The organism is Nostoc flagelliforme FACHB-838 (assembly GCF_014698065.1).
Lineage (GTDB): Bacteria > Cyanobacteriota > Cyanobacteriia > Cyanobacteriales > Nostocaceae > Nostoc > Nostoc flagelliforme_B.
The window spans coordinates 115,344-172,862 of sequence record NZ_JACJSI010000004.1 but is presented as its reverse complement, the minus strand read 5'-3'; the positions used below and the strand labels follow the sequence as shown (position 1 = coordinate 172,862).

The window sequence follows — 57,519 nt, the reverse complement described above, 5'->3', positions numbered from 1 at the left end:
CGGGAATGCTAACCTCTGTTCGCTAATTCCCAATTTACAACTGAAGGCGGGTTACAGTTGTATCACAGAAGACCAGCTCACACAACTTACAGAAGTGAGTCGTTTTGTGAGTGAGGTGGTCAATCTTGCGCCAGATGAGCATGCCCCCTTTGTCGGACGTTCGGCTTTTGCCCATAAAGGCGGTATTCATGTATCAGCCGTAGAACGTAATCCCCTAACTTACGAACATATCCAACCGGAACAAGTCGGGAATCGCCGCCGCATTGTAATTTCTGAACAGTCTGGTCTGAGCAATGTTTTAGCCAAAGCCCGCAGTTTTGGCATTGAATTGGATCAGCAAAAGGCTGAAGCGAGAGAAATTCTCCAGCGCCTCAAAGATTTAGAGAGTGAAGGATTTCAATTTGAAGCAGCAGAGGCCAGTTTTGTGCTGTTGATGCACGAAGCTTTGGGAGATCGCCAGAAGTTTTTTGAAGTCAAAGGTTTTCAAGTTCACTGCGACTTGATTGAAGGGAAGGAAACTAGCAATGCCCTAGCTACAGTCAAAGTCGCTGTTGACGGGAAAAACATTTTGGAGGCGGCGGAAGGTAACGGCCCGGTGGCAGCTTTGGATGCAGCTTTACGCAAGGCTTTGGTGAACTTTTATCCCCAAATTGCAACTTTTGATTTGACAGATTACAAAGTGCGGATTCTCAACGGACATACGGGCACTGCCGCAAAAACCCGTGTGTTGGTAGAATCAGGCAATGGTCGTCAACGCTGGACGACGGTAGGGGTTTCCACCAATATTTTGGAGGCTTCCTATCAAGCGGTAGTGGAGGGATTGGAATACGGTTTGTTGTTGCACTCTCAAGCAGAAGCGGTGGTGAAAGCTTCTGCTTGACAAAATTGCTATATAGTGTATTAAAAGTTTGTGTTTTTCCATGAGGAGGGGAAGCGATCGCACCTGTGATATGCAATACTTCTCGGTTAAAGGGAAAAGGGGAACGGGAAAGGGAGAAGAAAAAACTTTTAACCCAAACCCTGTAACCTTTTCCCCAAGCCCAACCCGCCAAAGCTACGCTTTGTCTCCCCTAACTGCTTTGAGAAACTGAGGATCTTACCCTATACTTGCAAACCTTGGATATAAGACTTAATCGTGGGTAACGCCGTCATCTTTTCATAAAACTATTTGAGTTCTAAATAGCTGATCCAAGGGTAGAGATTGATCGACAAAGAATACCTCTGGCGCAAACTAGAGGTCTTTCCGTGTGAGAACGTTGTAAAATTTATGAGCAACGTAAAACGCTGATATGGTTAAATTTAGTGGCTTCTGTGCCATGAATGCAAAAATAGCAAACTAATTGCCAATCCCATACTGACAATTATTGTTACTCCTATACCGAAAATGCGTAGGCGCAGCCTGCCGCAGGCATCGCTAATATTTAGGTACAGACCTAAAAATCTCATGTTGCGACCAAAACTTCATCATACACAAGGTTTCAGGAGAATTTTTCCCAGGATTGGGCAACTAATTGGCTCAACCAGCGGCGTTGTTGCTGATCTAGCAGTGGATCATCTGCTAGCAACTGAGCGGTTAACTCTTCCAAAGATTGACCCTGAGCGCGGACAATTTTAATTACTCCAGCGATCGCACTGGCAACTAATTCTTCATCAATCGGCTGTTGTCGCAGGGCAAAAATTTCTTGAGCACTGTCTGGAATGGGATAATTCATGGCGTGGGTTTACAGAAATACAAAATGAACAATAAATTTGACAAACTCTTAAAATTTCTTCACTGAATCTTTATGAAACTAATAGGGCGGAGTATACCTTACTTTGTACCTTAAGAAAATCTTTCTTAGTGAGTAGATTGATGGGAGATGTCAGGAAAAGATGAAAGAAATCCTTTATTTAGAAGTTCCAACTCCAGATATAGAAACTGTGCGTAGCTGGTTACAAACAGATTTTGAACCTGGAAATGGAGAAAAAGTGCTTACCTCCGAAGGCTTTCGCCTCACCATTTCCAGTACTACTACAACTACTGGCGTGGCTCTTGGGGAAAACTTGCCTGCGGAACTTTCGGTATTTGTCTGGTCGGTGCAACGAACCACCTATTTAAAAGTGTTTCGTTGGGCAGAACAACCCTTTCCCAGTGAGGGACAAATCCTGCAACACCTAACCAAGGAAATCAGAAGCCGTTTTCCGCATCATTACCCAGAACCACCAGCAATTGATTTATCCCAACAATCAATTTTTGCTGCGCTAGCCTCTGCTTACCCCCTCACCGTCAAATATTTTCAGAAAATGCCTAACGGTGAATATGACCTCACGCGTGCCTATTGGTGGGAACAGCGATGGCGTGAAGGGGTACGGAATCCGCAGCAGCCGCGTCAGGTGGTGTTTTCCAGCCAAAGGGATAGGGGAAGTAGGGGAGTAGAGATTAAGGAGCAGGGAGCAGGGAGCAGGGAGCAGGGAGAAAATTTCTCTCCTCTGCACCCTGCAACCTGCTCCCCTGCCTCTTCCTCCTCATCTCCGACTTATGACATCATCTACATCGGTGGCGCACTAGGTGCAATCCATGCAGCACTGATGGCAAAACTCGGATATAAAGTCCTGCTGGTGGAACGAATGCCCTTTGGCCGGATGAACCGAGAATGGAATATTTCGCGCGACGAGATTCAAAGCTTAGTCAACCTGGGTTTAGTCACCCCCGCAGAGTTAGAAACCATCATTGCCAGGGAATACAAAGACGGATTCAATAAGTTTTTTGATGCTAATAATCCAGCCAAACTGCGATCGCCAGTCCTCCACACACCCACAGTCCTAAATTTAGGTTTAGATTCCGAAAAATGGCTCCAAATGTGTGGGCAAAAACTGCAAGCGGCAGGCGGTGATATCTGGGATGAAACAGAATTTATCCGTGCAGATATTGATATATCACAAGTTATTTTGAAAGTCAAGCACTTACCTAGTCAAATTGAGAAACAAGTAAGTGGACGACTGCTAATCGATGCAATGGGAACTGCGTCGCCCATCGCTTGGCAATTAAATGGTGGTCGTACTTTTGATAGTGTCTGTCCAACAGTGGGAGCGGCAATCGAGAGCGGATTTGAGCCGGGAGTATGGGATTCCCAATATGGGGACGTTCTTTACAGTCATGGAGATATTTCGCGGGGAAGGCAGTTGATTTGGGAATTGTTTCCCGGTGCAAATGATGAACTGACGATTTATTTATTTCATTACCACGAAGTCAACGCTGAAAATCCTGGTTCCTTGCTAGAGATGTACGAGGACTTTTTCACGATTTTGCCAGAGTATCGCAGGTGCGATATAGACAAATTAGTATGGAAGAAGCCGACATTTGGGTATATACCGGGGCATTTTAGTGTCGGAAGTAGCGATCGCACAGTTGCCTTTGATCGATTGATTGCGATCGGTGATGCGGCATCACTCCAGTCTCCCCTCGTTTTCACCGGTTTTGGTTCCCTAGTTCGCAACTTAGAGCGCTTAACAACATTGTTGGATACTGCTCTCAAACATGACTTGTTGAGTTTTCAACACTTGAACCAAATTCGCGCCTATCAAAGCAACGTTTCAGTGACTTGGCTATTTTCCAAAGGCATGATGGTGCCTACAGGGAAATTTTTACCCCCGCAGCGGATTAACTCTATGCTCAACACATTTTTTGGGCTGTTAGCAGACGAACCGCTGGAGGTGGCAGATAACTTCATCAAAGATAAGTGTGATTGGTTAACCTTCAACCGTCTGGCACTCAAAGCCGCTAGTAAAAATCCCGCCTTGCTTTTATGGATTTGGGAACTGGCTGGGCCAAGAGATTTACTGAGATGGCTTGGTACTTATTTTAACTTTGGTCGTCATGCCCTGGTTAGCGCTTTGTTCAGTCCGTGGTTCCCGCGCTTCTTAAACCGGGTAGGTTTTTGGCTAGAACCGCGGAATCCGGCATTGTGGTTGTGGTTATTAGCGATTAATTATGCGATCGCCACAGGCAAACCGCGATCGCCCGCTCAAGTAGCAAAAGCCAACTCAGAAGCCATAATTCCGAAGTCAGAAGCAAGAATTCTGAATTAGGAATTGGGTATGGGGCATTAATCACTTCTACAGACGCGATTAATCGCGTCTCTCCTAACTCTTAGGGCGGAAATTCGGCAGTTCCACAGATGCTAATGATTTACGCCCCTTGGGTGGACGCTGCGGATAAACCACTGGTGAGGGTGAATTTGCATCATCTGTGTTATCGCTTGATGATGGCGACAAATCAGTTGCCGATAATTCCAACTGTGTCAATTGGGAAACTTCTGACCAGTAGTCTTCAGTTTCTCCTACAGGAGTTTCAATGTGAGGTGAAGTAGAGGAAATCGGTAAGTTATCGCCTGGTGAAAGCACAGAATCCGTCGTCCAAGAAGTAGAGGTAGTTGCAGGAGGATTAATTTCTGTTTCCAACTGCTCCTTTTGGGGATTTTTTAGTTCCTCCTCGTCTTCTAAAATTGTTGCTAAAGTCTCCCAGATGGGTGCATCACCTACATCTGTTTTCGCAGCAGACGGTGGTGATACAGATGCAGACTGGGAAGTAAAAAACATTTGGATTAGACTATCCAATTGCTGATCTAAATTTGATGAACCCGGAGGTGAAACAGCTTCCACTGTCTGTGGGGAATCATCAACTTCTGAAAATGGCGTGGGTTCTGCTGGGGTTGGGGTGTCTTTCTTCACTGTCCAGTTCCAAGGAGATGATGGCAGTGGAGTGGCTTCATCTCTTTGGAAGGGGATTGGTGCTGAGGGTTCACCCCAAGAATTATCTAGATCATCAGTCAAAGATTCTGGTTCTGCTGACCAAGGTTGAATTGGCTGTGCGTCAGGAAATAAAGATCGAGCCTTTCTAGAGAATCTTCCTTGTCCACTAGTTATGTCTTTAGGATGTTTTGCAGTATCCTCTAAGGAGTCAAAGCTAGGAACCGATGTATCTAGACATTTTTCTAGAGCTGCTTTGAATTGCAACGTCTGGCGTTGTTGCCGCATCAGTCTAGTACGTAATTCCCGACAAGTATTTTCTGATTGTAGTATCTGCTGAGACTGTTCGTTGTTGTTAGTGTGTAGCAACGTGCATTCTCGCTCTAACTGGGCAAGGCGTTGTTGACTAATTTGTAGCTGTGCTTTATGACTATCAATGGAAATTTCCTGGCGTTGAACAGTTTGTACAGCAGTTTCTAATTTTTGAAATAAAGACTTTATTTGTTCTTGAGCGGCAGCCAGTTCCTGAGTATGTTGGTTGAGCATCGACTCACTAACACTGGAACGCGTTTTCTGCCACTGCAAAACCTTTTCAGACTCAGCTAGGTTGTCTTTTAGCTGCTCCACTTGTTCATACAAGTTATTGTTGGCTGCACGCAATTCTTCGTTCAATGCCAGCAGGTTTTGAAATTCTGAGTCAATAAGTGCTTGCTTGCCGCTTTCAGGCTCTGCAACCCAGTCCTGCTGGGTGTTATCTTGTGAAAATTGTGTATCTTCAGCTGGCATAAGGAGTGGCAGTTGTTTAACCGCCATGTTTTCATTAGGCACAACTGAGTAAAAGGGACAACTCGCCTGCTCTGATTGTGGCGAATTAGCAGAATTTAGGGATTCCATCACAGCCCCCTTGTTTGAGGTGTTAGCTTCATTCATCACTCTTGACTCACCTGCTTAAAAATATTCAGCAGTGCTGGCATTAGCATTGCTTATCAACTGTGTCTAATCAGGGTTTGCTCTAGAAGCTAAGTTTAACTCTCTCCAAGCACCAGCAATTAATTATCAATTGGCGTTCCCCGTTTTGTGTTTAGACTGATGCCGTTATAACACTATGATGCTCTGCCCCGTCAAGAAGAGGCGCAAGGGTAACTCTATCCACCTTTGGGCATAGGCGGGAGGAAGGAGGAATCCTATGCTTAAAAACTAAACTTATTAGGTGATGAATATTTATTTATATATGAAAAAACTGCCTCAGCATATACTTTATTATCTATAATCGCATCTGCCGCAAGACATAAATTAAAAATGTTTCCTGCAATACATTTTTATACTAATTATTTCATACCTAGGATAGATGTCAGTACAAGTATCTAGTACTCATTGATAATTCTGTAATCTTGGGCGATCGCTATTTAAGGGACTTCCAGTGAAAAAAGACCCTATCGTAAGGGCGCACATCTGTGTAGTCTCTAAATATCAGCAATTCCCATACGATGCTGAATAATACTTTTGTAGGAGAAAAGTCAGCCAAAGTTCTGGATGCGATTAGAACAAAATAATCACGCTCATCAGGCTTGCCTTTTTATTCGAGTATGTAAACCACTATATACCTGCTCTAGGAGTGCTGATGATTTTGCTCACAAGTGATACTGAAACAAAGCCGACACAGGCCATGCGGCAGGCGATCGCCACTGCTGAAGTTGGAGATGAGCAAAAAGGAGAAGATCCGACTGTTAACCAACTACTAGAAAGGGTGGCAGATTTACTAGGCAAAGAAGCCGCTCTTTTCTTTGCCTGTGGAACCATTTGCAACTTTGTGTCAATCAAGACCCATACTCGCCCTGCTGATGTAGTGCTAGTAGAACAAATGGCACACATTATTCGAGCTGAATCCGGGGGTGCAGCGATGACTTCTGGTGTACTGATGGAACCGATTGCAAGCGATCGAGGAATTTTTACAGTCGATGCTCTAGCTCAATCACTTGAAAGAGTCGCCACTGCTCCTTACCTTTACTCTGCAAGTCCCCGCTTATTGTGTGTTGAGCAAACCCACAATTTTGGAGGGGGTTCGGTTTGGCGGCTCAATGAACTACGTGAGGTTTGCGAGTTCTCCCGTCAAAAAGGTTTAGCTACCCACATGGATGGGGCACGACTTTTAAATGCAGTTGTTGCATCTCAAACCACAGCCAAGGATTTTGCTGCCTGTGTTGATTCTGTCTGGATTGACTTTACTAAAGGACTTGGCGCACCAATCGGTGCTGTTCTTGCGGGTACACGGGAGTTCATCGCACAAGCACGTCGATATAAACACATTTTTGGTGGCGCAATGCGTCAAGCAGGCATTGTCGCAGCAGGTTGTCTCTATGCACTTGACCATCATGTTGAACGTCTACAAGAAGACCACGACAACGCCACATATCTGGCTCAACGACTGAGTGAAATCGAAGGAATTACAGTTCGAAATCCAAAACCTGAGACAAACATTGTTTTCTTTGATGTTTCAAGACTAGGACTCGACAAGGCCATGTTTCTCAATCTGTTACAGCAGCAGGGTGTGAAAATGGGAGCCGTTGGTGATTCTATTCGCGCAGTCACTCATTTAGATGTTTCACGGGCTGACATTGATTTTGCGGTTGATGCTATTTTCAAAGTTGCGTCGTTTTTATAATCACGATAGGACTTTTAAAACATCCTTTTAGAGAAGTCGGGAATCTAAACTTTTTCAAGGTAGCCACCGGGGACGAAATCCGGCTAAGGGTAGTTGTTCTGGTCTAATTTCGACCGTTGCAGCATCAGCGATAGGCAACAGAGGCATTAACCACAGGCTACTAGTAGCGATCGCATCTCCATCATCAGTTTTCAAAGTGTTTGGGGGCAATGATGCTGTTGTGTTTGTCTGCGGTACTACTTGGTCAAATAACAAGCCTAAACCGTCGGCAGATAAACTCATTTGTACATTCCGTTGCGCGGGAGGCAGTACTAGGAGTGGTTTCTGTTGCCCGGTTTTCAGATCAATTGCCACCACATAAGGCTGTTCTATATATTGTTCCTTGGATACTAGCTGTGTCAGCAAGCAGTAGAGGGTAGGTGAGGCAATGTCAAATTGGCAGCTGACAATTGAGCCTGTTGTTTTTAATAGTTGTTTCTGCACACCTTGGTTTGTCACTAAAAACAAATCTCGCGTGTAATCTGTATTAAACTTTACCATCGCTGCTTGAGAGCCATCTTTAGAGAAAGCTTGTACCAAACCAAACTGCGGCAGAAAATCTAAGGGTTTACTAGCATCACCTTGCAGTGGTAGGATGGCTGCTCCCTGTCCTTGGGCAACTGCTACCGCTTTACTATCTGGCGTAATCATAAAGTCTCCCCCAGGTTGGCTTTGTAGACGTTTGGGGATGGGTTTTTCTCCTGAAGCATCGCTGGTTGCTGGCATCAACCACAATCCAAAGTCGCCGGGATTAGTTTTATTTCCCCGTTGGATCACAATAGTTTGCCCATCAGGTGATAAGTCAAATTTCAGGTTTTGATAATCTTTACTATCTAAAATCAGGTCAACTCTACCTGCTGGTTCTACTTCTTGTCCAGATTTACCAGGAACGCCTGTTGTCACTGTGTACAATTGCGCTGAAAGTAAGTCTTGGTTGTTAGCGGTGCGAGCCGAAAATAAAATTTTCTCCCCATCAGGAAAGGACTCAAAGTCCATTACTATCAAATCTTTAGGGGTAAGTAGCCTTTTTTGCTCTTCGGTTAAGTTGTAAAGAACTAATCGTCCTTGTTCTTCTTTATCAGTTCCTATGTAAAGAATGATGCGATCGCGTGTGCGGAAGCTACCTGTAAAGGGCTGTATCACGCGATTTTTGCCTTCTTGCTCCGTAAACTGATCTTTGGCTCCCTGTAACTGCACTTTATAATTCGTGCCATAAGGTGCTGGTGTCACCAGTGTATAAACCATCCGCCGCCCCGCCCAACTGAATTTACCTGCTAGGGGTGGCTCAATTTTCAAGTTCTCCTCTACGCTTTTTATTTCCATTGGGCGGCTGAAGGTGAGGGTGAAAGAATTATCTTCTGCCCCAATTTGCTGATTTTGCCAGGTAAAGTCCCGGACACGGGCAGTGATTACATCACCTTGCATTATGATTAACCCAATCAGCACACTCAGCAGTAACATCAGTGTGATCGCTATCCGATCCAGGGGTTGGATAAATGCTTTAGATTTAGTCATTTGTCATTGGGCATTGAGCATTGGGCATTGGGCATGGGACATTGGGCATTGGGCATCAACAAATGACTAATAACTATAAGGATTCTCAGGTTGAGGAATCTTTTTTAGAGAGGTAGCGGCAATTGTAAGTTGGCGTTTATCTGCCAAATTTTCTGTCACCATTTGCCCTTCGACTTCCAGCCAGGTATCAGGGGAGTAACGCTCTTGATTATCTTCTAGTTTTACGGGCAATCCCACAGGGTAAGCATCTGCTGCACAACAAGTTAAGACAAATCGGGCTAAAAATAAATATTCTTTTCCTATATCTGGCGGGTGGATAACAAATCCCTGCACCTTTACTTTTTGTCCCGTATATGCATCTGGCTCTGGATAGACATTGACAGTGCGTACCCAGTCTACAAGCGATCGCTCTTCTGGACGAACAGTAACCCGAAAGGCTTGGGGTTTGACGCGTGTGCTTCCCAATAAATCAGCTGTCACACCTCTTTGGAGTGCTTTGTCACTAGCAAAAACTTGCGGTGTAATGATAAAACCTAGAATCGCTGTAGTCAACAACAAAGCACTGCCCCAACCAGGGGGAAATAAACTAATATGCTGCATATTTGGCGTAACATCACGGCGACGGCGTTGCCAAAGTTCCTGCATCTTGAAGAAACCAATAATGATGAAGCCGATACCAGCCACAATCACCAACCCAAAGAAATTTGGGTGAATCAATAGGTTCAGCTTGTTAGTTAGCCAATATCTCAACATCAAAACACCCCAAGCTGTAATTGCTAGGGCATCCAGCCAAGGGAATAAAAGATTAGGGATTTTAGATTTGGGATTTTTATTAGTCATTGGTCATTAGTCATTAGTGATTGGTCATTGGTCACTTGTACTGAGCGTTGCCGTAAAGCCTGCGGCATAGCTACGCTTAAGGTGCAGCCTTTCCAAGAGTTGTATCGGTCATTAACAAAGAACAAAGGACAAATGACAAATGACAAATAGTTTTTTAAAAAACGTGCAAGTTCAGGAAAAGGGTAAATACAAATGTCAATTGTGCTGCTAAAGCAAATAAGTAAAAAATAGTTTTGGGTTTAAAAATAGATAACATCAAACCAACACTTTTGATGTCAATCATTGGCCCAAACACTAGAAATGCCAACAATGAACCACTGCTAAAGGTTGAGGCAAAAGATAAGGCAAAGAAAGAATCGACTGTAGAACAAATGGACACCACTACTGCTAATATCAGCATGACCACAATTGAAGTAATGGGCCCAGCACCCAAACTGAGAATTAATTCACGGGGGGCTAGCACTTGAATAGCAGCAGCGATCGCACTTCCTAAAATCATCACTCCGCCTAATTCTCGCAATTCTTGGATGCTATTATCCACAACTAGGCGCAGTTTAGCTGCAAGCGGTTTGTCGGAGGTAGAAATTAAGGTAGGCGGTACCAAATTCGGATCTATCCGCATAGGTATACTTGCTTTTCCTCCTAAGATATAAGTCCCGGATTGTAACAGATTCGGTACTGTTGCTTCCTGTTCTACTTGGTAACGTTTACCACGGCGTTTGGTTTGTGGCTGTGCGGGCGGATTAAACTTCATATACCGAGCGATCGCAGGTTGGACTATGGGATTTAAGTCCTTTTGAAAACTGAAAACAAAACCGATAATTGTGGCAATTGCTAGAGAAAATACGACTCGTAAAACCACTATTTCTGGTTGATCTCGAAATGCTGTCCAAGTTGACCAAATTACAATTGGGTTAATTGTTGGTGCTGCTAGCAAAAAACCAATTGCGACTGGTGTGGGTACTCCTTGAATTAGAAATCGCCGTGCTACCGGTACATTTCCGCACTCACACACCGGAAACAAAAAGCCGATCATGCTGCCAACTAAAGCACCCAACAGCGGATTTTTAGGCATTTTTTCTACTAATTTGCGCTCATCAACAAAAAACAGCAGCAAACTGGAGAATAAAACCCCAAGAAGCAAAAAAGGCATCGCCTCGACTAGCAGACTTAGAAATATTGTAAAACCATTGTTCAGTTGATTCATGGGCGGTCGCAGTCAAAAGCGGTTTTTAGTTTTAGGGTTCTGCCTAGTCATTCTATCGAAATGGGGATCAAAAGCAGTTCGGGAAAATTAAACATTATTTAAGTAGCAAGTTGTCTGACGTTCAAATAGCGTTTAAGCGCTGCAAACCTTGGCTTCACGCGAAATCGTGATTTTTACCTGAGTGCATTTACTGACGATGACCATTTCTAAGATTGTCTAAGTTCAGAAATTGTTCCGATCTAGAGGGCAAGTAGCTGCACAGATGATAAATTACCTATGTTTATACTTACAGTAATTTGCTGGATATGATATTAATTCGGCTGTATTTTCATCAAGTATTCACAGTTATTCAACATTGCGGTAGGTGTAGCCCGTCGTAGACATCGCTCTTAGTGCTACCATCATTCATTTTGGCTAGTTATAGCAAAATTTGATCTGGAGCTTTGGTTGATTTTTTACTACAAAATCTCTAAAAAGGCAAGACTAAATTTTAGCTAACAATCTAAAAATCACCATCAGGCTATAAACGTGGGCGGTAATCACTACAACAGAGAGGTCGTGCAGTGAGCCAACACGTTTTGGAAAAACCCCATGAACGACTGGCATTAGGTTTCCCAATTTATTATCGAATAGTTTGAATAATTCTTAATACCTGAAGAAAGTAAATCACCTTAGTACTACTGTGAGGCGATGCCTACGGGGGTAAACTACGCACTTTTCACGACACGTCATTCAGTTCCTCGACTACTGAAAGTAGACTACTGAAAGTAGTTGCGTAACTGGTGTTCGCTGTTAATTAGGTTTTACTGGAGTTCCCCAAATTTTAATTTGTTGATCAAATCCACCACTGGCAAGAATTTTGCCATTTGGACTAAAAGCGATCGCACTTACCCAGTCTGTATGTCCACTCAGCGTATTTATTAACTCGCCTGTAGTTAAATCCCATAATTTAATCCCATCTCTACCAGCACTAGCAAGGGTTTGTCCATCGGGATTAATGGTGATCGCATTTACCCAGTTATTATGTCCTGTCAGGGTGCGGACTAGTTCTCCAGTATTAATATTCCACAGTTTTACTGTGCGATCGCGGCTAGCGGTAACTAATGTTTGCCCATCTGGTGTAAAAATGACAGCGTTAACACCATTAGAATGAGCTACTAATTCATTAATTAATTTACCAGTACTCAAATTCCACAACTTAATTACACCCTTATTATCACCACTAGCCAAGGTCTGCCCATCAGGACTAATTGCCAGGGTATAAATCAAATTATCAAAGCGTACTAGAGTCCCTAGAGGGCGCTGCTGCAATAAATCCCATATACGAATCCCATCCAAAGCTCCACTAATGAGGACTTTACTATCAGGAGACACCGCTAAAGATAATACGTTACTGGTATGTCCGACAAAAGAGCGGCTAAATTTAAAATTGTTCAGGCTCCAGAGATTAATCGTGTTGTCATCACTACAACTAGCGAGGGTTCGACCATCTGGCGAAATCACTAAAGATTCTACGGCTGCTTTGTGTGCTTTGTTAATATTCCCCAACTTTTTGCCGTTTACTGGATTCCACAGGCGAATTACACCTTCGTTTTCTGCACCTCCACTAGCAAGAATTCTGCTATCTGGACTGAAAGCAAGGGATTTAACAGTTCCCTTATGCCCTTTGAGTGTGTAAAGTAGTTGAGCGTTACCAAAGCTGTTGGTAGCTTGGGAGCTTGGTATTACTTCAATGGCAGCATGAGCCTGATGAATATGAAACCCTTCCCAGGTAGTCACTGGAAGGGCAACAGCTGCCATAAATCCCAAGATAAAATACGGGCGTAGAAAATTACCCCGACCTTTTCCCTCACTACTCACTCTTTTTCCTCACTTTTATAGATACATTTACCCCAATAAGTTTTGCAGAGTTATTAAGTAATAACTCTGCACTTGTTAAAGAGGTGGTTTTTTCTTAGAAACGCTTAACATCGGTAAAGGCGCACTAGAAGAGCGAGAGGGCAAATAATGTTGCACCACAGGCTCCTCTACTACAGGACGACGCTGCTGAAAACGCCACAACTTAAAGGCTAGCGCTATCCCTGCCGTTCCCAAACCAAAAGCGAACAATGACCAGCTATCATTTAATCCGCCAATCAGGGCATCCATAGCGCCCATTGTCATCAATACACTGATTATTGGCTCTTTTCGGTAGGTTGACTTCAAAAAACGAGGTAATACAGCATTCATCACAGCTTGGTTGGTTCCAGTTCAGCTTTTGTGTATATTTATCAAGAATACCTCACCCGTAATTCGCCTTTCTCATTCAAGGCAGACACTAATTGTAATTTTTTTTAGTAGGGGAGGAAATTTACTCATTAATCGTCTTGCATATACTACTTGCAAATCTATGATATTTCAATCACTAATAGGTATTTTGATTCCTCTCTTACTTACATTCTAGGATAATTATTTATAAATAAGTCTAATTAAAGTATGTAGGGCGAAGTACTTCACTATCATTTATTAAAGTCAAAACCAACTGGTTGTTCCAGCTGGTTGAAACTCTTTTAATTACTAGCTTATAACTTCCACCCTGTGCTTGTTGGTGGCACTACTTCAGACCTAGCCATGATAGCACCCCTTGATTGGTTGTATATTCAATCACTAGCGCTAAAGCGAAGCCAATCATTGCCGCTCGACCATTCAAGCGTTCGGCATATTCGTTAAAGCCAAACTTAGGCTCCTCTAGTTTAGGCGTAATTGTTGGTTGTGTTTGTGTCATTTTTAAGAAACCTTTTTTTGGCAAACGGGACTTAATGTTAGACTTCTGGCAGAAGTCGGTGAAAGTAAGGATAAGCGATAAAGGTTAAAGGAATTGACTCGTTCTTTTTCCCTTAATTTTTACCTACACTTAGTAGCTTAAAAGCAGATTGCAGTGCTTGAATGCCAAGATTACTTAATAAATTCAGCAAAAGCATCCTAGTAGGCAGCGATACAATCACTCTTTTAATAAATTGTTACTATTCTTTATATATTGTATAAATACTGCGCCAATAGTCAAGGGCAAGAGTTTGGGGCTACTCAGATTAAATTGAGAAACTTAGAACACAGATTAACGATCTCTAATACAGCTATCTGTAATAAGTCAGTAGCAAGACGAAAATAGCAAGCTTGAAATTGGCAGGCTACAGTTAAACAAAAAAATTATCAGAGGCGATATATGGAAATTGGCGTTCCCAAGGAAAGTAAGGATCAAGAATTTCGGGTAGGTTTAAGTCCTTCTAGTGTGCGGGTGCTGCGAGAAAATGGTCATAGCATCTTCGTCCAGACGCAAGCAGGTAATGGTGCTGGATTTTCAGATGATGACTACAGAAGTGCTGGAGCCGAGATTGTCCCCACATCAGAAACGGCTTGGAATCGAGAATTGGTTGTTAAAGTTAAAGAACCTCTGACATCTGAGTATAAATTTTTGCAGAAAGGGCAGATATTATTTACTTATTTACATTTAGCAGCCGATCGCAAATTGACAGAGAATTTAATTGATTGTGGCACAACTGCGATCGCTTACGAAACTGTAGAACAACCTGGTGCTAATAGGCTACCCTTGCTCACGCCCATGAGCGTGATTGCTGGTCGGCTTGCAGTACAATTTGGAGCGAGATTCCTAGAACGTCAGCAAGGCGGTAGAGGGGTTCTTTTAGGCGGTGTCCCTGGAGTCCAACCAGGTAAAGTAGTAATTTTAGGTGGCGGTGTTGTTGGCACAGAAGCAGCTAAAATTGCCGTAGGTATGGGTGCGATCATCCAGATTTTAGATGTGAGTGTCGAGCGCTTATCTTATTTAGAAACCCTTTTTGGCTCTAGAGTCGAATTGCTTTACAGCAACTCTGCTCATATTGAAGCCGCAGTCAAAGAAGCCGATTTACTCATCGGTGCAGTGTTAGTGTTAGGACGTAGAGCGCCAATACTAGTATCCCGTGAATTGGTTAAACAAATGCGTCCTGGTTCTGTAATAGTTGATGTAGCCGTTGACCAAGGTGGTTGCATAGAAACTTTGCACCCGACATCACACACAAATCCGGTGTATGTTGAAGAGGGCGTGGTGCACTATGGCGTTCCCAATATGCCAGGAGCAGTACCTTGGACAGCAACCCAGGCACTCAATAATAGTACATTACCCTATGTCGTCCAGTTGGCGAATTTGGGAATTAAGGCACTGGAAGTTAACCCAGCATTAGCTAAGGGTGTGAATGTGCAGAACCATCGCTTAGTGCATCCTGCTGTGCAAGAGGTATTCCCTGATTTGGTAAATTAAGGCGTGCAAGGATTAGGCGATCGCTTATTGTAATAGAGGTAGCGATCGGTAATTAGGCTAATTTCCTTGCCAAATGCGCGGATGGGTAGGTGTACAAAATGAGAAGGGGCAAAAATTGCTGTACGCTCCATCTATACAAGACTTTGAGGGCAATGGCACTTTTAAACCATCCGCGCACCTTTTGGGGACTGGGTTTCAGCGATTTGCATCTTGTGTTATGACTATTGCCTGTGTTATCATTTTCCTATTCGCGCAACTGGACCTTGAAAACCAAATACAACAAGGCTTTTAGACCCCAGCATTGCAATTCAATAAAATCCCTATTAGGGATTGAAACCTGTCTATACTTACTACGAAGACAAAGACTTAACCCATTGCAATTCAATAAAATCCCTATTAGGGATTGAAACAATAAATTATTCTAGCGATCGCCATATCATAAATTGCAATTCAATAAAATCCCTATTAGGGATTGAAACGATAGCCTTCGTAATATTACAGAATACTGCGCTGAATTGCAATTCAATAAAATCCCTATTAGGGATTGAAACTTTATGCCAATCTTCTCTTCCTGTTGGGTATATTGCAATTCAATAAAATCCCTATTAGGGATTGAAACATAGCGACACTGCCGCTTTGATTCTGTCCAATGGCTATTGCAATTCAATAAAATCCCTATTAGGGATTGAAACGCTATCTTTCAACCCTGCGGAGAGGTCAACGCCTATTGCAATTCAATAAAATCCCTATTAGGGATTGAAACCTACTAGTGCGCTTGCCCTAGCTGATGTCGCCTTATTGCAATTCAATAAAATCCCTATTAGGGATTGAAACATCAAAACCAAGACAGCGACGGCAACCAAAAGCGCATTGCAATTCAATAAAATCCCTATTAGGGATTGAAACAGCAAGGCAATCTTTATCTGCAACATCAGCGATCGATTGCAATTCAATAAAATCCCTATTAGGGATTGAAACCTTGCTAAGGCACTCTACTAGCCCTTGGAAGTAAATTTTAGAGAAATTGTTGAACGGGTATGATTGCCCTTTGAAATCAATGCTAAACTCTGTTGCCATGTTGTTTTAAGTAATATTTAATACAATGTTCGTTTGTCTGGCTTTTGGGGAGATATAGAAGTGAATCAATCTACTCGTATAGGGCAAAATCAATGTCTAATCCCCAAAAGCCTCAATCTATCGATGAACTTGTTGCCATCCGCCAAGAACTAGTAGGACTCAGGAAAGACTTGAAGGAAGCAAGAAAGCGTTATTGGCTTGATATTGCCTCTGGCGTTGCAGCCGCGCTGATTGTCTTATCTGTACTCTCTAGAATGATTGGAACTAGATAGCTAAAACACAAGCGATCGCACCGGTGAAGTAATTTTCACTCTTAGCGATCGCTTGTGATTGAATCAATCCCTCGACTCAGGATTATGCTAATTATAATCATGAATCACCTCCGAAGGCTTGGTAATAACTACTTCTATTTTGCTGTTTCCACTCATCAAATCGAGCTTTTAAATACTCATTCATTCGCTCTTGTGGGTCACGTCGTAGCTCGTTTAATTGCCCAATCATGGCATTAATCATCTCAGCATCAAACCGCGTCCACAATTGCCATGCACCTTCAATTGATTCATCAATATTTACTAAAAAAGCAAATAAATCAGCGTCAGGCAACCCACTAGATTTAATGGGAATATCAGCAGGTATTGCAATTCAATAAAATCCCTATTAGGGATTGAAACAAGTTGTGCGATCGCTCACTTTATTTACATAAAAAATAATAATTTTAATTGTTTTATTTGACATAGGTTTTATGGGTAAATCTATTTTTTAAAGCATCACTAAACTACCATCCACTTCTTCTTCAAGTTCATAACCATTAGCCAATTTTTCAATTGCTTGGTCAATCATTGCCAAACCTTGATCTACTTTTTCAACTAAACTTAGCTGTCCTCGGAGTTCGGCAGCACCAACGAAACCTTTAGCATACCAAGTCATGTGCTTACGGGCTTGACGTACACCGCGATCACCTTTATATTCCCATAAGGCTTGTAAATGATCTCTTGCACATTCCAAACGCTGAATCGGTGTAGGTGTCGGTAATATCTCCCCAGTTTTCAGGAAGTGATCAATTTCTCCCACCAAAAAGGGATAACCCAAAGTTCCACGGGAACACATCACACCATCAGCGCCAGTTTGCTCTAAACATTTCACTGCTGCTTCAACGGAAAAAATATCTCCATTCCCAATCACTGGGATAGAAAGCACTTCTTTCACACGCGCAATCCATTCCCAACGGGCATTGCCATTGTATCCTTGGGCGCGGGTGCGTCCGTGTACTGTGATCATTTTTGCCCCTGCATCTTCCATCCGCTTGGCAAAGTCGAGAATAGTAATTTCGTTATCATTCCAGCCAATACGGGTTTTTACTGTCACAGGTACATCAACAGCTTTTACCACTTCCCGCACAATTGCTTCTGCTACTTCTGGTTGCCGCAACAACGAAGAACCACCACCATTTTTAGTGATTTTATTTACCGGACAACCCATATTAATATCTACAGTATCAGCACCTTCTGCAACTGCCTTTACTGCTGCTTCTGCTAAAAAATCTGGACGACAATCAAATAGTTGAATGCTAATTGGGCGCTCATTTGGGTCTACCTCCATGATTATGGGTAGCTGCTTGACATAATGCAACCCTGTAGCATTCACCATTTCGGTATACATCATCGAATCTGGCGCATAGCGACGCACAAGACGACGAAACACCATATCTGTCACCCCAGAGAGAGGGGATTGGAGAACCCGACTTTTTACCTCAAACGAGCCAATTTTGAGGGGTTGGGAAAGTCTAGCTTGGACAATGGGAGAGAGCGAAATCATATAAAAAATAAAAAATTAATGGGAATGGAAAATAGCAGGAATATTTAGAGGTATCTGCGATCGCTGCTAATTATAGGTTACTTATCCTGACTTGGAGGCTGTTTTTGCATTTCTTGCTGAATCTCTTCTAGGCTCAAACCTAACTCTTTCGCTGTTTCTTCAAAACTTAATCCCAATCTCAACAACAAAGGTATCATTCTAAACTTTTCTTCACGCGCTCCTTCTTGTTTGCCTTCCTGCTTGCCTTCCTGCTTGCCTTCTTGCTTGCCTTCTTGATAAACTCGTGTTTGTTTCAAATCACTTAACCCAAACATACCTTCAATCTCCTCTCGACTCATTGTCGGAAACTTGTAAACCAAAATTGTCTCTATCAATTCTAGTAACTGCCGCCGTTGTGGTTCAATGTTGATTTCTTGCTGGGTTCTGTGTATTAACTGCCTAGCAGATGTAATTGCTGTCTCCTCTTCATCGACCACTAATTTCATCGTAGCAATTCCAACTGGTAATAATGCAGTTTCACCTAATTCATTAAGATAAATGCGGCTGATGCGCCCACTAGTGAAAAATTCACTGTAATTCTTGATATCTGCTGTATCTAAACTGCGATTGGGATAGATAACTACTCCTCGCCAAGAATTTTTAGGTTTATTTTGGCGTAAGTATAAAGAAATTTCTGAAAGTAAGCGTGAATAAATTTCTGTGTCGGTTTGAAACTGGACTTCAACAAAGAAAATCGGATTTTCTTCCCCTTGTGTTGGAAGAAAAACACCATCTATACGGAATGCAGTTTGCTTGATTTCGATTGAGGAGAATTTATAATCCTCTGCCGTTTGCGGTGGATTACCAATTAATTCAAAAAAGATGCTAGGAAGTTCTTGAAAAAGGCGGTAAAAAATGCTGTCAGTTTTCACGCTTGGTGTATTGCGCTGATTTAAACCGTTAGATTTTACCGTAAAATAGCTAGTAACAGATTATTTAATTAGACTTAATAAAATGGGGGGGCAATTTCACTTAATATATTATATGTTATGTCAATTTGTAAATATTTTACTACGCCACTCTTTCAATACAAGACTAGACCACAGCAAAGAAACTATCAGTAACAGTCCCATAAATCCATCCAGCCAAATTAGGCTATGCATTTTCAAAGACATGGGAGCAACCATCGGAAAGAGATAATGGGCTGGACTGGAGATACTAGTGATTGAGTATAAGGCTAATAAAAAGTACGCCAACCAAAACATCCTTTTGGTGTAAAACCAATATCCCAACAATCCTACTGGAGTCATCACAATCACAGTGCTAATTACTCCAACAGAAGTGAACCACTGGGGGCCAGGATATCGACTCAAAAATAGTGCATTGTCTATGTAGTGTAGCCAAGTAGAAATGAGGTTGAGTGTGATGACAGCTAGCAGAATCGTCTGGCGAAACCTAGAAGTATTAATCATCATGTAAATATGCAATTAAAATGCGTAATAGTTTATTAAGCCGACTACGAAAAGCAATCGGCATAACAAATTCATGATAATTTAGTTGCAATTTAGCCGTTATTTGCACCTTGAGGGGGACGCGAGACAACTTTTTTGGCTAAACCCAAAGTCTGCAAAACTTGGATGCTCCACCAAGTAACATCAATCTCCCACCAAGACAAGCCAGATTTCGCCATGTGGGGATAAGTATGATGGTTATTGTGCCATCCTTCTCCATAAGTGACGATGGATACCCACCAAAGATTACGAGCGCCATCATCAGCATCAAAGGTGCGATAACCCCACAGATGTGATGCTGAGTTCACAAACCAGGTTGAGTGCCAAAGCAAGACACACCTGAGAAACACTCCGTAGAAGACAAAAGACCATCCTCCTAAAGCATAAAGCAGCAACCCGAAGGGTATTTGCAACAGCAAGAAATAGCGATCCAGCCAGCAATAAAAGGGTTGTCTTGCTAAGTCAGGAGCATATTTTTTATAGGTGTCATAGTCAAAAAATTCTGGACGCGGGTAGAAAATCCATAGTATATGGCTCCACCAAAATCCTTTTTGGGCAGAGTAGGGGTCTAGGTCAATATCTTCTGTGTGGGCGTGATGCTGGCGGTGTCCACCTACCCAAAAAATTGGCCCACCTTGCAAAGCCAACGCTCCGATGAGGGCGATCGCATACTCTAACCATTTGGGAACTTGGAAACTCTTATGGCTCAGTAGTCGGTGATATCCCAAGCAAATACCAATGCTCCCGAATAACCAGTGCAGAAACACTAGTAAACCTAATGCTGGCCAGGAGAAAAACCAAGGAGCCAGAAGTGCTAAAGCATGAAATACACCAAAAAATACCACATTTATCCACCTGAGTTGAGGTGAATTGCCTCTCTCAGGAGCGATCGCCCCAAAATTTGCGGTCATAAAAATTCCTGTTGATGGATGATCAAGCGATTTGCTTTTTCTTGGGTATAATCCCACAGAGATTTACCCGCCCTGTATACTAATTCGTTACAGTAGAGTAAAGCAAGTATCACTTACATTTGTTATGCTAGCAGAAATCTGATATCCGTGCAAGTGCCACTTGCATTATTTTATGTCATCTCAACTCATTTCCACTCGCCAACGCCTAATTCAAGCTGCACTTGAGTTGTTTTCTGCTCAGGGAGTCAGCGCTACCACAACCCGCCAAATTGCTGAAAAAGCCGAAGTTAATGAAGTGACGCTATTCCGCAATTTTGGCAATAAGCATGGACTGCTTTTGGCTGTACTGGAAGAGTCCGCAGCTTTCAAGGATTTAGGTGAATCGCTGGTGCGGCGAGCAACGCCTCCCAGCAATGTCTACCAAGCTCTGAAAGATTATGCAAGTGACACTTTACATACATTAGAACGAGTGCCAGAGTTCGTCCGGTCTGTGGTGGGTGAAGCCGACCAATTCCCGGCAGAAAATCGCCGCGCACTAGGCAGGGGAGTAACAGAGGCAAACCGCTATGTAGCCCAGTATTTAGCTACTGTAATCCAGCAAGGACACCTAAACACCTACTTACCGGCAGAGAAATTAGCCAGTTTGCTGAATGGGATGATCTTGGGGTATGCCGTAATTGAGTTCACCAGTGAATTTCACGAACTTTGGGAGGATCGCGATGATTTTCTTGAAAATTTAGTGGAGTTGTTTTTACATGGAGCGATGTCATCTTCAGCAGAATCAGCAATAAACTCCTTACAAGGAGGTTTTACTACCACAGAAGTAGCTGATTTGCCTGCTAGTTTAGTTCATGAAATTTTGCAACAAGCCAGGAAATTGGGAATACGAGATTATGCTTTGGCTTATCTGTTATTTGGGGCTGGGTTATCTGCCACGGAAATAATTAGCTTGGAGCGATCGCATCAAATCTACGATACTCAAGGACACTTTCTACAAATCACAATTCCAGGGTTTGTCCGCCAAGTGCCTGTGAATCAGTGGATTTTGGGCAAACGCTACGGTTCTTTCACTAATAATCCCTTAATCAAATGGCTGAAAAGTCGTAAAGATACTCAAACAGCCATGTTTTTGAATGAAACAGGCAAACCGCTCTCAGAATCAGAGCTTGAGACACGTTGGCAAGTATGGAGTGAGGGACTGTTAACTCCCCAAGGACAAACGCCAGCCATAGCACAAGCACAACAAACCTGGCGTGTAGAAATGTTAATGCGGGGGATCAGCCTGGAAAACCTGATTATTTTAACAGGTTGCGATCGCGCCCAATTACAACCTTATGTCCGCCGAGCTAAAGAAAAAGCCGCTCTAGAGCAAGCGACTCGTTTGGATCATAAGCCAGGATAGGGAGTGGAAAGATAAGGAGTATCAGGTGGCGTTCTCCGACGCAGAGCCAGTGACCGAATAATTCGTAATTCGTAATTAAGAATTTATTAGCACGATGTAGTTAAACGATTAAGGTAAAACAACAGAGGTTTCTTTACCATTGTTGTTTGCACCATTCAAGATTGTAGCTGTACTCTCAGATGGGGATTGGGTGTTGCTCGAACGGCGTGATAATTTCTTGCGTGACTTGCCTCCCGCCTGGACATACTGCAAACTGTCTTTGCCATAATGGGTTGCCACACTCATTAACATCTTTTCAGAGTAGCCGCGCAATTCTTCTTCAATTAGAGAGAGGCGACCTGCCATTTCATCTATGCTAGAGAGTAAAGTGTTGTAGGTAGATAGCTGGATTTGCAAGGTTTGAATGCGGCTGTCGTAGTTTGTCAAATTTAATCCGTTGCCAAATTCTAGCGTCGGGCTAATTGATCGCATTCCTGCAATTCGACGGAGAGCCTTTTCTAAAGTCGGTGAACTGCGTTTTAGTCGTGCCATGAGATGCGCTCCTGAAGGAAGTTATAGGATTACTGCATATACTCTAGCCAAGGCAACAATAAACTTCTCTGAGAGATAATTCGGAAAAATTAAAGCAAATTAAGATCGACCTAATTATTTTTTAGTGGATTATACTGAAAATTTTATTTAAATTGTCAAAAAAATCACATTAAATCAGCAATAGATACCTCAAAGTCGTGTTGGAGTACCTCAAAGTCGTGTTGAGGTACTTCAAAGTCGTGTTGAGGTACTTCAAAGTCGTGTTGAGGTACTTCAAAGTCGTGTTGAGGTACTTCAAAGTCGTGTTGAAGTACTTCAAAGTCGTGTTGAGGTACTTCAAAGTCGTGTTGAGGTACTTCAAAGTCGTGTTGAAGTACTTCAAAGTCGTGTTGAAGTACTTCAAAGTCGTGTTGGAGTATTAGATAATGAGTTTTCTTGCCTTAACCTAATTTACGGCGAAGGCGATCGCGCCCTTGGCTACAAGAGCGATGCCTCCCCACAGTAGGAAAGCGATCGCTCTCTTAAGGCAATTAATATCATTTTGACCCGCAATAAAATTTAAAATTGAGGAAAAAGACTTGAGGGGATGGTAAGTCTTTCCCCTCTACCCCTTTTGCCCTATGTCCAATTAATTCAATGGCTCCACAATAGCTCTTAAACCATTGCTAGAGAGTGTTTTGAGCATTTCTTTAGCGTTATATTCACTGCTAAATACTCCTGCTTGCATAACTCTTTGACCTTCCCAGACTGTGGGAAATGCACCAGGAGCAAGCGATCGCACTAAATCTTGATCTTTATCAGTGAAGAGTGGAACTACTACGCGATAACGTACACCGAATTGTGTCGCAGAGTTACTACCATAAGGAATACTTGCAGAACTTGTTTGCATATTGCGAGTATTAGCAATGGGGATATTGTTCTCAGGAAGTGGTAAAAGTGCTGAAGCACCTAAAGCAGCAGTTTGTAGTATTGGTAATGGCTGCTGTATTTGCTCCTTCACGCTTGTAACTGGTGGCTGTGCAACTGAATTGGATGGATACTCAGGGGCAGTAAACTCAATCGTATTAGGATCAATCCGCACATAATTTAACTGTGGTATATTAGGCGGCTGTGCAACTTGAGTGTCAGTTGTTATTTCTCTCCCTGCTAAACTGCTAGGAGTTGGAAATCCGGCGACTTGAGGGGTGGGTGATTGTTGATTGGATTTAGGCGAGGAAAGTTGTCCATTGGCTGGCATTAATGGCAGCGATTGGCCGTTTATTTGTGTAGAAACAGGATTATTTGCGGAAATGCTGTTGCTAGTTTCAGACATTTCAGGAGCCGAAAAGGTTATTTCACCGTTTGCTGGTATTTCTCGTAAAACATTATTGGCAGCAGAAACAGGTTGAGAATTTTCGGTTGCTAGTGCTGTTGTTGCGTTAATATCTACCTTACCAGTGATGCGACTACTCACAAGGTTGTTACCAGCAGCAGGAATCACCTGTTTGGCAGCGCTGGCGTTAATGTCGTAGCGGGCATTATTTTGAAATTGATTACCCCCAGGTTCGGATGTATTACCCAAATCTGGCATTGCTTGAGCGATCGCAACTAAACCATCTTCTTTATTATCTTGAATAGAATTGTTCCGTAAAATGGGGCGAGCTTTTGCTTGTACTATAATTCCCGATCTATTGTTCTGAATTTGATTGCCTATAATGATCGGAGCAGCATTTTGGGCAATATTGATGCCAAAACCGGTTTGATGAAAGATATTTTCTTTGACTTCAGGATTGGAGTTACCGCCAATTGTGATGCCATTGGCTCCATTACGCTCAAAATAATTCTTGCTAATGCTCGGTGCAGCATTACCACTGACGGAAATTCCATCTTGGGTACAGCCAGTAAATGTATTTTCCGTAACTACCGGATTGCTAGATTCAATCCATAAACCGTAACCACGGCGATTAGGGTTCGTCACCGTCACCCCAGTGAGCAAGGCTTGATTTGCCCCTACAATTGTGACATTTTGACCGCCAAAGCTCCGACTCAGATAATCACCGCCTCCCTGAATGATAATATCCTTACCTTGATTGCTAGGGCTGCCTTGAATTGAAATACCTGGTTTGAGCATTAAGGGAAATTCTTCTCCTGTCTCAGCGCTATAAGTCCCTGTGGAGAGCATAATTACAGTATTGGCGTTAGCTAATCTTAACCCTTGGGTAATGGTTTTTATAGGGGCGGATTCGCTGCCATTGCCTGTGCTGTCATCTCCAACACTAGGGTTGACAAATAGCACCTTAACCTGAGATGTTTGTTTACCCAAAGGCGCTGAATCTGGTGTCGATGGAATCTGAGCGATCGCACTATCTAGGCTTGTACCTAAGAACGCCATACTTGCCGTTCCCATACCTAAAGTAAAAGATAATACTGAAAAATTAAAAAATAAAAGCCTTGCTGATTTCAGAAACTTCAGGTTTACAAGCAGAATATCTACTTTACGGTACTTAGGAAACACACGAGGGAGAATCATATTTAACACTGCTCCTTAAAAGTAACAATAAATTCTTATACTCTTTAGAGAGTATTCTGTCGATAATATTACTTATATATTGAACGATTGACGATATTTAATACATAGTAATAAATGGTAATTAGACATCTTCATCTCTTGGTAGACACAATTCATCAATTGTGCATCTGTCATTGTCATTGTTATACAGCGTATTTCAGGTAAATGAAGTACATGGGTAGGCAATACTTTTCGGATAAATCCAACAATCTCTCTTGTGGTCTGGGGAAAGGTTAAAGGGGAAGGGGTAAAGGTAAATATGAAACCCTTCCCCTTTTCCCCTTAACCGAAAAGTCTTGCATGGGTAGGGGCACAGCCATGTTCCCTACGATTATCTGTACCTCACGCCTGTTGCAATCTGCTGTATCTAATAGAAATAGGAGTGAAATTTAAATATGCGTTATCTAAAACCCTTGTAGAGGCCTAACAGTGCTACGTCTCTACAATTGTGAATTCTCTGATGTATTCGCTCTTGCCAGTCTTTTGTAAGCTTGTCCTTTACCGAAAAATACTTGACTAACCTTAGTGCAAAACTGTAGCCTCAAACTACCCTTATCACTGCTTATAGGAACATGGGATAATTTATTGTAACCCTCACTAATACGTTGTTTTGCGTAGATTCAGCAAAAATCTAGTAAAAAAAAGCAAATTAATTAACTATGGTTACTAGGACTTATGATAATTCACACTTCGATGAAAGCACTAATGGGGTTGTTGTAATGGTTGAGCCATACAGCCAAAAAGAGCAAATACAGCAAGTTGTTTACCGCATTTTAGATGCTAATTTAGATCGCGCTCGTGAAGGCTTGCGAATTATCGAGGAATGGTGTCGGTTTGGGTTGAATAATGCTCAGTTAGCTCTTGAATGCAAACGCTTGCGCCAAGAAGTAGCCAAGTGGCATACCTCGGAATTACGGGCAGCGCGAGATACACCAGGCGATCCTGGGACAGAGTTAACCCATCCTCAAGAAGAACAACGAGCTAGTATCAAATCGGTATTGCAAGCTAACTTTTGCCGGATAGAAGAAGCATTAAGGGTGTTGGAAGAATACAGCAAGCTTTACCAGCCAACTATGGCTAAAGCTTGCAAGCAAATGCGCTATCAGGTTTATACCCTAGAAAGTAGTTTAATGGGTCATCAGCGCCATCAATTATTGTGGCGATCGCGTTTGTATCTTGTCACTTCCCCACATGAAACTTTGTTGAACAATGTCGAAGCTGCACTCAAAGGCGGATTAACGCTTTTACAATACCGCGACAAAACCGCAGATGATTCTTTGCGTCTGGAACAAGCAAGAAAACTGCGGCAGTTATGCCATATTTACGGTGCTTTGTTCATCGTTAACGATCGCGTGGATGTAGCTTTAGCTGTCGATGCCGATGGGGTGCATTTGGGACAACAAGATATGCCTATTGCCATCGCTCGGCAATTACTGGGTTCACAGCGTTTAATAGGTTTTTCTACCACCAATAAAGAAGAAATGCAAGCAGCAATTGCTGAAGGTGTAGATTATATTGGCGTGGGGCCGGTTTATGAAACTCCCACGAAACTAGGTAAGGTAGCAACAGGGCTAGAATACGTCAGCTATGCTGCCAAAAATTGCTCAATTCCCTGGTTTGCCATTGGGGGAATAGATGCCAATAATATCAATGATGTGATCGATGCCGGAGCCGAACGTGTAGCAGTGGTGCGATCGCTCATGCAAGCCGAACAGCCTACACTAGTAACACAATATTTGCTCTCTCAACTTAATCGCATTAAACCAGAATTTTGAAAGAGTTATTTGTCATTTGTCCAAAGTAAATAACCAATACTTAATACCCCAGTCCCCAATTATGTCTAACGCGATTACGGTTCAGGTAAATGGGGAAACCCATAGCTGTTCGTTGCAAACTTCTTTACCCGACTTACTCCAACAGTTGGGTTTTAACCCCCGCTTGGTGGCTGTAGAGTATAATGGTGAAATTTTACATCGGCAGTTTTGGCCGGAAACGCAAGTACAACCAGGCGATCGCTTAGAAGTGGTAACTATCGTTGGTGGTGGTTAGTTAATTTGAGCTAGCAAACCCAAATCTTTGAGGCTGCGTCGTGTAATTTCGATGCGGGCGGGTGCATCCTCTGCTTTATCCATATCAAGGGTTGTTGCGAAAAAGTAGACGTTTTTATTTTGCTCTAAATAACCCACAAACCAACCAATGTTTGGTTTGGTACTTGTTAACCATCCCGTCTTTCCTCGCAGTGTATAATCTGGAGTTTGTTCGCGTACCATAATGTCTTTGACAAGATTTATTGTCCTTTGGGAGAAAGGTAAATCGCCTTGATATAACCGTTGCAAAAACTTAATTTGCTCTTTGGGTGTAATTTGCAATAGCTGCTGTTGTAGCCAAAAACGATCAATGTCTGCGGCTGTGCCAATTTGACGGTTCCCGTAACCTACTTTATTAATAAATTGCTGCATTCGCTCATATCCAGCCCTACGTGCTAGTACTTGATAGAACCAAACAGTTGAATCTTTAAAGGCTTGACGCAAATTCGTATCATGATTCCAGGCATCAATGTCTCGATGAATTCCATCCCAAGTGAGAACCGCCACATCATCAGGAACTACGCCTGTTTCTAAAGCTACCAGCGCGTTAAAAATTTTGAATGTCGAAGCTGGAGCGATCGCAGTTGCATTACCTTGAGGATTATGTTCATAGGTGCGGTTGTTTTTTGAGTCGTAAATCAAGATTGAGCCTTCATGGCCGAATTCTTGAAAGTGTCGCCCGAAATTTGGCGCTTTAACAGCGGGACGTTGAGATGAAGTTGAGGCAGGTTGAGCCACAACATACATTACCCCAGAGGTAATCACACTCAATACAGCCAGACATCCAATGATTGTAAAGACAAAAGATTGCATTCGGCGATTTGCGTAACGTCGAAAGAATCGCTCTATGCGAAACCAGAGATTTTTCATTGCATATTATAATCGCATCACAAGCGAGATTTTACACTGCAATCTTGCTTATTTGCATTACAAAATCGCGTTTTTTCCCTCTAATTTATAAAGCGACCGATGAAGGGTTCTACGCTTGGCTAATTCTTTACCTTTGCGACCGAGTTGTTCACGTAGTTGTTGATCTTTGCACAACCGATTGAAAGCTTGAAATACTTCATAACCAGAATTGGGATTAACCAGTATCCCATTCTCTTCATGCTGAACTGTATCTAGAACACCGCCTAGACGAGGTGCAATTATGGGTTTACCAAAGTAACTTGCTTCTAAATAAACCATACCAAAACCTTCCATATTATTAGGTTTCGTATCCGATAAAGTCAGCATAGAAAATATGTCACAAGCAGCATAATAGCCTGCTAATCCCCGCTCTGGCACATATCCGCCAAAGTGTACGCGCTTATCTACCCGCAAACGATGCGCCAGAGATTTCAGATCAGATTCACTTGGCCCTTGACCGCAGATTATATAGTGGACATCGACCCCAAAAGTTAGCAATAGTGGAATGTTGTCAATTACTCGGTTGAAACCCTTATGGTTAACTAGCCTGCCAATGGAGAGAATAACTATTGCTGCTTCGGGAATATTGTACGTCTGACGGACACGAACACGTAAATCATCCAGGCTACTACGACTCCCGACATTATTACCAAATTTTTCTGGTCTGATTACTGGGTTAATAACGTGGGTAGGAGTATCTAATCGTAAAGCAGTTCTAAGATAGTCTCTTGTATAAGAACTGTTACAAACAATGCCTTCGGCGCGTTTAAGTGTTAATTTGAATAGCGATCGCAGTAGGGGATTGTGTAAAGTACAAAGAAGATCATTACCATGCAGATAGATAAAAAAGCGAATAGGTAATAAATAGCTCAATAACAACAGCGAAGGGAAATCATAGCTGTGGCCCCACTCTATATAACGATAGTGATAGCGAAAATAGAGTTTAATTGCTAGAACAAATGAGCAAACGATATTGACTAAAGGCTTTAAAATACTTCCCACCCAGCCACTACGCCAATATCTAGGGTAATACCAGCGATATACAGGAAATTGTTGACTTTCATCAAATGCTTGATCTCCTGAACAACTAGCCGCCAGCACAATAACTCGTTCTGGATGTTGGAGACAGCGATTGTAGATATATTCCCCAATTACAGCTTCTTTCGGCAGGAAAATCCTGGATATGACTAGGATATCCGGGTATGCGGCTTTGTCTGTGATTTCGGCTGTTAGTTGAGAAATATGTTCCATAATAAACTTGATGACTATATTTCAAATAGTTTTTAATTTATTTACAATTAGGATTATTTTCCAAACCATAACTATTATTTTATTTCTTTTAAAACGAATGTGGTAGACAAATTTGCAGTCTATTTTAAAAGATTAGCCACAAAGATTGTTTTTTTATTGTGTTGACTTTATTTTTGCGGTAAATTTCTCACTAATTAAGAATTTCTGTGCATGATGAACAATAAATAAAATTAATATTTAGCACTTGTAGCAAAATTACTCGGTGAAAAGCTGTTGCGAAAATTAGTAAATTTAGCAGAATATTCTGAATACTCTGGACAGTTGTGCCAAAACGCCAAAAATTTTGGCAAGTACTTAGTAGTGATATGATGTCTAGTTGGTCTAAATAGTAGGCATCAAACGCACTTTGGAGACTGCTATATATATGTAAATATAAAGCTGCTGAATGTAGTAAATGCTATCCGTAACTTAAAAAACATCTTCTAGCTTCTGACAAAAGGAGTAGGCTGAAGTATTAAAAAATTAGTCAAAATAATCACTAAAAATTCTAATCATCTGTATAGATAGTCTAAAACTGTAATCTGAAAGTGCTAGTCCAAGAAGTAGCAACAATTACTCGTAGGTGTAGCGCGTTGTAGACATCTCAACTTTCTGTAATTGTGAACATATCTTAAGGTACGGTTCCCCAGTCGAGAAATCCCCCCTGCGATCGCTACCGACCCAAGAGAAGACGCGGTAGATTGAATATGTAGCCTTTAAAGGTGAATGCTACGTGAATGCTACAAAGCTTGCTTAATTACGGGCTGGCGTTAGCGACAGATTGAAATACTCCTACCAGCATGGGGAGAAATCATAAATAATTAATTCAGTTTTCCAAGCGATTGTATTATGCGTAAAAAACTACAACAAACCATCAAACCACTGTTAAAAACCTTGCTCGCCCTAAGCCTGGTGTTAACTTTGGCTTTTAGCCACGCCGATGGAGCATTAGCGGCCCGCAGTGGGGGTCGAATCGGTGGTGGCTCCTTTAGAGTGCCTTCTAGCCGCACCTATACACCGCGTACTTATGCACCTCCTGGCGGAGGCGGGTACTATCCTGGTGGTGGTTTTGGTGGTGGTTTTGGCTTTCCCTTCCTACTTCCCTTCTGGGGTATTGGCGGGGGATTTGGTGGTCTATTTGGCATCTTAATCTTCTTTGCGATCGCTAATTTCTTGTTACAAACTTTCCGCCGCGTCTCTGGCGGTGAAAGTGGAGAAGCAGATTACACCAGTAACTCTCCGGTTTCTGTAACTCGTTTGCAAGTAGGTTTGTTAGCTCAAGCCCGTGAATTGCAAAATGAACTCAACCACATTGCTGAAACTGCTGATACCAATACCCCAGAGGGGAGAGCAGAAATTCTACAAGAAGCTAGCCTAGCTTTACTGCGCCATCCCGAATACTTTGTATATGCAGGTGGTGGCACTCAACAAGCCAGTTTAAATTCAGCTGAAAGTCAGTTTAATCGGCTGTCACTGGCAGAACGCAGCAAGTTTAGCGAAGAAACTATTTCTAACGTCAACAACCAGCTAAGAGCAGCCCGTGCCAAAGATGCTTTACCTCCGGCTGGTGAACTCGACAACCCCACGCGCCTATTTACCGAAGGCCCAGGTGAATACATTATCGTCACCTTGCTGGCGGCGACATTAGGTAAGTTTGAAATCCCCACATCGATTAACAGTGCTGATGATTTGCGTCAAGCTTTGCGGCAAATTGGTAGTATCCCTAGTGAAAAACTTCTAGCGATTGAAGTTCTTTGGACTCCGCAAGCTGAAAATGATACCCTGACATCTGATGATGTACTGGCAAATTATCCTGATTTGAGACTTGTTTAATTTCTAAAAAATTTCGCGCTTTAGTGCGAAGAAAGAACTTGGCATCTTGGCGCAACAAATAAGTTAGCCTTTGAGGTCAATAATTAGAAAACCGTTTGTCAATGACAAGCGGTTTTTTGTATAACTTTAGATATAGCAAGAATTACGCACTGAAAACTGAAACCTAGATCCCTTAATCTTCTTTAGAAAGGGGAGAACCCTAAAAGCTGCCTTATTAAGGGTGTTGGAGTATCTCTGATACCTGAGTCTTATATACTTTATTTTAGAAAAATTATTCTTAGCTAAGACTTTGGTAGTATTATCAAAATGCATTATACGTAAAGTGTTATCTTATGCCTAGTGTTGAAGCCGACGAAAACCGAGAGCATCGCATTAAAACAGAGATCATTGTAGATGCTGAAGATAAAGAAGATCGGGCCATGGGTTGGTACTATTACCTCGAAGAGGCTCTGAATTTTCCCTTTATGGCTAAATGGACTAAGAAGGCACGTAAATCAGGTTCTACTGAGGAGAAACAAGTGGAAGTGCTGGGAATGGCCCCAGATGATGAGTGCTTGAAAGATATGCTTGTAGAAGTGGCTTACATTAATGGTAAGGATGATGATGTATATTCTGCAAAGTTATCTGAAATAACAGCCATTGATGCTGACAGCGAAACTGAAGAAGCGATCGCAGACTGGCTCTATTGGATTGCTAGAGGTTATAAATTTTAAATTCTAGGATAAATACCGAATGACGCGGCAGGGATTGCCCGCAGCGACAACATTCTCAGGTATATCTTTGACAACTACACTACCAGCACCAATGGTTGTGTTATCACCAATAGTTACACCTGGACAAATAATTGCACTGCCACCAATCCAGACATTATTACCAATGTTAATTGGGGCAGCTAATTCTCTACCAGAAAGACGAATTTCCGGCTCTGTAGGGTGATAAGCAGTATAAATTTGCACGTAAGGAGCGCATAAGACATTTTCACCGATATGAACTGTATTGCAGTCTAAAATTACACAACCGTAGTTCATATACAATCTGTCGCCAGCAAAAATATTACTGCCATAGTCACAGTGAAAGGGTGGCACAATTAATGCTTTTTGACCGATCTTTCCAAATAATTCTTGCAAAATTTGCTGTCGTTGCTCTTGCTGTTCTTCAGTTGTAGAATTGTAACTTCGCAACAGACGACTAGCTCGCTTCATTCCGGCAGCCAATTCTGGATCTTCCGCAAGATATAATTCGCCTGCGAGCATTTTCTGTTTTTCGGTTTTTTCCATGACAGATATTTAATTACGTCTACTTACTTAAGAGCGGCCATAGTATATTTCATCTTTAACTAAATATGGCATAAGTAGCTTTTCCCTGCCGTTTAGCTCGGTACATAGCAATATCGGCATCCCGTAGCAAAGTTGCAGGCTCCTCATAACTACTAAAATTCCAAGTAATGCCAATGCTAGCCGTAGTAGATAATTGATATCCATTGAGGTTAAGTGGCAATCGCAATGAGTCTTGAATACGGCTGGCAACATTGGTAGCGTCGCTAATGTCTTTAATATCCTCCAGAAGAACAGTAAACTCGTCACCACCAAATCGTGCTACAGTATCGCCACCGCGTAAACACGACTCTAAACGTCTAGCGATCGCAACTAAGAAATCATCCCCCATTCCATGTCCAAAGCGATCGTTAATTTCCTTAAATCCATCTAAATCTAAAAATAAAACTGCAAAATAATAATCGCTTCTACGTTTGCTACGTTCAATGGTTTGTCTAAGCCGATCTAAAAATAAAACACGATTAGGTAATTCTGTCAGCCCATCATAAAATGCATTGCGGATCAGTTGCGCCTCTGTCTGCTTGCGTTTGGTAATATCTTGAAACACTAAAACCGCGCCAGTAATATTACCATTTTGATCGCGGATCGGTGCAATATTATCCCCAACTGCGATTTCTTTGCCATCTTTGGTAATAAGTGTACAGTTTTCTGGTAGATTCAAAATCTGACCTGCTTCCATTACATATCTAGCTAAATTTTCAATTTTTTCCCCTACATCTTTATCAATTAAGCTAACAACTTCTACTAAATCTTTACCGAATGCTTCACTTTGCTTCCAACCAGTGATTAGTTCTGCCATCGGATTCATTATTTGAATACAACCATTTGTGGATGTCACAATCACAGCACAACCCATACTGTTAATAATTGCCTCTAACCTCTGTTTTTCTTCGTATAACATTTTTTTGCTCTAATGTTTATAGAGAGCCATTTCAATCGCAAAATGTAAATCACTTTTAATAAATGGTTTGACTATGTAACTAAAATGCTCACTTAGCTGATTTTTATGTAACGTTTTATATTCCGAACACTCTGTTAAATGTACTCACAGGTACATGGAAGTTATTTTGGATAATATGTGCTATATCTACCACTATCAATTTCTCTAGCTAGGGAGATATAAATTAATACTAAATGTGGGTGAGTTTCTGCTATTTTTGTTATTGCCTCTTTACCAGACTTAGTTATTTCTGAAACAGAATAACCTAATTTTTGTAAGTTTTTTTTAATATTTGAGGCTAAGATTCTTTCATCCTCAATAACTAGGATTCTTTGGGCGAACATGAGGCAGTAAACTGTTTACGAAGGTGAAGATTTTTTTGTGAGTGTTAGCTCGAACAAAAATTCATTATTTTATAGCAGAATTTAGGAGTCAAAAATCATAAGTAAAACACACTTTATACCTGCCTTTAAGACTCAAGTTGTGTACTTCAGTAATTTGAAATCTGCTGTATCCTAAATAATCTCTGACTATCCTATCTTCTTACTTAATATAAATACTGACTAATAAGTAAATAGCATAAATTTATTAACCTCCGATAATTTTTGCACTTGTCAAGGCTAGTTCTGATTAACTTGTACAGCTAATATCATGCCATTAGCATCAAACACAAATTACCATGTAATTACCAGCACTCAAAAATTTATTTTAAAATATATGCAACGATTTTTCTTTAGAGAATCATAAATACTAAGTATAGTATTTATGTAAAAATTAATCAAGAATAAAAGTTTACAAGCTTAGAGTAGACTACTCTAATTTAAGTTAAGAAAAATGATGTCCTAGATTTGATGTACAAAATGCTATCCGCTGTATTCACTTATTAAATTAGTAACAAGTATTAATCTTATCTTTAATTAAAGAGTTTCATACTACTTTATATACAAATATTTCTTCTTTCAGCCAGGGTCTAAATACTCATCTGGATCTTTGTTGGATATTAAATTATAAGTGCAATATTATTATTGAAAACTATTATCGCTTATAGTTAATACTTATCAAAAATTCTGCGATTTGAAAATATGCAAATTCAATACTCATCCGCAAAGCGCGGGATTTTCTAGTTTTTTAATAAGGAGCAATTGCTGGGGGCAATGGCAGTAAAGATTCTCTTCATGAGATACTTCCACCTCCAGATAAACCCCCTTCATTTGCTAAGTAATAGATATTTAGAAAAAAACGACTTGTGCTTTTTTAGAGATTGGACTTACTTTTAGTCAGTTCAATGCTAATTTTGCCACCAAAGTCTGGAATTGGTGCGGCAGGTTTGCTGAGAGTGACTTGAACTTTTGTTACACGATCGCACTCTTGGAGAATAGAATCTGCGATCGTTGTTACCAATTTCTCCACCAAAACAAATTTAGACGTTTTGATCAGATGTTGTGTCAAGCTAATGACGCTGCGATAATCTAAAGTGTCTTCGATCGCGTCAGTCTTGGCCGCTGTGGAGATATCCAACCATAACCTTACATCCACCTCAAACCATTGTCCTAGCACCTGTTCTTCTGGTAAATACCCAGTGTAGCCATAGCCACGAATTCCCGTTAAATGAATGCAGTCCATAAAAGTTCGAGAGCAAATTGTGCATTTTGTAGAAAGTCGAGCAAGTTTACTTGGAGATTTTCTTTCCCAGAAACTCGCTTGTCGGTATTGGGTTCCATCACCGCATTGATGGATTTTAAATTGAATTTCCCTAGATAAAATCTAAAATTTAAGATTGTTTTATAACTATGTTTGATTTAATGCCGATCGCCTATAGAAATGTTAATCAACTTTGGGCTTATATTTTAACAGAGACATTAAAGCGGTTGGGATTGACTTGTGCGATCATTTGTCCCGGATCGCGCTCTACACCGCTAGCGATCGCCTTTGCTCAACAAGCACCTGAAATTGAAGCGATTTCCATTCTTGATGAACGTTCCGCCGCCTTTTTCGCCTTGGGACAAGCTCAAGCAACCGGACGCGCTGTGGTGCTAGTTTGTACCTCTGGTACAGCAGGAGCAAATTTTTATTCAGCAGTCATTGAAGCTTCGTATAGTCGTGTCCCACTGTTAATACTAACCACTGATAGACCGCCAGAATTGCGAGATTGTCACTCAGTCCAAACTATAGACCAGTTGAGATTATATGGAAACTACCCAAATTGGCAAACAGAGTTAGCTTTACCCTCCCCTGACATGGGAATGCTAGCTTATTTGCGACAAACGGTAATTCATAGCTGGCAAAGGGCGCAAACTCCTACAAAGGGGCCCGTACATTTGAATATTCCTTTTCGCGATCCCTTAGCGCCTCTTCCTGATGGAACCGACTTGAGTTATTTGCAATCACACTTTGAATCAGAAGAATTCTTTGCAAGAATAGTAAACCCATTCCCCATTCCCCATTCCCCATTTCCCATTCCCCAACAATGGAAAGAATGTGATCGCGGCATTATTATTGCAGGTGTTGCTCAACCATCGCAACCAGAAGAGTATTGTAAGGCGATCGCGCAACTTTCCCAAACTCTCAAATGGCCTGTGCTAGCTGAGGGACTTTCCCCAATCAGAAATTATGCCGAACTCAACCCTTATTTGATTTCCACTTATGACTTGATTTTACGAAATCAGCAATTAGCAAAGCAGTTAGCACCCGAAATGGTGATTCAAGTGGGTGAAATGCCTACAAGTAAAGAACTACGTACCTGGATAGATGCAACCCAACCACGACGCTGGGTAATTGACCCTAGTGACCAAAACCTCGACCCTTTACACGGGAGAACGACGCATTTAAGGATATCTGTAGAAGACATAAAAGTAGAGGAGGGAAATTTATCTTTCTCCTCAGACTATGGTAAGAAATGGTGTGATGCGGAAACTAAGGTCAGGTTAGCTGTTGACCAGACGATGGGGAAAATAGATGAAATCATTGAGAGTAAAGCAGCTTGGTTAATTTCTCAGATTTTACCGCTAGGAACACCACTGTTCATTGCCAATAGTATGCCTGTGCGGGATGTGGAATATTTCTGGAAACCGAATAATTTAGGAGTGCGATCGCACTTTAACCGGGGTGCAAATGGCATAGATGGCACATTATCCACAGCTTTAGGAATTGCCCATCGCCAGCAAAGTAGTGTGATGTTGACGGGAGATTTAGCGCTGTTGCATGACACTAATGGTTTTTTAATCCGCAATAAGTTTGTCGGACATTTGACGATTGTGTTAATCAATAACAATGGCGGTGGTATTTTTGAAATGCTACCCATTGCCAACTTTGACCCGCCATTTGAAGAGTTTTTTGGCACTCCCCAGGATATTGATTTTGCTCAGTTGTGCGCTACTTATAATGTGCAGCATGAATTGATTACTTCTTGGGAGCAGTTGCAGCAAAGATTCAACCTACTCCCGAATACAGGAATTCGGGTTTTAGAGTTGCAGACAAATCGCAAAGCCGATGCAAAGTGGCGACAAGATAATTTACGGAAGTTTGCCGCAGATATTACGATTTAACATTCCGTTAGATATTACTAAATAGTGAGATGCAAGGTATTAATTTTGCCAAATGTTTATGGTGTCAAAATTAAAAGTGATTTATATAAGCGTTTCAAGTGCTGGTGAACCTTGCAAAATATCAGAATTAGTAGTACAATAACGACTCTAGCGAATTTAGCGACAAATGCGACAAGATGTGGAACATAACAATAATAAGAGTGAAGAAGATATTTCGTTTTTAACAACTATTGAAGTAGCTCAACTTCTTCGTGTTCACCAAAGAACTGTACAAAGATGGATATCATCAAATAATCTTAAAGCTACAAAAGTGGGGCCAAGAATTTGGCGGATCAGACAAAAAGATTTAGATGAGTTTTTACAAATAAATAATAGTAGAAAACAAGCAGAATAAAATATTAACTCAAATGGCAACAGGAATACCTAGTCGAAATAGTCGTAAAAGTCAAAAACAAAATGTAATTCCTTTTCGTTTGGAATATGAAGGGAAAATTTCTATAGAGGATATATTAAAAATTCCTGTAGCCAAGTTACATCGCATAATCAGTATAGATCAACACCCAAGAAACAAACTCATTTATGGAGAGAATTTAAGAGTTCTTAGTTCATTCTTGAATGATGATACTATCGCGGGTAAAATTAGTTTAATTTATATTGACCCCCCCTATGCAACAGGCAGTAGTTTTGAGTCTCGTCAAAGAGATCATGCTTACCACGACCTAATGGAAGGTGCGGAATACTTAGAGTTTTTACGTCAACGACTGGTTTTACTAAGAGAACTTTTATCAGATGAAGGTTCTATTTATATACATATAGATGACAAGATGGCTTGTGCTGTCAAAATTATAATGGATGAAATTTTTGGTTCTAAAAACTTTCGCAATTTGATTACAAGGAAAAAATGTAACCCAAAAAATTATACACGTAAACAGTACGGACACACCGCTGACTACATTCTATTTTACACAAAAACAGATAATTATATATGGAATCAGCCTTTTAACCCTTGGACTGAAACTACTGCAAAGAAAGAGTATCAATATGTTGAAAAGGAGACTGGAAGAGTTTATAAGAAAGTTCCTGTTCATGCACCAGGTGTAAGAAAAGGTGCAACAGGTCAACCCTGGAGAGGAATATTACCTCCTCCAGGTAAACACTGGCAATATACTCCAGAAACTTTAGACGAAATGGATGAACGCGGAGAGATTTACTGGTCACCAACAGGGAACCCAAGAAGAAAAGTTTATTTAGATAATAGCCAGGGTATTTCAGTCCAAAATATTTGGCTTGACTTCAAGGATGCTCACAATCAAAATATTAAAATTACTGGCTATCCAACAGAAAAAAATCCAGATATGATCAAACGAATAATTCTAGCCTCATCTAATGAAGGAGATATTGTGTTAGATGCATTTGCTGGAAGTGGTACTACTGCTGCTGTAGCTGAAGAGTTAGGTAGAAAATGGATAGCTATTGATAATTCCCAACTAGCTATAGCTACAATAGTTCAGCGTTTAGTTAAAGGGACAGAAGCAATGGGTGACTGCATTAACGGAAATAGTTCCGCTAAACATGAACAAAAGTGCTTAATAGGTATAAATAGAATTTTACAAAGTGGTCTAGATTTATATATTGAAGAAACACCAGAATTAGAGTTTATCTCTGATACTGTAATACATGATTGGAATAGCAAACTCAACTTTCAAGCCAATCTTGTGTAAATCTCTCATTAAGCATTTTCAGAGTGCATATTATTATTTTGCCACTACCATAACTTTCTAAACGAGCGTAATTATTCCACATAGATCCTAGTAGTAATCCTGGGCCATCATTCAAAAAAAATACTTTTAAAGCCACTTTATATTTATCAGCATATCTGATAATATCAGTTGCTTTATCTCGATTTCCACCAGTCCTATCATCTTCTTGAGAACCTCCTCTATCAGAGTCATAACGAGCAAATCCAACTACTAAGGGGGTTCCATCTAATCGAGATATAAAAATATCTGCTGGAGTTTGAGCTTCCCAATTATCCAAAACCTTATCAAGCATTACATCTTTTCCAGCACGAACTGGCCCCCGAATTATATAGTTTTTACCAAATACTCTGTCAAATCATAGCCTTTTTGCCCCCGTTTACTCTGTTCTAAAAGAAGAGCCATCAGAGTTTCATCGGGTACAGGACGACTTTGCAAGTTTCTTCTAACCTCTTCTAAGCTACGAAATCTATCACCAAAGTCGTTAATTATATTGGGAATATCACGTTTTTTCTTGGTCATTTCTACTGTCGTATCTGGTGATACATACCTCCGAAATACTCTAAGAAGTTGAATACGTAAAGGATCAGGCTCTTTTGTAATAATTTCGAGTAAATTTGCAGAGTTTGTTGCTTCGTCTACCAATTCTATGAAACGCTCTAAAACTTTCTCGTAAAGCATTTTAGCTTCATCTAAAGAATCAGGGTAGAATGGTGAGTCAAATATGGTAATCCACTTAGATGCAGTCCCTTTGTAGCTACTGAATGAAATCAAATTACAATCTCCATTGATATAATCGATACAATGTTTTAAGTATAAAACACATAACTCTATAAAAAACGCCAAAGCTAACGCTTCTAACATTCCTCAGCGATTTCACCAAATAGTCGTTTTAACAGTCGGAGGAGGAGCGATACCTGCGCTGGGCTACGCCTACGCACTCCATCTTCCACCGCTTCTAAATATACCCGCGTGTCTGCAAATGCTTCTTCACTACGAGAAACTTTATTTGTAGCCATAATTATTTTACGGAGTGCGATCGCAGATCAAAATTTAGGACTGCTATAGTTCAGCAACATATTTTTAATTAATTATTCACCCAAAGACCTTTCTATTGCCCTTCGGATATACTTTTGGTAGGGAATACCTTCTTTTTTAGCAACAGCTTTAACTTTTTCTAGCATTTTCTCTGACATTCTTAGATTTACAGTTTTGTCTTTAGGCTGAAATTCAAAAGTAACGGGCTTAAAGTTGTCAGCATGAAGATAATCTGACAAATCTTCATCTAGTAAACTTTCTAATTCTTCATCAGTTTTGATTCTAGGAAATATTTTCTTCATATTTTTTCGCCTCTTTCTCTCTCATATAATGAGTACTGATAGGTCTAATTAACCTTTTTCCTTGCTTTTCCCGGAATGTAAATCCTACGAAAATATATTTACCTTTGATTAATACACCTGTTGCAATAAATCTATCCTCACTTTCAGAGTGCTTTATATCAGGTGAAATCCTAAGACTTTTATCAAAAAACAAAGCCTCAATTTTTTCTAATGAGACTCCATGCTTTTGGCATTTTTCTATATTTCCATTATCTCAGTCAAAGCCCGATACAGCCTCTGTCATATATTATAATTACATTTGTATATACAAATGTAAACACTTAAGCTCGCAATCTCAATTCCAACAATGCCAAAGCTAACGCTTCCAACCTTCCTCAGCAATTTCACAAAATAGTCGTTTTAACAGTCGCAGAAGGAGCGATACCTGCGGTGCATCTCTAAGTGAAACTTACCCCCTTACTTCACCTTGTAACCATCGTTCCAAATCAGCAAGAGTAGAGAAATCCAACAAAGCATCACCTAAAACTTCCAACTGTTCTAACGATAACCCTTGAATCTGAAACAGAAGCGTATCAGAAATATTACCCACACGCCGATTTAATAGTCGTAAAATGATCGTTCTTTCTCCTTCAACTTTTCCTTCCTCTCGTCCTTCTTCCTTCGCTTCCAGAATAGCCCGTGGTTCTTCCAAATTCAGTCCCAACATTTCTGCAATCTCCTCTCGACTTAAGGTAGAAAACTTGTAAACAATAATCGTCGTAATTAAATCAATTATCGCTTGCTCCGATTGTTGCTGTGCTTGCTCCAACAAAAACCGCGCTCCTTCCACTGCTTCGGTTTCAGAAGTAACATTTGTCAGCAACATCAAACCCAATCCCAAAGGTTGTTCTCGCAAATCCCCCAACTCATCCAGATAAACCCGCTTGATTTGACCACTTTCCAACAAAGCGCGGTGAATCGTTGAGTTAGAGGGTTCCAGACTGCGAGAGGCAAAAATTATGACTCCAAACCAGTCATCGTAACGAATAGAGTTGCGGTAGAGAAACAAAAACAACTCACTAAAAAAGCGGTGATACAGGTCTTCGTCCTTCTGAAACTGGACTTCCGCAAAAAAGACGGTTTTGGAAACTGCATTAGCGGGAGGTAAAAATACTCCATCAATCCGAAACGCCGTTTCTTTGACTTCAACCGATTCAAACTGGTAGTTTTCCGCCTCTGCGGGAGGTTCATCTACTAATTCAAACAGCAAACTGGGAAATTGCTTAAATAATTTGTAGAAAATGGTGTCACGTCGCATTTTTATTCCTCAACACCCAGACAATTACCAGATTGTAAAGGCTTGAGATACCAATTTTAGGGTAGGCGTAGCCCACCGCAGGTATCGCATGTCCCTACGTCCGCGATAAAATTCTCAAGCACAACAGCGCACTCCATACCAATGCAAATTAACTGGCAAACTGCCAAAACCTACGAAGACATTCTGTATCAAAAAACTGATGGCATTGCTAAAATCACCATCAACCGTCCTCATAAACGCAATGCTTTCCGTCCTGAAACAGTCTTTGAACTGTACGACGCTTTTTCTAATGCTCGTGAAGATACTACTATTGGTGTCGTCCTATTTACCGGATATGGCCCACACACTGATGGTAAATATGCCTTCTGTTCTGGTGGAGATCAAAGTGTAAGGGGACATGCGGGTTATGTGGATGATACTGGCATCCCCCGCTTGAATGTGCTGGACTTACAACGCCTGATTCGTTCGATGCCAAAAGTCGTGATTGCCCTAGTAGCGGGATATGCGATCGGTGGTGGACACGTCCTACACTTGATTTGCGACCTTACTATCGCTGCCGATAACGCTATTTTCGGACAGACTGGCCCGAAAGTCGGCAGTTTCGACGGTGGTTTTGGAGCTAGCTATCTCGCCCGTATCGTGGGGCAAAAAAAAGCTAGAGAAATTTGGTTTCTCTGCCGCCAATATGATGCACAACAAGCGCTAGAAATGGGCTTAATTAATTGCGTTGTCCCAGTGGAACAACTAGAAGCGGAAGGTATTCAATGGGCGCAGGAGATTTTAGAAAAAAGTCCGATCGCAATTCGCTGTCTCAAAGCCGCCTTCAACGCTGATTGTGATGGACAAGCTGGTTTACAAGAACTCGCTGGCAATGCCACCCTACTTTATTACATGACAGAAGAGGGATCTGAGGGCAAACAAGCCTTTCTTGAAAAGCGTCCACCAGATTTTCGTTCTTTTCCTTGGTTGCCTTAGAATTGCAAAAATCGCACCTCACTAAAGGGTGCGATTTTTGTCTACGTCAACTTTTACAGCACTAAAAATCTTAAAAACAAATCTTATTTTAAGTAGACTAAAAACTCAGTCCGTAATAATGGATGACTAAATAACCACTGCTTTAGTCTTTACCTGTTCAGATATAGAAACCGTAATTTCCTCTAGAGGGGCAAGAGTAGCATTGTCTAAATCTGAGACTAGAGATTGACAAGATGCTAAAACTGGAGCTGCATCTGGCAAACCCCAAGCATCTTCCAAGGTTTCCCAAGAAGGTGCAAAAGGTGGGATCGCCAAAGAGCAAGCTTTCCAAGTTGCTTGAACTGGTGCGCCCAACTGCTGGCACGTTCCGCCACGGCGACCCTCTGGCTGGTAATGACGGCAATATCTACAGGCAGATGCTAAAACTTTAATGGGTTTCATTTGGATTCATCTTTAGTGCCGTGTCTGGCTGAATTTCATCTTTATATTTTGCTTCTATATATAAAGATAGATAAGAGCCAAAAAGCCATTATTTTCTATAGGTTTCAGCGATCCCAAGCAAAAAACAAACTTCAGGATATTTTTATAATCTTGTTATATATTTAAATAATTAGTAGAGTACTTGCATATAGATTTTGGCTAAAAGTTATTAGGGATCAAGGGTAAAAGTAAAGCTTTTGATTTATCCAGGCTTTTAACTTCCTCCTTAAGGATGCCTTAAGGCAGAGGATTTCAGATAAATAGTCTGTTTCTCATACCACATTCGGCATATCTTACTACAAAAATATCTTTTTTCTCAAGAATCAGAAATATTTTGTGTGATCACAGCAAGTTACTTGAGGATAAAATCTGGTCAATGAATAATCACTCAACTATTTTGCTTTCAAAACTGTTTAGCAGCACAGACAGAACAGACTTCCCAGCGCTGGAGTTCACCTGGTGGGGTGGGAGATTGACACTGGGGGCAAAGGGGTAAGCCATGCGATCGCGATCGCATGACCTTCATCCAATGTTCAAAAGCCAGATTCACATCCTTGGTAGGTGTACCATCAGAGCGGTTAATCTCATCACCAAGGTAACTGGGATGGTCATAGGGCAAAACCGTTGGTTGCTGTTTACTCTCCACCGATGGATTCTGCCAGCTAGCAGTAGAGAAGCGAATATCAACCAAAGGTGTTGGCAGCTTTTTATTCAACTTTAAAAGCAGCGACGTGCGACCAAAAGTCAGGTTTTGCGCCCAAGCAGCACTAGAAGTTGCCACCGACAAAACATCACGCTGAATCGACAATGGTCGAGTATTTGCGGCAGTCACTGACTCAACAACTTCTGCCCAAAACTTGAGCAGAAGTTGAAATGGTTGCTCCTGCCATTTAGCCTGCTTTTCCAGAACGCCTAAAATATCATTAATTGGTTTCAACGACATCGTTAAAAATGGTGACTGGGGGCTGGGGATTGGTGGACAAAGGGACAAGGGAAATAACCCAATGCCCACTCTATATATTTAAATAATTTCCGCTAGTATTGTCACAAATATATCTAAAGTTAATTCCAGCAGTCTAAGTTTGAGGTACAGAGGCAATGACTCAAAACCCCCTGAACGATTCCGGTACTAAATCGTCTAAAACACCTGGATTGAAACCAGCACTGGCAGCAGCGCTAGCGAGTTTAGAGGTGCCGCTAGATCAAGAGTTAGCTCGATACCGACGCACGCGAACTGGTTTGGTGTCATTGAACCAGTCCCGTGTTGCAAGTTATATGAGCAATCAATCCCAGGCGATGACTGCTATTCCTATAATATTGGGCACACCTCAGTCTTCAGTAGCGGAAGTTAAAACTAATGTGCCACCTGCATCTCTACCTGTGAATCATCAGGAAACTTCAGCCCCAGCTACGGCAAAAATTGACCTACCACTACCATCTTCTGTAGCTGTGAATCCTGAGATAAAACCAGCCCCAGTTACGGCAAAGACCAAACAACTCAATAATCTTAACGTTACCTCCACCTCCGATTCTGCTAAAACACAAACTCAACTTCCACCACCCCCGCCTAACTTTAATAGCAGCATTGTGCCAGCACTCGTTAAAGATACTAAAAGCGAAAATCTCTTGCAGCCAAATGACACACCCAAGCACCCAGATGACTATTTGGAATCTAGTGAAGCTCTGCTACGAAGTCTGACAGAAGAACAACCAGAAACCAAGAAGCCCAGCAATTCTAGCGATAGTCTGCTATCACCTTTGGGTATTGGTTCTATGTTGCTGCTATTGGTGGCAAGTATTACCTTGGGCTATATAGTGTTCAATCCCAAAAGCTTGCCACAATGGAATTTAGGCAAATTGTTCAACGGAAACTCGTCTCCCGCACCAGAAAATACTGAGGCAGTGGGGAGTACTGCTCAACCTCAAATCCAACCACCAAGCACATCTATACCCAAGTATCCCAATCTCGCTGCCGAAGAGTTTCCTGAGGTAAGAAATCCTAATGATGTCGTTGGCTTAAAACCCAAAGTCGAACCCAGCCTCGCAGTAGTGCCTAATCCAGTGGTTCCCCAAAACCCCACAAATTCTCAAGGGGCTTTGCCTGGAATCAACACAGCCCTAAAACCGACAAATCCGATCGCCTTAGCACCAGTACCGACGGTACAGCCTTTGCCCACCCGGAATTTGCCTCCTACTTCAACGGCAAAAACCTCGCCCAAGCCAATCGCAACCTCACCGAAGCCGAATGCAGAAATCAAACCAGGAACAGATGGGTTCTATCATGTAGTGATAGATAATAAAGATGCGGCTTTTGCCTCAGCACGGCAAATAGTTCCCGATGCTTATTTATCACCCAACAAAGAATTGATTTATCTGGGTGCTTTTAAAACTAAAGAGCAAGTGAAACAACAGATGCAACTGTTAGAGGCGAAGGGAATTAAAGCGCGGGTTCAGCAGCCATGATCTGCAAAAATCTACGATACCATGAGATAACAGTCCTGAGTCATGAGTGCTGAGTCCTGCGTGAACAGGGCACGGGGATACGAGGACATGAGAATGAGAACATTTTTATTATCTGCGTTGCCGCATCTACCACTTTTCACCTCCTCTTAATACTCAGTACTGAGTTAGTTAGGATGTGGTAGCCACAGATGCGGTGATAATTCTTAATCAGCGATTCATCGCTCAAAACAAAGATTATCAGGACTAAAGTCCCAACTACAAACTTTACTTTAATTTGTTTATGCCTAACGACTTATCAAAACTCATTACTCAGCACTGAGTTTCGTGAATGGAGAGCCGACATGGAATTAATCAAGCGTATCCTGCGGGTGATTCGCGCTAATCTCAATAGTTTGATTGGTGGTGCAGAAGATCCAGAAAAGATTCTGGAACAAGTTGTCTTAGAGATGCAGGAAAATTTGGTGCAGTTGCGGCAGGGTGTAGCACAAGCGATCGCTACCCAAAAACGCACTGAACGACAGGCTGCGGCTGCCCAGTCTCAAACAGAAGAATGGTATCGCCGCGCCCAATTAGCCTTGCAACAAGGCAACGAACCTCTAGCACGCGAAGCCTTGACTAAGCGCCAAGCCTATAAACAAACCACTACAGCCCTCTTTTCCCAAATAGAGCAGCAAAACGATATAGTCGCTAGGCTAAAAACGGATATGCGATCGCTAGAGTTAAAAATCTCCGAGGCGAAAACAAAAAAAGATATGTATATTGCTCGCGCTCGTTCTGCTGAAGCCTCTTCTCGCCTCCAAGAAATGCTCGGCGGAGTTTCTGCCACCAGTAGTCTGAGTGCTTTTGAGCGCATGGAAGAAAAAGTTTCCCAAATAGAAGCAAAATCAGAAGCGATCGCCGAACTGAGTAGCGATGACTTGGAAACACAATTTACTTCCTTGGAATCTACTAATAATGTAGATACTGAATTGGCCGCGATGAAGGTGCAGGTTTTAAACCAAGCAGAAAACACACAGCACAACAGCCTCCTAACTGAGGGAAACCAGAAGACAATGCAGGCTCCCCAACAGCAGTTACCCAAAACTCAGGACTCCTGAAATGCAGCTAATTACCCCTCTTTAGAGATATCTTAACAATTAGGAGTTGTTAGGAGGTACTCATTCAAACCGAAAAGATTACATTAAAATAGGTAGCTATTAAAAAGTAAAAAAGCTAACTGTTCAACAAAAAGCGTAAATTACACAAGGAAAAACAAAGTTATGGGATTATTCGATCGCATTAAGCGAGTAGTTAGTTCTAACCTCAACGACCTCGTTAACAAAGCCGAAGACCCCGAAAAAATGCTAGAGCAAGCCATCCTGGAAATGCAGGAAGACTTGGTGCAACTGCGTCAGGGAGTCGCCCAGACGATCGCCTCCCAAAAACGCAGTGAGAAGCAGTACAATGATGCTCAAAATGAAATCAATAAGTGGCAACGCAATGCCCAACTGGCGCTGCAAAAAGGTGATGAAAACTTAGCCAGACAAGCTTTAGAACGGAAAAAGACTTATACAGACACCAGCGCTGCCCTGAAAGCTAGTCTGGATACCCAAAGCACTCAAGTTGAAACCCTCAAGCGCAACTTAATCCAGCTAGAAAGCAAAATTTCTGAAGCTAAAACCAAGAAAGAAATGCTCAAAGCTCGGATTACTACTGCCAAAGCCCAAGAGCAACTCCAAGGCATGGTGCGTGGGATGAATACCAGCAGTGCAATGTCTGCCTTTGAGCGGATGGAAGAAAAAGTCTTGATGCAAGAATCCCGCGCCCAGGCACTAGGAGAGTTAGCAGGTGCAGATTTAGAAACCCAATTTGCCCAGTTGGAAGGTGGTAGCGATGTTGATGATGAATTGGCAGCTTTGAAAGCACAAATGCTACCACCCGCTACTCCAGTAACTCAAGCACAACTGCCACCGCAACAAGAAAGCACTACTCCTAAGTCTAATGAAGTAGTTGATGCCGAGTTGGATTCCTTACGCAAGCAATTGGATCAATTGTAAAATTGGCAGAAAACTTATTTTACCTAGTCCCACACCTGTTGGCTGTGGGATTTTACGTCATTAGTCAATAGTTAACATTCCTAATAACTATGAATTATTAACTATGGACTATTGACGACTTTGGGATAAAGTATTGTGTGTGCCAACTTTGATCGCCACCTGATGGAGACTGCAATGAGTAAGGCTGTAATCACCATAACCGATGCTGACTTTGAAACCGAAGTATTAAAAGCTGAACAGCCTGTATTAGTTTACTTTTGGGCTTCCTGGTGTGGGCCTTGTCAATTGATGTCGCCCCTAATTAACTCAGCTGCTACCAAATATAGCGATCGCCTCAAAGTCGTTAAAATGGAAATTGACCCCAACCCACTCACTGTTAAGCAGTACCAAGTGGAAGGTGTACCCGCCATTAGACTATTTCAAGGCCAGGAAGTTTTAATATCCACTGAGGGAGTCATCGGTAAAGATAAATTACTCGAACTCTTAGATACCTACTTAAATAGTAATTAGTCAATAGTCATTAGTCATTGATCATTGGTAACTTGTACTGAGTCTTGCCGTTAGCGCAGCCTCTCGTAGAGAAGTATTAGTAATTGGACAAATGACAAATGACAAATGACAAAGGACAAACAACTAATATGCAATTTGCAAAGCGTTTACAACCCCTGCAATCTAATGTATTTGCTGATATGGACAGAGCAAAGGCAGTCGCTTTGGCTGCTGGACGACAGGTAATTGATTTGTCGTTGGGGTCTTCTGATTTACCAGCCGAGGCACACGTCATTGAGGCGATCGCCCAGTCTCTCCACGATCGCAGTACCCACGGCTATCTGTTGTTTAACGGAACCCAAGGCTTTCGCGAAGCCGCAGCCAATTGGTATGAACAAAAATTTGGCATCAAAGTCGATCCTCAAACTGAGGTACTACCTCTAATTGGTTCTCAAGAAGGCACAGCCCATTTACCCCTAGCAATACTCAATCCCGGAGATTTTGCCCTATTGCTCGATCCAGGTTATCCCTCCCATGCCGGGGGAGTTTACCTAGCTAGTGGTCAAATCTACCCAATGCCACTACAGGCAGAAAACGCTTTTTTACCAGTGTTTGCTGATATACCTGCCCCAGTCTTGGCTCAATCGCGGATGATGGTATTAAGTTATCCTCACAATCCCACCGCTGCGATCGCTCCTTTATCTTTTTTCCAAGAAGCTGTCGCCTTCTGTCAACAACACAATCTCGTCCTGGTTCACGATTTCCCCTACGTAGATTTAGTATTTGGAGAAACTGAGGACGGGGAATTAGGAACTAGAAAAAATCTTTCCCGATCCCTAGCCCCTTCAATTCTGCAAGCTGATCCAGAAAAAAGCGTCTCAATTGAATTTTTCACCCTTTCCAAGTCCTACAATATGGGCGGCTTCCGTATTGGCTACGCCATTGGTAATGCCGAGTTAATTAAAGCTTTACGCCAGGTAAAAGCCGCCGTTGATTTTAATCAGTATCGGGGAATTTTGAATGGTGCGATCGCAGCCCTGACTGGCCCTCAACTTGGGGTAAAATCTGCTGTTGCTACCTTCCAGCAGCGCCGTGATGCTTTCATCACTGCTTTACACCGTATTGGCTGGAATGTTCCTACTCCCAAAGCGACAATGTACATCTGGGCAGAATTGCCCTCAGCTTGGAGTCACAACTCCATAGAATTTTGCACCCAGCTAGTCAAAGAAACTGGTGTAGCCGCTTCCCCTGGTGCTGGCTTTGGCAAATCTGGAGAAGGGTATGTCCGTTTTGCTTTGGTGCATGAGCCACCTTTGTTGGAAACTGCTGTGGAAAAAATTGCCCAGTTCCTTCATTAAATTTTTTCTCAATCTGAACGCACAGGATTTTTGACGGCAAGTCTATGAATAAAACACGCAGTAGGCGCACACAGATGTGCGCCCCTATATTGTGATTTTTACAACTATAAAATTTTGTAAAAAACCGTAATCAAACTTTTCCTTGTCAGTGATTTTCTGGTTACGACCAGGCGACTGATTCCCCCCTATTCACCAGAGTTACCTTCAGCAGCTTCATACGCTTGTAGGAGCCTAGCATGATCGAGAGTAAATCCTACTTGCATCGCTATTTGAGCAAATAAATCAATCTCAGGCTGTTGCCAATCACGGGGGCCAGAACACTGATGTGCAATTAATAAGCCAAACAATTGTTCATCTTTGATAATGGGTGCGACTAAATTTGCTTTTACACCAAAGGATTCGAGTAGGTTAACGTGACAATCAGCCAAACCGGCTTCATAAATGTTATTTGTGGCGACAACACGACCAGACTGGTACTTTTCTATATAGTTTTCAGTGAAACAGGGGTCGTAAATTTTAGACCGCAAAACCTTGGGATAACCTGGAACTACTGATTCAGCAATTATAATTCCGAACCAATTAGCGTAAAAGCTATAAACTAATACTCGGTCAACACTTAGTGCTTTGCGAACCTCTTCCACAGTAGTTTTGATGACATCCTCTTCGTTAAGCGATTGGCGAATGCTGCGGGTAATATCCACCAGTAACTGACTTCGCCTACTTTCAGCTTCGACTCGTTGCAAGAGTCTTGCATGATCGAGCGCAAATCCCACTTGCATCGCTATCTGACCAAATAAATCAATCTCAGACTGTTGCCAATCACGAGGTTTGGAACACTGATGTGCAATTAATAAGCCAAATAGCTGTTCATCCTTAAGAATAGGAGCTACCAAATTTGCTTTCACAGCGAAAGATTCGAGTAGGTTAATGTGATAATCAGCTAAACCAGCTTCATAAATGTTGTTTATTGCTAAAACGCGACCAGACTGATAGTCTTCTACGTAGCCTTGACCAAAATATAGGTCTTGGATTTCAGATCGCAAAACTTTTGGGTAGGTGAGAACAACTGATTCGGCAATCACAGTTCCAGACCAATCACCATTTAAGCTAAAAACCATCACTCGGTCAGTACCCAGTACCTTACGAACCTCTTCTACAGTGGTTTTTAGGACATCTTCTTCGTTGAGCGATTGACGAATGCTGCCGATAGTATCCACCAGCAACTGACTTTGCACACCTTCAGCCTCGACTCGTTGCAGGAGTCTTGCATGGTCAAGAGCAAATCCCACTTGCATTGCTATCTGGGCAAATAAATCAATCTCAGGCTGTTGCCAATCACGGGGTCTAGAGCATTGATGTGCAATTAATAAGCCAAACAACTGTTCATCTTTGAGAATCGGTGCGACCAGATTTGCTTTCACAGCAAAAGATTCGAGCAGGTTGATATGACAATCACGCATACCAGCTTCATAAATGTTGTTTGTGGCTTGAACGCGACCAGACAGATACTTTTCTACATAACCCTGAGCGAAACATGGGTCTTGAATTTCAGCCCGCAAAACTTTGGGATAACCTGGAACTACTGATTCTGCAATCACAGTTCCAAACCAATTAGCGCTAAAGCTATAAACTAGCACTCGATCAGTACTCAGTATTTTGCGAACCTCTTCCACGGTGGTTTTGATGACATCCTCTTCGTTGAGTGATTGGCGAATGCTACGGGTAATTTCGATAAATACTTGAGCTTTATCTGCCTTCGTATCAACCTGTTCTAGAAGCTTGGTGTAGTCAAGGGCGAATCCTACTTGTATAGCAATCTGAGCGAACAAATCAATCTCAGATTGCTGCCAAAAGCGAATTCTAGAACACTGATGTCCAATCAATAAACCGAATAGCTGTTTGCCTTTGAGAATAGGTGCTACTAAATTAGATTTGACAGCAAATTGCTCTAACAATTCAATATCGCTATCACTGAGATCGGCTTGATAAATATTATCAATAGCATGGATGGAACCATTCTGGTATTTTTCTATATACCCTGGCTCGAACCCCGGCTCAGAGACTGTAACCCCTAAGATTCTTGGTAAACCAGGTGCTACTGATTCGGCGATAAAGGTTCCATTACAGTTGGAGTTAAAGCAAAAAATGGTTACGCGATCAATGCTTAAAGCTTTACGAATTTCTTCTGAGGTAGTCTTAAGAACATCTTCTTCATTAAATGATTCTCGAACCCAGCGCGTAACTTTCATCAATAGTTGGGAGTAATCAGCTTCGGTTTCTTTCTCCTTTACCAAAACTGAAAGCAGCTCTGTGAATAAGTTTATGTTTCTCTCTAACATCACTAATTCATCTTCGCTAGCGATGAAATATTGAGTAAACTCACTGTCTGGACGGAGCTTATTTTTGATACTATTAGACATTGCCGCAGCTTTCCTGAGTCGACTAATAGCTTGATTAGTCACAAAAACAGCGATCGCACCGGCAAAAATTGCTGTTACTCCCATACCAGTTACCAACACCGACAGTTGTCTCTGTAGAGCTTCCGTTTCTGTTGAATTTTTTACATTCTCTTGCCTGGTTTGCGAAATCTGTTTGTTAATTAAATCATTAGCATAATAGTAAGTAGCTGTTCCAATTGCAACCACAGGAAAGGCACTGATACTTAGTGCCCAAACTATTGCTTTAGTCTTTAAACTCCATTTTTGTTGCCACAGCTTTTGTTGACGATTTCGTCTTGCTTGGTTTTGAGAAAAAGACTGATTCATAAATGAAACCTGGATTGCTGCAATTGAGAATCAAGTAAATAACCTCACCACCAAATTCTACACAAAACTTATTAAAGAAGGACTGGCTTTTAGAAGTATTTTGAGGTGATGACCTTCTACCTGATGCCCCATAACACTTTCATTGCCTGTGAACTCAAAAAAATTGCATCTAAATTAACGAGCTTTTTACCAATCAAATGGCGATCGCTCTGTATTGAATGTCTTATTTTTTCATCAGGTGTTGCAGTTTTCTGGCAAGACAACCAAACAATCTTCTTTTTTAAAGGTCTTGTGTAGTCTCGTTAGGCTCGGAACGAGGCTAACCAGTTAGAGCAAGGGTTATGTCTTAACTTAGTGTAATCCGATTCTTAACTACATTGATAGCTATTTAATGACACACAATAAATGATTGGTATCTCGCTCTACTGATAAAAATCTTATGTATAAATTACAACTATTTTATGAAGGTATTGCTTGTTTATTACAGATTGCGGCAAAATCATCGTATTATCACTGATTTTTTACAGTGTTTTTATAAATGTTGTGTATTAAATAGTTCCATTTTTCTAAGTACAAGTGAATTGCAAGCTTGAAATAAATGATTCTTTCAGATTGTAGTTCACTGATGCAGCCAGCAATTGTGACTCTGCGTTAAGGCGCTTACAAGTAATAAAATGCCCAGCCGTCATTGACGGGCTTTCAGGCTGCCGCACCAAAATTTCGTAGTTTTTGCAAGAAAGGCATTTTATTTTTTCGATCTTCCTAACAGTTAGCACAATATATCAAAATCAAGCCTGGTAAGGATTTATACACGTTAATTGAAATGTAACCATTGATACTATTGCTGCTTCTTTAGATTATTACCTAATTGCTTTTGATGCTGATTGTTAATGATAATCCGACAAGCGATCGCCCTGTGGTCGAATCCGTTAATTTACCATCTGCACCAGCAAAACCTCAGATATCTGATACATCTGCAATTCAGCAATCTCAAGCAAACTTGACTCAAGCACTAGAACAGTTTGTTAAAACTATTGATTAAAGTTCAGGCGATCGTACAGAAAAACTTCAAGCAACAATTTCAGCAGTGATTAGTTTACTTGAAGTACTAAAGAAGTTGAGTTAAGAGGCAAGGTGTATATCTTAACTTAGTACTATTCGTGTAGAGAGTCGGGGACGCAAGGGAAGAATTTCTTTGCGTCCCCTTCTGCCTCCTTCAATATCCCCCTTCTTTTCCCCTTGCGTCCAAAAACTTCAACTGGTGGTATAAACAGCTAATCTGCACTAAATTCACACCTTTTGCTTGGGCTTTCTGTAATGGTTTGCCGAAAATTGCTTCTACCTCCAAAGGGCGATGTTCGTCGTAGTCAATTTTCATGCTGGGGCGGTAAGGCTTCATTTTGACAGTATAATCGAGCATTGTTTGAATGAAGCGATCGCTGATTATCCGTCCATAACTTTTCGCTCCCGCTGCCACTTCATACATCAACTGTTCAACTAACTGGCGGGTGTAGCTATATGCCATTAATTCATCTGTTCTGGCGTTGAGAATCACAGAAAGCCCATTATAGGGGATATTCCACACCAGCTTTTTCCAACGTGCCAGTAGTAAATCTTCGGCTAATTCAATTGAAATATCAGCACTTTCAAAGTCATCAGCAATTTGCTGCCTCTTCTTGGTTTTCCCAGAAGGCTGATAATTAGAAGTATATTCACTGAAAACAATTTGCCCATAGTCTAAATGGTGTATATGCCCTGGCCCCACTTTGTTAGAACATAAAAAGCACAACCCACCAATAACAGTTACATTACCAACAATTTCAGCAACTTCCTCTTCTACACCGAGTCCATTTTGCAATACCAATACTATCCCATTGTCTTTAACCACAGATGGCAACATTTTTGGTAGTAAATGGTTTTGCGTCGTCTTCAGTGCCACCACCACCACATCGCATTGTGGCATCTTTTCAACGTCGTTGTAGGCGTGAACTTCGGGAAGAGTAAAGTCGACATCTTTGGACTCTACCACTAAACCATATTTGTTTACCTGTTCGTAATCACTCTTGAGCAAAAAGTGGACATCCAACCCAGCTTTTTGTAGTCTGGCACCATAGAATCCACCTAATGCTCCAGTTCCTAGAATGGCATACGTGCGATCGGACATTTCTTTTATAACGGAATTTTCCTAGAAACATCATAAGGTGATGTCTGACAGGTAGTACGTGTCTACGTGTAGTTTATTCAACACTTGATTTTAAATTTATTTTGTTTCACAAAACTTAAAATAGGTTTATTATCCTTTAAAATCTTTTTCAGAAATTTAGGTAAAATTTATGGCTGATATTGTTGATATTGCAGTTACGGCTGAGTCTTTTAAAACACTGGTGGCGGCTGTGCAAGCTGCTGGTTTAGTAGAAACATTAAAAAGTCCTGGCCCGTTCACTGTTTTTGCACCAAATGACGATGCTTTTGCCAAGTTACCACCGGGAACTATTCAAACTCTGTTACAGAATATTCCTCAGCTAACACGGATTTTAAAGTATCATGTCGTTTCCGGAAAGCTGCTACAGGCTGATTTAGCGCAACTCGGTACGGTTCATTCTGTAGAAGGTTCACCTATCAAAATTGATTCTTCTGATGGTTTTGAAGTTAAAAATGCCACAGTTTTAGCAGCAGATATTGAAGCTGATAATGGTGTGGTACACGTTATCGATACGGTGATTTTACCGGGTTAATTCAGCTAGGGTGGGTGCTTTCCACCCTACTTATCCAAAATCTTTATAATTAACTAACTATTGGTAGTATCAAAATGCAACTCAATAGTTTAATTTATGTTATATTTGCAATGTGATTACTCACATATATGTTAATTTATATTTTGTTGTTTTCAAATCAAATAAATTAAAGTCTAAAAAGCTAACACCTATCCCAACAAATTAATGCTCGATTTAAACACCTTAGCTGAGTTTTCTCGTGGCAACTGCATAAGTATTTGTACATTTCTCGTACCAGCTAACTTGCTTGTCACAATTTTAACGATGAGCTTGGTAGCGTTACGTCGCCCATCGCATCAAGTGTGGCAATCTGCTGGAATTGCTAGCTTTTTCGCTTCTGTAATGATACTGCATGTTTATACTTGGTTCCAGATTGGCGTGGTGATGGCTCCTACTTATATCTTGCTGTGGCTAGCAATCACCTGTTTAGTGACTAATTTGGCAGCAATTCTTTTTCAAAGACGCTACAGTAATAGTCCTAGTTTTTCCAACAACGTCTGAAATCTACAGCGACTCTCCACGATAGAATGTAGAGACGTAGCAGTGCTACATCTCTACAAGGTTTTTGGATAACGCATATTTAATTTCACCAAATGTCTATTTGGGAAATTCTGCACGTAACTGATTGACTACTCGATCTAATCCAACGGAATGGGCGGCTTTGAACAATAAACAATCGCCTGCTTGCACAAATGTCTTTAACCTAGCTACTAACTCAGCATGAGTTGCAAAACATTCCGATGGCACACCTTCGGCACTAAGAGCGATCGCTTCGGCATCTTGTCCATCTATCAAAACCAATAAGCCATCTAAATTCAATTTTTGTACTGTTTCTCCCACTCGCTGGTGCAATTGCTGCGATCGCTCTCCCAATTCTTTCATTGCACCCAATACGGCAATCTTCCGTTTTCCGGGTGTGTCTGCCAATAATTGCAACGCTGCTATCATAGCTTCTGGTGCAGCATTATAAGTTTCATCTAAGATTACCACATCATTGGGTAAGGTAAATCGTTGTGATCGCCCTGTAGGCATATTCACCATCACACCTGTTTTCAGGGATGCCCAATCGATCTCCAACACCTTTGCTACTGCTAAAGCTGCCAAGAAATTAGTCGCATTGTGACGACCAAGCAACGGCAGAGGCAGTTGGATTCCTGAGACTTCCACAGTCTCGTTATCAATTAATTGCCCTTGAATATCTCCACCAGAAAGGCCGTAAGTCAAAACTTCTCCGTGCCAAACTTTTGCGGCTGTGGCCATTAATAGGGGATTGTCGTGGTTGAGAATTGCCACACTATCAGCAGACATTTCGGCTAATAACTCACATTTTGCCTCAGCGATCGCTTCTTCCGAACCCAGTAACTCAATATGTGCCGTCCCCACATTGGTAATCACTCCAATTGTTGGACGGGCTATTTGCGTCAGTTCGGCAATTTGCCCTCTACCCCGCATCGCCATTTCAATCACGGCGTAGTCATGTTCTGCGCCAAGTTCTAGGAGAGTTTTCGGGACACCGATTTCGTTGTTGTAATTTCCATAAGTTTTGTGAACTACTCCCTTTATTCCTAAAACTGCGGCGATCAATTCTTTAGTTGTAGTTTTGCCTACAGAACCTGTTACGCCAATTACAGGAATGTTAAAGCGATCGCGCCACCATCTGCCAATTTTTTGATATGCCTTGAGGGTATCTTTTAGCTGTAATACAGGAAATCCCGGATTGTCGTATTCAAAATCTACAATTGCAACTAAAGCACCCTTTGCGATCGCAGTTGGCACAAATTCATGTCCATCAAACTTATCGCCTCTTAAAGCGACAAATACTTCACCCGGCTTGAGGGTACGGCTATCTGTTTGTATACCGCTACTTACTTGTGTTAAAGCAGTTTCAGATAAGTTTACAGGATGAGCCAAAAGAACTTCAACCAGTTGGGTTAGGGTGGCAGAACAAGGCATAAGTAATTTACAATTTTAAGTTCAAAGTTATAAAATCGGATTATGACACAATCACAATAACACCAAAAATAGTGCCAAAGAATCTCAACTCTTGTGGCACGCTTTATTTATAAGCTATTTGTATACTTTAATTAAGTATGTCTTCTATCGCCCTATCCCCGGTTTTTAATTAAGATTACTTGCACAATTTGTATTGCAATTTCACTAGAAACCCCTAAAGCTTGGTATAAATCATTTAAAAAGTTTTTCTCTTCTTCAGCTCCAACACCTTCAGCTAAGACTAAATCGGTGGCTACCGCAAAGGCTGCTTCTCGCAAGTCTTGAGATAGAGAATCTTTTGCTGCATTAAATAAAGCATTAAAACCATCACCTTGGAGAATGCCCAAGATTATGTCAAACAGCCTATTGATCATCTCATGGGGATAACTTTGAAAAAGTTTCATCCGAGACAGCACAGAAGTGATAGAATTTGCTTGCTCAATAGAAAGATAACCGTCTGAGGCTGTTGCAGTCAAGATAATGACAGCAAAAGCTTCGGCTGAATTGAGTGCTGCTTGGGTTTGGCTTTCTGTGCCCAAAACAGCGTCGAATAGACCCATTGTAGTAGCTCCTTAGTTAGAGTCCCAATGGCGCTAAAGTTACCTGTGTGTTTGGTAGATTTACAGGTAAGACTGTAGCGCTATGAGACTTTCATACTTTAGTGTTCCCAGGATTTATGCACAGCGAACACTTGCACTCAATGGTTTTTGGCAAAAATAATAGATTGCCATTTATATATTTAGCGTTCTCCTGTCTTTTCTATAGTTTCAATTACCGCCAAACCTATACCAGAAGC

55 protein-coding genes, 1 pseudogene and 1 CRISPR repeat array (2 of these 57 running past the window's edge) are annotated in these 57,519 nt (G+C 41.5%); of the genes and pseudogenes, 22 read left to right on the top strand and 34 right to left on the bottom strand.

Translation table 11 applies throughout. From position 1 onward, the window contains the following. Window positions 1–880, top strand: the 3' portion of a protein-coding gene (gene cimA, locus H6G97_RS03730; protein ID WP_190939360.1) for a citramalate synthase. It extends 782 nt beyond the left edge of the window; the window shows 880 of its 1,662 coding nt (coding positions 783–1,662); the start codon falls outside the window, past its left edge; its stop codon occupies window positions 878–880. Window positions 881–1,478: 598 nt separating this feature from the next. Here cimA and H6G97_RS03725 read toward each other — a convergent pair. After that, complete coding sequence (locus H6G97_RS03725; RefSeq protein ID WP_190939359.1) at window positions 1,479–1,712, bottom strand: hypothetical protein; 234 nt, start codon at window positions 1,710–1,712, stop codon at window positions 1,479–1,481. 160 nt (window positions 1,713–1,872) lie between these two features. On the opposite strand from H6G97_RS03725, the gene H6G97_RS03720 reads away from it, so the two are divergent. Beyond that, window positions 1,873–4,068 carry an NAD(P)/FAD-dependent oxidoreductase gene (locus tag H6G97_RS03720; RefSeq protein ID WP_190939358.1) on the top strand — a complete coding sequence of 732 codons (2,196 nt, stop codon included), beginning with the start codon at window positions 1,873–1,875 and terminating at the stop codon, window positions 4,066–4,068. Between the two features lie 54 nt (window positions 4,069–4,122). Here H6G97_RS03720 and H6G97_RS03715 read toward each other — a convergent pair whose 3' ends face one another. Then, on the bottom strand, window positions 4,123–5,658 hold the full coding sequence (locus H6G97_RS03715) for a hypothetical protein (RefSeq protein WP_190939357.1): 1,536 nt from the start codon (window positions 5,656–5,658) through the stop codon (window positions 4,123–4,125). Window positions 5,659–6,349: 691 nt separating this feature from the next. Here H6G97_RS03715 and H6G97_RS03710 point away from each other — a divergent pair. Further along, the gene (locus H6G97_RS03710) at window positions 6,350–7,390 is read left to right on the top strand and encodes a threonine aldolase family protein (protein WP_190939356.1); all 1,041 of its coding nucleotides are present in this window, start codon (window positions 6,350–6,352) and stop codon (window positions 7,388–7,390) included. A 54-nt stretch (window positions 7,391–7,444) separates the two neighbouring features. On the opposite strand, the gene H6G97_RS03705 is transcribed toward H6G97_RS03710, so the two are convergent. The 6 genes from H6G97_RS03705 to H6G97_RS03680 form a co-directional block, all read right to left on the bottom strand. Next, window positions 7,445–8,944, bottom strand: a complete 1,500-nt coding sequence (locus H6G97_RS03705) for an Ig-like domain-containing domain (RefSeq protein WP_190939355.1) — start codon at window positions 8,942–8,944, stop codon at window positions 7,445–7,447. Between the two features lie 66 nt (window positions 8,945–9,010). Continuing rightward, window positions 9,011–9,784, bottom strand: a complete 774-nt coding sequence (locus H6G97_RS03700; RefSeq protein WP_190939354.1) for a TIGR03943 family putative permease subunit — start codon at window positions 9,782–9,784, stop codon at window positions 9,011–9,013. 154 nt (window positions 9,785–9,938) lie between these two features. Continuing rightward, window positions 9,939–10,991 (bottom strand): permease, encoded by a 1,053-nt coding sequence (locus H6G97_RS03695; RefSeq protein WP_190939353.1) that lies wholly within the window; start codon window positions 10,989–10,991, stop codon window positions 9,939–9,941. 792 nt (window positions 10,992–11,783) lie between these two features. After that, complete coding sequence (locus H6G97_RS03690; RefSeq protein WP_190939374.1) at window positions 11,784–12,791, bottom strand: WD40 repeat domain-containing protein; 1,008 nt, start codon at window positions 12,789–12,791, stop codon at window positions 11,784–11,786. 135 nt (window positions 12,792–12,926) lie between these two features. Continuing rightward, window positions 12,927–13,220 carry a hypothetical protein gene (locus H6G97_RS03685; RefSeq protein WP_190939352.1) on the bottom strand — a complete coding sequence of 98 codons (294 nt, stop codon included), beginning with the start codon at window positions 13,218–13,220 and terminating at the stop codon, window positions 12,927–12,929. Between the two features lie 364 nt (window positions 13,221–13,584). Then, window positions 13,585–13,755 (bottom strand): chlorophyll a/b-binding protein, encoded by a 171-nt coding sequence (locus tag H6G97_RS03680; RefSeq protein ID WP_190939351.1) that lies wholly within the window; start codon window positions 13,753–13,755, stop codon window positions 13,585–13,587. Window positions 13,756–14,193: 438 nt separating this feature from the next. Here H6G97_RS03680 and ald point away from each other — a divergent pair, with 438 nt between their 5' ends. Next, entirely contained in the window at window positions 14,194–15,285 is a 1,092-nt protein-coding gene (ald, locus tag H6G97_RS03675) for an alanine dehydrogenase (protein ID WP_190939350.1), read from the top strand. On the opposite strand, the gene H6G97_RS54665 is transcribed toward ald, so the two are convergent. After that, the gene (locus tag H6G97_RS54665; RefSeq protein WP_277883252.1) at window positions 15,282–15,416 is read right to left on the bottom strand and encodes a hypothetical protein; all 135 of its coding nucleotides are present in this window, start codon (window positions 15,414–15,416) and stop codon (window positions 15,282–15,284) included. The two genes, ald and H6G97_RS54665, sit on opposite strands and share 4 nt — an antisense overlap. Before the next feature lie 169 nt (window positions 15,417–15,585). Then, window positions 15,586–16,263: direct repeats of the CRISPR family, unit length 37 nt; unit sequence ATTGCAATTCAATAAAATCCCTATTAGGGATTGAAAC. A gap of 191 nt (window positions 16,264–16,454) precedes the next feature. On the opposite strand from H6G97_RS54665, the gene H6G97_RS03670 reads away from it, so the two are divergent. Further along, window positions 16,455–16,634 carry a hypothetical protein gene (locus tag H6G97_RS03670; protein WP_190939349.1) on the top strand — a complete coding sequence of 60 codons (180 nt, stop codon included), beginning with the start codon at window positions 16,455–16,457 and terminating at the stop codon, window positions 16,632–16,634. 97 nt (window positions 16,635–16,731) lie between these two features. Here the strand turns inward: H6G97_RS03670 and H6G97_RS03665 are convergent, their stop codons facing one another. The 5 genes from H6G97_RS03665 to H6G97_RS03645 form a co-directional block, all read right to left on the bottom strand. Next, window positions 16,732–16,965 (bottom strand): hypothetical protein, encoded by a 234-nt coding sequence (locus H6G97_RS03665; protein WP_190939348.1) that lies wholly within the window; start codon window positions 16,963–16,965, stop codon window positions 16,732–16,734. A gap of 156 nt (window positions 16,966–17,121) precedes the next feature. After that, the gene (gene dusB, locus H6G97_RS03660) at window positions 17,122–18,177 is read right to left on the bottom strand and encodes a tRNA dihydrouridine synthase DusB (RefSeq protein WP_190939347.1); all 1,056 of its coding nucleotides are present in this window, start codon (window positions 18,175–18,177) and stop codon (window positions 17,122–17,124) included. Between the two features lie 77 nt (window positions 18,178–18,254). Continuing rightward, on the bottom strand, window positions 18,255–19,088 hold the full coding sequence (locus H6G97_RS03655; RefSeq protein ID WP_190939346.1) for an Rpn family recombination-promoting nuclease/putative transposase: 834 nt from the start codon (window positions 19,086–19,088) through the stop codon (window positions 18,255–18,257). A gap of 120 nt (window positions 19,089–19,208) precedes the next feature. Continuing rightward, window positions 19,209–19,631, bottom strand: coding sequence for a hypothetical protein (locus H6G97_RS03650; RefSeq protein WP_190939345.1), 423 nt, complete (start codon window positions 19,629–19,631; stop codon window positions 19,209–19,211). Between the two features lie 89 nt (window positions 19,632–19,720). Beyond that, a complete protein-coding gene (locus H6G97_RS03645; protein WP_190939344.1) occupies window positions 19,721–20,578 on the bottom strand; it encodes an acyl-CoA desaturase in 858 nt (285 codons plus the stop codon). Between the two features lie 172 nt (window positions 20,579–20,750). Here H6G97_RS03645 and H6G97_RS03640 point away from each other — a divergent pair, with 172 nt between their 5' ends. After that, window positions 20,751–21,980, top strand: a complete 1,230-nt coding sequence (locus H6G97_RS03640) for a TetR family transcriptional regulator (protein ID WP_190939343.1) — start codon at window positions 20,751–20,753, stop codon at window positions 21,978–21,980. 108 nt (window positions 21,981–22,088) lie between these two features. Here the strand turns inward: H6G97_RS03640 and H6G97_RS03635 are convergent, their stop codons facing one another. Both H6G97_RS03635 and H6G97_RS03630 read right to left on the bottom strand, forming a co-directional pair. Then, window positions 22,089–22,511, bottom strand: coding sequence for a hypothetical protein (locus tag H6G97_RS03635; RefSeq protein WP_190939342.1), 423 nt, complete (start codon window positions 22,509–22,511; stop codon window positions 22,089–22,091). A gap of 628 nt (window positions 22,512–23,139) precedes the next feature. Continuing rightward, on the bottom strand, window positions 23,140–25,020 hold the full coding sequence (locus H6G97_RS03630; protein ID WP_190939341.1) for a DUF1565 domain-containing protein: 1,881 nt from the start codon (window positions 25,018–25,020) through the stop codon (window positions 23,140–23,142). Between the two features lie 698 nt (window positions 25,021–25,718). On the opposite strand from H6G97_RS03630, the gene H6G97_RS03625 reads away from it, so the two are divergent. Together H6G97_RS03625 and thiS are read left to right on the top strand one after the other, a co-directional pair. Beyond that, the gene (locus H6G97_RS03625; RefSeq protein WP_190939340.1) at window positions 25,719–26,834 is read left to right on the top strand and encodes a thiamine phosphate synthase; all 1,116 of its coding nucleotides are present in this window, start codon (window positions 25,719–25,721) and stop codon (window positions 26,832–26,834) included. 61 nt (window positions 26,835–26,895) lie between these two features. After that, complete coding sequence (gene thiS, locus H6G97_RS03620) at window positions 26,896–27,108, top strand: sulfur carrier protein ThiS (RefSeq protein WP_190939339.1); 213 nt, start codon at window positions 26,896–26,898, stop codon at window positions 27,106–27,108. On the opposite strand, the gene blaOXA is transcribed toward thiS, so the two are convergent. Together blaOXA and H6G97_RS03610 are read right to left on the bottom strand one after the other, a co-directional pair. Further along, window positions 27,105–27,959, bottom strand: a complete 855-nt coding sequence (gene blaOXA / locus H6G97_RS03615) for a class D beta-lactamase (protein WP_190939373.1) — start codon at window positions 27,957–27,959, stop codon at window positions 27,105–27,107. The genes thiS and blaOXA overlap by 4 nt on opposite strands. 114 nt (window positions 27,960–28,073) lie before the next feature. Continuing rightward, window positions 28,074–29,306: a glycosyltransferase family 4 protein gene (locus tag H6G97_RS03610; RefSeq protein ID WP_190939338.1), complete on the bottom strand. Its 1,233-nt coding sequence runs from the start codon at window positions 29,304–29,306 to the stop codon at window positions 28,074–28,076. Window positions 29,307–30,194: 888 nt separating this feature from the next. On the opposite strand from H6G97_RS03610, the gene H6G97_RS03605 reads away from it, so the two are divergent. Together H6G97_RS03605 and H6G97_RS03600 are read left to right on the top strand one after the other, a co-directional pair. After that, window positions 30,195–31,178, top strand: a complete 984-nt coding sequence (locus H6G97_RS03605) for a DUF1517 domain-containing protein (protein WP_190939337.1) — start codon at window positions 30,195–30,197, stop codon at window positions 31,176–31,178. Window positions 31,179–31,510: 332 nt separating this feature from the next. Continuing rightward, entirely contained in the window at window positions 31,511–31,891 is a 381-nt protein-coding gene (locus H6G97_RS03600) for a calcium-binding protein (protein ID WP_190939336.1), read from the top strand. A 3-nt stretch (window positions 31,892–31,894) separates the two neighbouring features. Here the strand turns inward: H6G97_RS03600 and H6G97_RS03595 are convergent, their stop codons facing one another. The 3 genes and pseudogenes from H6G97_RS03595 to folB all read right to left on the bottom strand — a co-directional run bounded on the left by H6G97_RS03595 (window position 31,895) and on the right by folB (window position 35,075). Further along, window positions 31,895–32,455, bottom strand: coding sequence for a sugar O-acetyltransferase (locus H6G97_RS03595; RefSeq protein ID WP_190939335.1), 561 nt, complete (start codon window positions 32,453–32,455; stop codon window positions 31,895–31,897). Between the two features lie 55 nt (window positions 32,456–32,510). Continuing rightward, a pseudogene (locus H6G97_RS03590) lies at window positions 32,511–33,796 on the bottom strand (diguanylate cyclase domain-containing protein). A 910-nt stretch (window positions 33,797–34,706) separates the two neighbouring features. Then, on the bottom strand, window positions 34,707–35,075 hold the full coding sequence (gene folB / locus H6G97_RS03585) for a dihydroneopterin aldolase (RefSeq protein WP_190939334.1): 369 nt from the start codon (window positions 35,073–35,075) through the stop codon (window positions 34,707–34,709). Window positions 35,076–35,242: 167 nt separating this feature from the next. On the opposite strand from folB, the gene menD reads away from it, so the two are divergent. From menD to H6G97_RS03570, 3 genes are all read left to right on the top strand, one after another. Further along, complete coding sequence (menD, locus tag H6G97_RS03580) at window positions 35,243–36,997, top strand: 2-succinyl-5-enolpyruvyl-6-hydroxy-3-cyclohexene-1-carboxylic-acid synthase (RefSeq protein ID WP_190939333.1); 1,755 nt, start codon at window positions 35,243–35,245, stop codon at window positions 36,995–36,997. 166 nt (window positions 36,998–37,163) lie between these two features. After that, complete coding sequence (locus H6G97_RS03575; protein WP_190939332.1) at window positions 37,164–37,391, top strand: helix-turn-helix domain-containing protein; 228 nt, start codon at window positions 37,164–37,166, stop codon at window positions 37,389–37,391. A 13-nt stretch (window positions 37,392–37,404) separates the two neighbouring features. Then, window positions 37,405–38,718, top strand: coding sequence for a site-specific DNA-methyltransferase (locus H6G97_RS03570; protein ID WP_190939331.1), 1,314 nt, complete (start codon window positions 37,405–37,407; stop codon window positions 38,716–38,718). On the opposite strand, the gene H6G97_RS52190 is transcribed toward H6G97_RS03570, so the two are convergent. From H6G97_RS52190 to H6G97_RS03545, 6 genes are all read right to left on the bottom strand, one after another. Continuing rightward, the gene (locus tag H6G97_RS52190; protein WP_242054796.1) at window positions 38,693–39,049 is read right to left on the bottom strand and encodes a hypothetical protein; all 357 of its coding nucleotides are present in this window, start codon (window positions 39,047–39,049) and stop codon (window positions 38,693–38,695) included. The two genes, H6G97_RS03570 and H6G97_RS52190, sit on opposite strands and share 26 nt — an antisense overlap. Before the next feature lie 32 nt (window positions 39,050–39,081). Continuing rightward, complete coding sequence (locus H6G97_RS52185) at window positions 39,082–39,618, bottom strand: hypothetical protein (protein ID WP_242054795.1); 537 nt, start codon at window positions 39,616–39,618, stop codon at window positions 39,082–39,084. Further along, window positions 39,612–39,773, bottom strand: a complete 162-nt coding sequence (locus tag H6G97_RS03560; RefSeq protein WP_190939330.1) for a hypothetical protein — start codon at window positions 39,771–39,773, stop codon at window positions 39,612–39,614. Before H6G97_RS03560 ends, H6G97_RS52185 begins: the two co-directional genes overlap by 7 nt. A 72-nt stretch (window positions 39,774–39,845) precedes the next feature. Next, a complete protein-coding gene (locus tag H6G97_RS03555) occupies window positions 39,846–40,094 on the bottom strand; it encodes a CopG family antitoxin (protein WP_190939329.1) in 249 nt (82 codons plus the stop codon). Beyond that, window positions 40,075–40,335, bottom strand: coding sequence for a BrnT family toxin (locus H6G97_RS03550; RefSeq protein ID WP_338421567.1), 261 nt, complete (start codon window positions 40,333–40,335; stop codon window positions 40,075–40,077). The genes H6G97_RS03555 and H6G97_RS03550 overlap by 20 nt, the downstream gene beginning before the upstream one ends. Before the next feature lie 207 nt (window positions 40,336–40,542). After that, the gene (locus H6G97_RS03545) at window positions 40,543–41,391 is read right to left on the bottom strand and encodes an Rpn family recombination-promoting nuclease/putative transposase (RefSeq protein ID WP_190939328.1); all 849 of its coding nucleotides are present in this window, start codon (window positions 41,389–41,391) and stop codon (window positions 40,543–40,545) included. Window positions 41,392–41,532: 141 nt separating this feature from the next. On the opposite strand from H6G97_RS03545, the gene menB reads away from it, so the two are divergent. Further along, a complete protein-coding gene (gene menB / locus H6G97_RS03540; RefSeq protein WP_190939327.1) occupies window positions 41,533–42,366 on the top strand; it encodes a 1,4-dihydroxy-2-naphthoyl-CoA synthase in 834 nt (277 codons plus the stop codon). Window positions 42,367–42,492: 126 nt separating this feature from the next. On the opposite strand, the gene H6G97_RS03535 is transcribed toward menB, so the two are convergent. Beyond that, complete coding sequence (locus tag H6G97_RS03535; RefSeq protein ID WP_190939326.1) at window positions 42,493–42,807, bottom strand: hypothetical protein; 315 nt, start codon at window positions 42,805–42,807, stop codon at window positions 42,493–42,495. Between the two features lie 442 nt (window positions 42,808–43,249). Then, the gene (locus H6G97_RS03530; protein WP_190939325.1) at window positions 43,250–43,789 is read right to left on the bottom strand and encodes a DciA family protein; all 540 of its coding nucleotides are present in this window, start codon (window positions 43,787–43,789) and stop codon (window positions 43,250–43,252) included. Between the two features lie 155 nt (window positions 43,790–43,944). On the opposite strand from H6G97_RS03530, the gene H6G97_RS03525 reads away from it, so the two are divergent. The 5 genes from H6G97_RS03525 (at window position 43,945) to H6G97_RS03505 (ending at window position 49,192) form a co-directional block, all read left to right on the top strand. Then, window positions 43,945–45,309 carry a hypothetical protein gene (locus tag H6G97_RS03525; RefSeq protein ID WP_190939324.1) on the top strand — a complete coding sequence of 455 codons (1,365 nt, stop codon included), beginning with the start codon at window positions 43,945–43,947 and terminating at the stop codon, window positions 45,307–45,309. 341 nt (window positions 45,310–45,650) lie between these two features. Continuing rightward, window positions 45,651–46,406, top strand: coding sequence for a PspA/IM30 family protein (locus H6G97_RS03520; RefSeq protein WP_190939323.1), 756 nt, complete (start codon window positions 45,651–45,653; stop codon window positions 46,404–46,406). Between the two features lie 162 nt (window positions 46,407–46,568). After that, on the top strand, window positions 46,569–47,345 hold the full coding sequence (locus H6G97_RS03515; protein WP_190939322.1) for a PspA/IM30 family protein: 777 nt from the start codon (window positions 46,569–46,571) through the stop codon (window positions 47,343–47,345). A 174-nt stretch (window positions 47,346–47,519) separates the two neighbouring features. Then, entirely contained in the window at window positions 47,520–47,855 is a 336-nt protein-coding gene (locus H6G97_RS03510) for a thioredoxin family protein (protein WP_190939321.1), read from the top strand. A gap of 128 nt (window positions 47,856–47,983) precedes the next feature. Next, entirely contained in the window at window positions 47,984–49,192 is a 1,209-nt protein-coding gene (locus tag H6G97_RS03505; protein WP_190939372.1) for an LL-diaminopimelate aminotransferase, read from the top strand. Between the two features lie 185 nt (window positions 49,193–49,377). Here H6G97_RS03505 and H6G97_RS03500 read toward each other — a convergent pair whose 3' ends face one another. Continuing rightward, window positions 49,378–51,957, bottom strand: a complete 2,580-nt coding sequence (locus H6G97_RS03500; RefSeq protein ID WP_190939320.1) for a GAF domain-containing protein — start codon at window positions 51,955–51,957, stop codon at window positions 49,378–49,380. Between the two features lie 877 nt (window positions 51,958–52,834). Between H6G97_RS03500 and H6G97_RS03495 the strand changes: the two genes are divergently transcribed. Continuing rightward, on the top strand, window positions 52,835–52,999 hold the full coding sequence (locus tag H6G97_RS03495) for a hypothetical protein (protein WP_190939319.1): 165 nt from the start codon (window positions 52,835–52,837) through the stop codon (window positions 52,997–52,999). A gap of 174 nt (window positions 53,000–53,173) precedes the next feature. Here the strand turns inward: H6G97_RS03495 and H6G97_RS03490 are convergent, their stop codons facing one another. Then, on the bottom strand, window positions 53,174–54,121 hold the full coding sequence (locus H6G97_RS03490; RefSeq protein ID WP_190939318.1) for a putative 2-dehydropantoate 2-reductase: 948 nt from the start codon (window positions 54,119–54,121) through the stop codon (window positions 53,174–53,176). Window positions 54,122–54,290: 169 nt separating this feature from the next. Here H6G97_RS03490 and H6G97_RS03485 point away from each other — a divergent pair, with 169 nt between their 5' ends. Then, the gene (locus H6G97_RS03485; RefSeq protein WP_190939317.1) at window positions 54,291–54,692 is read left to right on the top strand and encodes a fasciclin domain-containing protein; all 402 of its coding nucleotides are present in this window, start codon (window positions 54,291–54,293) and stop codon (window positions 54,690–54,692) included. A 204-nt stretch (window positions 54,693–54,896) separates the two neighbouring features. Continuing rightward, window positions 54,897–55,232, top strand: a complete 336-nt coding sequence (locus H6G97_RS03480; protein WP_190939316.1) for a hypothetical protein — start codon at window positions 54,897–54,899, stop codon at window positions 55,230–55,232. 96 nt (window positions 55,233–55,328) lie between these two features. On the opposite strand, the gene H6G97_RS03475 is transcribed toward H6G97_RS03480, so the two are convergent. The 3 genes from H6G97_RS03475 to H6G97_RS03465 form a co-directional block, all read right to left on the bottom strand. After that, entirely contained in the window at window positions 55,329–56,684 is a 1,356-nt protein-coding gene (locus H6G97_RS03475; protein ID WP_190939315.1) for a UDP-N-acetylmuramoyl-tripeptide--D-alanyl-D-alanine ligase, read from the bottom strand. Window positions 56,685–56,836: 152 nt separating this feature from the next. Continuing rightward, complete coding sequence (locus H6G97_RS03470; protein WP_190939314.1) at window positions 56,837–57,283, bottom strand: tellurite resistance TerB family protein; 447 nt, start codon at window positions 57,281–57,283, stop codon at window positions 56,837–56,839. 179 nt (window positions 57,284–57,462) lie between these two features. Continuing rightward, window positions 57,463–57,519, bottom strand: partial view of a hypothetical protein gene (locus H6G97_RS03465; RefSeq protein ID WP_190939313.1) — the final stretch only. The gene runs 81 nt beyond the window's last position; 57 of the gene's 138 nt are visible here — the last part of the coding sequence; its start codon lies off the right edge, out of view; its stop codon occupies window positions 57,463–57,465.

Excerpts from the sequence above, each read along its gene's own strand:
- H6G97_RS03520 (WP_190939323.1), top strand. The coding sequence starts at position 45,651 with ATGGAATTAATCAAGCGTATCCTGCGGGTGATTCGCGCTAATCTCAAT.
- H6G97_RS03650 (WP_190939345.1), bottom strand. The coding sequence starts at position 19,631 with ATGATGATTAATACTTCTAGGTTTCGCCAGACGATTCTGCTAGCTGTC.
- H6G97_RS03515 (WP_190939322.1), top strand. The coding sequence starts at position 46,569 with ATGGGATTATTCGATCGCATTAAGCGAGTAGTTAGTTCTAACCTCAAC.
- H6G97_RS03630 (WP_190939341.1), bottom strand. The coding sequence starts at position 25,020 with ATGATTCTCCCTCGTGTGTTTCCTAAGTACCGTAAAGTAGATATTCTG.
- ald (WP_190939350.1), top strand. The coding sequence starts at position 14,194 with ATGGAAATTGGCGTTCCCAAGGAAAGTAAGGATCAAGAATTTCGGGTA.
- H6G97_RS03670 (WP_190939349.1), top strand. The coding sequence starts at position 16,455 with ATGTCTAATCCCCAAAAGCCTCAATCTATCGATGAACTTGTTGCCATC.
- H6G97_RS03715 (WP_190939357.1), bottom strand. The coding sequence starts at position 5,658 with ATGAATGAAGCTAACACCTCAAACAAGGGGGCTGTGATGGAATCCCTA.
- folB (WP_190939334.1), bottom strand. The coding sequence starts at position 35,075 with ATGGACTGCATTCATTTAACGGGAATTCGTGGCTATGGCTACACTGGG.
- H6G97_RS03725 (WP_190939359.1), bottom strand. The coding sequence starts at position 1,712 with ATGAATTATCCCATTCCAGACAGTGCTCAAGAAATTTTTGCCCTGCGA.
- dusB (WP_190939347.1), bottom strand. The coding sequence starts at position 18,177 with ATGATTTCGCTCTCTCCCATTGTCCAAGCTAGACTTTCCCAACCCCTC.
- H6G97_RS03610 (WP_190939338.1), bottom strand. The coding sequence starts at position 29,306 with ATGGAACATATTTCTCAACTAACAGCCGAAATCACAGACAAAGCCGCA.
- H6G97_RS03505 (WP_190939372.1), top strand. The coding sequence starts at position 47,984 with ATGCAATTTGCAAAGCGTTTACAACCCCTGCAATCTAATGTATTTGCT.
- H6G97_RS03600 (WP_190939336.1), top strand. The coding sequence starts at position 31,511 with ATGCCTAGTGTTGAAGCCGACGAAAACCGAGAGCATCGCATTAAAACA.
- H6G97_RS03695 (WP_190939353.1), bottom strand. The coding sequence starts at position 10,991 with ATGAATCAACTGAACAATGGTTTTACAATATTTCTAAGTCTGCTAGTC.
- H6G97_RS03480 (WP_190939316.1), top strand. The coding sequence starts at position 54,897 with ATGCTCGATTTAAACACCTTAGCTGAGTTTTCTCGTGGCAACTGCATA.
- H6G97_RS03640 (WP_190939343.1), top strand. The coding sequence starts at position 20,751 with ATGTCATCTCAACTCATTTCCACTCGCCAACGCCTAATTCAAGCTGCA.
- H6G97_RS03570 (WP_190939331.1), top strand. The coding sequence starts at position 37,405 with ATGGCAACAGGAATACCTAGTCGAAATAGTCGTAAAAGTCAAAAACAA.
- H6G97_RS03710 (WP_190939356.1), top strand. The coding sequence starts at position 6,350 with ATGATTTTGCTCACAAGTGATACTGAAACAAAGCCGACACAGGCCATG.
- H6G97_RS03485 (WP_190939317.1), top strand. The coding sequence starts at position 54,291 with ATGGCTGATATTGTTGATATTGCAGTTACGGCTGAGTCTTTTAAAACA.
- H6G97_RS03680 (WP_190939351.1), bottom strand. The coding sequence starts at position 13,755 with ATGACACAAACACAACCAACAATTACGCCTAAACTAGAGGAGCCTAAG.
- H6G97_RS03720 (WP_190939358.1), top strand. The coding sequence starts at position 1,873 with ATGAAAGAAATCCTTTATTTAGAAGTTCCAACTCCAGATATAGAAACT.
- H6G97_RS54665 (WP_277883252.1), bottom strand. The coding sequence starts at position 15,416 with ATGGAGCGTACAGCAATTTTTGCCCCTTCTCATTTTGTACACCTACCC.
- H6G97_RS03525 (WP_190939324.1), top strand. The coding sequence starts at position 43,945 with ATGACTCAAAACCCCCTGAACGATTCCGGTACTAAATCGTCTAAAACA.
- H6G97_RS03625 (WP_190939340.1), top strand. The coding sequence starts at position 25,719 with ATGGTTACTAGGACTTATGATAATTCACACTTCGATGAAAGCACTAAT.
- H6G97_RS03545 (WP_190939328.1), bottom strand. The coding sequence starts at position 41,391 with ATGCGACGTGACACCATTTTCTACAAATTATTTAAGCAATTTCCCAGT.
- menB (WP_190939327.1), top strand. The coding sequence starts at position 41,533 with ATGCAAATTAACTGGCAAACTGCCAAAACCTACGAAGACATTCTGTAT.
- H6G97_RS03635 (WP_190939342.1), bottom strand. The coding sequence starts at position 22,511 with ATGGCACGACTAAAACGCAGTTCACCGACTTTAGAAAAGGCTCTCCGT.
- H6G97_RS03705 (WP_190939355.1), bottom strand. The coding sequence starts at position 8,944 with ATGACTAAATCTAAAGCATTTATCCAACCCCTGGATCGGATAGCGATC.
- H6G97_RS03530 (WP_190939325.1), bottom strand. The coding sequence starts at position 43,789 with ATGTCGTTGAAACCAATTAATGATATTTTAGGCGTTCTGGAAAAGCAG.
- H6G97_RS03470 (WP_190939314.1), bottom strand. The coding sequence starts at position 57,283 with ATGGGTCTATTCGACGCTGTTTTGGGCACAGAAAGCCAAACCCAAGCA.
- blaOXA (WP_190939373.1), bottom strand. The coding sequence starts at position 27,959 with ATGCAATCTTTTGTCTTTACAATCATTGGATGTCTGGCTGTATTGAGT.
- H6G97_RS03700 (WP_190939354.1), bottom strand. The coding sequence starts at position 9,784 with ATGACTAATAAAAATCCCAAATCTAAAATCCCTAATCTTTTATTCCCT.
- thiS (WP_190939339.1), top strand. The coding sequence starts at position 26,896 with ATGTCTAACGCGATTACGGTTCAGGTAAATGGGGAAACCCATAGCTGT.
- H6G97_RS03645 (WP_190939344.1), bottom strand. The coding sequence starts at position 20,578 with ATGACCGCAAATTTTGGGGCGATCGCTCCTGAGAGAGGCAATTCACCT.
- H6G97_RS03555 (WP_190939329.1), bottom strand. The coding sequence starts at position 40,094 with ATGAAGAAAATATTTCCTAGAATCAAAACTGATGAAGAATTAGAAAGT.
- H6G97_RS52190 (WP_242054796.1), bottom strand. The coding sequence starts at position 39,049 with ATGCTTGATAAGGTTTTGGATAATTGGGAAGCTCAAACTCCAGCAGAT.
- H6G97_RS03595 (WP_190939335.1), bottom strand. The coding sequence starts at position 32,455 with ATGGAAAAAACCGAAAAACAGAAAATGCTCGCAGGCGAATTATATCTT.
- H6G97_RS03490 (WP_190939318.1), bottom strand. The coding sequence starts at position 54,121 with ATGTCCGATCGCACGTATGCCATTCTAGGAACTGGAGCATTAGGTGGA.
- H6G97_RS52185 (WP_242054795.1), bottom strand. The coding sequence starts at position 39,618 with ATGTTAGAAGCGTTAGCTTTGGCGTTTTTTATAGAGTTATGTGTTTTA.
- H6G97_RS03500 (WP_190939320.1), bottom strand. The coding sequence starts at position 51,957 with ATGAATCAGTCTTTTTCTCAAAACCAAGCAAGACGAAATCGTCAACAA.
- menD (WP_190939333.1), top strand. The coding sequence starts at position 35,243 with ATGTTTGATTTAATGCCGATCGCCTATAGAAATGTTAATCAACTTTGG.
- H6G97_RS03690 (WP_190939374.1), bottom strand. The coding sequence starts at position 12,791 with ATGGCAGCTGTTGCCCTTCCAGTGACTACCTGGGAAGGGTTTCATATT.
- H6G97_RS03495 (WP_190939319.1), top strand. The coding sequence starts at position 52,835 with ATGCTGATTGTTAATGATAATCCGACAAGCGATCGCCCTGTGGTCGAA.
- H6G97_RS03575 (WP_190939332.1), top strand. The coding sequence starts at position 37,164 with ATGCGACAAGATGTGGAACATAACAATAATAAGAGTGAAGAAGATATT.
- H6G97_RS03685 (WP_190939352.1), bottom strand. The coding sequence starts at position 13,220 with ATGAATGCTGTATTACCTCGTTTTTTGAAGTCAACCTACCGAAAAGAG.
- H6G97_RS03475 (WP_190939315.1), bottom strand. The coding sequence starts at position 56,684 with ATGCCTTGTTCTGCCACCCTAACCCAACTGGTTGAAGTTCTTTTGGCT.
- H6G97_RS03510 (WP_190939321.1), top strand. The coding sequence starts at position 47,520 with ATGAGTAAGGCTGTAATCACCATAACCGATGCTGACTTTGAAACCGAA.
- H6G97_RS03605 (WP_190939337.1), top strand. The coding sequence starts at position 30,195 with ATGCGTAAAAAACTACAACAAACCATCAAACCACTGTTAAAAACCTTG.
- H6G97_RS03560 (WP_190939330.1), bottom strand. The coding sequence starts at position 39,773 with ATGGCTACAAATAAAGTTTCTCGTAGTGAAGAAGCATTTGCAGACACG.
- H6G97_RS03535 (WP_190939326.1), bottom strand. The coding sequence starts at position 42,807 with ATGAAACCCATTAAAGTTTTAGCATCTGCCTGTAGATATTGCCGTCAT.